Below are 57,671 nucleotides of genomic sequence, written 5' to 3'. Positions count from 1 at the left end.
GTGATGCGCGCGGAAAAAATGGCCCGCCAGCAAGGCGAGTACGAAAAGCAGCAGCGCCAGATCGCCCACCTGGAGTCCTTCGTCAACCGCTTCAAGGCCAAGGCCTCCAAGGCGCGCCAGGCGCAGAGCCGGGTCAAGGCGCTGGAAAAACTGGAACGCATCGCTCCCGCCCACATTGCTTCGCCGTTCGACTTCCACTTCGACAGCCCGGACAACCTGCCCAATCCGCTGCTGAAGCTGGAACAGACCGATGTCGGCTACGGCTCCACCACCATACTCGGCGGACTGAATCTATCGGTGGAGGCCGGCGCGCGCATCGGCCTGCTCGGCGTCAACGGCGCCGGCAAATCCACCTTGGTCAAACTCTTGTCCGGCGACCTCGCCCCGCTACGCGGCGAGATCGTCAACGCCCAAACGCTGAAGATAGGCTACTTCGCCCAGCACACGCTGGAGACCCTGCGCGAAGACGAAACGCCGCTGCAACACATGCAAAGGCTGGCGCCCACCACGCGTGAACTGGAACTGCGCAGCTTCCTTGGCGGCTTCAACTTCCGCGGCGACGCCGCCACCGATCCGGTGGGCCCGATGTCCGGCGGCGAGAAAGCGCGGCTGGCTCTGGCGATGATAGTCTGGCAAAAACCCAATTTGCTGCTGCTGGACGAACCCACCAACCACCTTGACCTGGAAATGCGCCATGCGCTGACCATGGCGCTGCAGGACTTCAGCGGCGCGCTGATCGTGGTGTCCCACGACCGCAGCCTGCTGGAAGCCACCACCGATATTTTCTGGCTGGTCAGCCACGGCAAGGTGCAGCCCTTCGACGGCGACCTCGAAGATTACCGCCAATGGCGGCTGACCCTGCTGGCCGACGCCGGGAAGCCCTCCTCCGGAGACGCGCAGGGCCAGAACCGCAAGGAACAGAAACGCCAGGAAGCGGAAGCGCGGCAACGGCTATCCCAGCTGCGCAAACCGCTGCAGAACAAGTTGAACAAGCTGGAAAAGGAACTGGACCAACTTTGCGCGGCAAAAGCCGAACTGGACGGCTTCATGGCCTCCGCGGACGCTTACGAGGACGCCAACCGGCAAAAACTGGCCGACGCAGTGCGCCGCCAGGGCGAAGTGGCGACCCGTTTGGCCGAAGTGGAGGAAGCTTGGCTGGAAGTTCAGACCGAACTGGAGGAGCTGGAACAGGAGGAATAACGGCGACGGCGGCCGGGGTTTTCCACAGCAATCACCGGATAACTTTGTGGATAACCCCAAGCGGACGCCAAAAAAACTTTTGCAATTAGCCACTTGCCTCTTACGCTTATAAAAAAGGCAAAATCCGGGAACTTTCCCACCTTGCCAATGAGCAAATCTGGTGACAGCATGTGGATAAAACCGGCAACTCCATGATTGCAAAAAATAAATGACTGCCGCCTATTTTTTAAGCAGGATCCCAGGCCATTCTTCCCGCCGCAGCTCATGCCCGTCGCCCATCCGTCGCGCTCTGCTCGCCGGCCTGCTGCTCGCCGGAGCCGCCGCCGCCGAACCGCCTATTCGGCTCAACACCCATCAGCAAGCTCCGCTGTCCTTCCGCAAAGAGAACGGCGACGCCGACGGCTTGGCGGTGCAAGTCGTGCAGTGCGCGCTCAAGCAGCTACAACGCCCCTACTCCATCTCCTTCCTGCCGTGGACGCGTGCGCAATGGCAGGTGCAGCACCAACAAGCCGATGCCTTCTTCACCGCCACGCCATCGGCGGAACGCGACGGCTACGCGGTGCTTTCCACCCCCATCCTGCCTTATGAGCGGCGCTGGTACCTGCTAAAGGATAACCCGCAGACACCCACCAGCAACGATTTCAAGCGCCAGGGCCGCACCGCCGCCTTCAACGGCTCCAATATGGACGACTGGCTGCGCGAACACGGCTACCAACTCACCTCCACCCCGCCCAATAGCGAACAGCTGGTCAAGATGCTGCTGAACCGCCGCGTTGACGCCATTCTCGGCAATGCCTACGTAGTGGACGCGCTCATCGCCAAAATGGGCGTACAGGAGCGACTGCGCAGCGAGCTGGCGCAAAGCCTGCCCTTCGGTGTCTACTTCGGCAAAGTCTTCCTCGCCCGCGAGTCGCCACAGTTCCTGACGCAATTCAATCGCGCGGTGCAAGCCTGTCGCGCCAAATAAAAAAGCCGCCAAAGATGGCGGCTTTTCAATACGACTTGGCTGCGGATTAGACCGGAGCCGGCTCCTTCATCAGCAAAGCGCTCAACTCCGCCAGCTTGCGCTTCAGTTCGCGACGATCCACCACCATGTCCACCGCGCCCTTACTCAGCAGGAACTCGGCACGCTGGAAGCCTTCCGGCAGTGTTTCGCGCACGGTCTGCTCGATCACCCGAGCGCCGGCAAAGCCGATGCGAGCCTTGGGCTCGGCCAACACCACGTCGCCCAGGAAGGCGAAGGAAGCCGACACGCCGCCCATGGTCGGGTCGGTCAACACCGAGATGAACGGCAATTTGGCGTCGGTCAGCAACTGCAAGGCGGCGCTGGTCTTGGCCATCTGCATCAGCGAATTCAAACCTTCCTGCATCCGCGCGCCGCCGGAAGCGGCCACGCAAACGAAAGGCGCCTTGGCTTCCACCGCGGCGCGCACGCCGCGCACGAAGCGCTCGCCCACCACCGAGCCCATGGAGCCGCCGATGAATTTGAATTCAAACGCGGCCACCACCACCGGCATCGATTCGATGCTGCCCTGCATTACAACCAGCGCGTCGTCCTCGCCGGTGTCGCTCTTGGCTGCGGTCAAGCGATCAGGGTACTTCTTACTATCCTTGAACTTCAGGATATCCACCGGCTTGACTTCTTCGCCCAGCTCGCGCCGGCCCTCTTCGTCCAGCAGCAGGTTCAGACGTTCGCGCGCGGTCAGCGGGTGATGGTGATTACACTTGGGACACACCTGCAGATTGCTCTCCAGGTCAGTGTAATACAACACGGCTTCGCATTCCGGGCACTTGCTCCAAAGCCCCTCCGGTACCGCGGAAGGTTTGTCAGCGCGGTTGTCGCGCTTGATCTTCGGCGGCAGGAGCTTGTTCAACCAGCTCATGCTGACTCCTTGATTCTTGGGCCCGCCGCCAAACGGCGGGCACAGTAAAACGGGGGCTAAGCCCCCGCAGTGTTCTATCGGATGGCGGCCTTCAGTTCAGCCACCAGACGGGTTAACCGCTCTTTGGCGGTTTCGGGTGTCGCCGCCTCAATTTCCTGCACCAAGCGGCTGCCCACCACCACCGCGTCAGCGGCGGCGGAGATCGCCTTGGCGGTCGCGCCGTCGCGAATGCCAAAGCCGACGCCGATCGGTACGGTCAAATATTCTCTAAGGGCAGCAATTTTACGCGCTACGTCGTCAATGTCCAGATGCCCGGCGCCGGTCACCCCCTTCAGAGACACATAATAGACGTATCCGCGCGCCAGTTTGGCAATTTCCGCCACACGTTGCGGCGGCGTGGTGGGCGCGATCAGGAACACCGGATCCAGGCCGTTGGCGGCCAGAGCCGCAGACAAATCGGCGGACTCCTCCGGCGGGCAGTCCACAGTCAACACCCCGTCGACGCCGGCGGCCTTGGCCGCGGCGGCGAAGGCCTGATAGCCCATGGCGAACACCGGGTTCAGATACCCCATCAGCACCACCGGGGTATGGTCGTTGTCGCGACGAAACTCCGCTACCATTTGCAGCACCTGGCGCAAACCCACCTTGTGGACCAGCGCGCGCTCGGAGGCACGCTGGATCACCGGGCCGTCGGCCATCGGGTCGGAAAACGGCACCCCCAGCTCGATGATGTCGGCGCCGCCCTCCACCAGGCCGTGCATCAACTGCACGGTCAACTGCGGCGACGGATCGCCGGCTGTGATGAAGGGAATCAGCGCCTTGCCGCCGGCCAGCTCTTCAAAACATTGGGCGATACGTGACATAGCGCCTCCTTACAGGGTGATGCCGGCGAGGCCGGCCACGGTGTTGATGTCTTTGTCGCCGCGGCCGGACAGATTGACCAGAATCACCTGGTCCTTGCCCATCTTCGGCGCTTCCTTGGCGGCCCAGGCCAGCGCGTGGCTGGATTCCAGCGCCGGGATGATGCCCTCGAAGTGACAGCAATCGTGGAAGGCGCGCAAAGCCTCGTCATCGTTGATCGCCACGTAGTCGGCGCGGCCGATGTCCTTCAGATAGCTGTGCTCCGGCCCCACGCCGGGATAGTCCAGGCCGGCGGACACCGAATGGGTTTCCACCACCTGGCCGTTCTCGTCCTGCATCAGATAGCTCTTGGCGCCGTGCAGCACGCCCAAGGGCGCGCCGCCGGAAAGCGGCGCCGCGTGCCTGCCGGAGTCCAAGCCCAGGCCGCCGGCCTCAACACCGACCATGCGCACGCCGTCCACGCCGATATACGGATAGAACATGCCGATGGCGTTAGAGCCACCGCCTACGCAAGCCACCACCACATCCGGCTGGCGGCCGATGACTTCCGGCATCTGCACCTTGGCCTCCTCGCCGATCACCGACACGAAATCGCGCACCAGCATCGGATAGGGATGCGGGCCGGCCGCGGTGCCCAAGATGTAGAAAGTGCTGTCGACATTGGTCACCCAGTCGCGCATCGCCTCGTTCAGCGCGTCCTTTAGCGTCTTGGAGCCGGATTCCACCGGCACCACGGTAGCGCCCAGCAGCTTCATGCGGAACACATTGGGCGATTGACGCTTGATATCCTCAGCGCCCATGTACACCACGCACTCCATGCCGTAACGCGCCGCCACGGTGGCGGAAGCCACGCCGTGCTGGCCGGCGCCGGTTTCGGCGATCACTCTTTTTTTGCCCATGCGCCGCGCCAGCAGCGCCTGGCCAATGGCGTTGTTGATCTTATGCGCGCCGGTGTGGTTCAGATCTTCGCGCTTCAAATAAATCTGCGCGCCGCCCAATTGCTCTGACCAGCGCTTGGCGTGGTAGACCGGGCTGGGGCGGCCGACGTAATGCTTGAGCTCATGGCGGAATTCTTCCCAGAACGACGGGTCGGCCTTGACGCGAGCGTACTCGTTTTTCAGCTCGTCCAGCGCCGCCATCAAGGTTTCGGCGACATAGACGCCGCCATGCGGGCCAAAATGGCCCTGGGCGTCCGGCAAGTCATAACGATCCATGTCTAACTCCTGATATGAACGCCGCCATTCTGGCGGCATCTTTGATTCCCTTGGACGCCTCCACACCGCTGGAGACGTCGACCGCGGCCGGGCGCACCTGCGCCACCGCCGCCGCCACATTGTGTTCGTCCAGCCCTCCTGACAGGATCAACGGCAGAGGCAAGGCCTCCGGCAGCAAGCTCCAGTCAAAGGTGGCGCCGGTACCGCCGTGCGCGCCTTCAACGAAGGCGTCGGTCAGCACCGCGCGCGCGTCCGGGTATTCCGAGGCGATTTCAGCCAGATCCATGCCCGGCTTCACCCGCACCGCTTTCAAATAAGGCCGCTGGAAAGAGCGGCAGAAGGCGGCGTCTTCCTCGCCGTGGAACTGCAGCATGTCGATTGCGCACTCCGCCAACACTGCGCGCACATAATCCGGTTCCGGGTTGACGAACAGGGCCACTACGCTGACGAAGGGCGGCAGCGCCGCGATCACAGCGCGCGCCTGCTCGATGCCCACATGACGCGGGCTCTTGGCGTAGAACACCAGGCCGATGGCGTCGGCGCCCAGCCGTGCGGCTTCCACGCCGTCTTCCGGCCGGGTAATGCCGCAAATCTTGATTCGGGTCGTGCCGCCCACTCTCATCTCCACAAGGCCAGCCGCGCGGCGTCCGCCTGCGACGGCAAATCGTATGTTTCCGGATAACCCACGCCGGTCAGGTACAAGCCGTCCGGCATGAAGGTGGGCGGCGCGAAGGTGCGGTCGCGCGCCGCCAGCAGCCCCGCCACGTCTTCCGCGCGCAAAGCGCCCTTGCCGACATAGACCAGCGCCCCGACGATATTGCGCACCATATGGTGCAGGAAGGCGTCCGCCAGCAGATCGAAGCGGATCAGGCCGTCTTGCTCACTGATGTCCAGCCGCTGCAAATCCTTGAGCGGCGATTTTGCCTGGCATTCGGACGCTCGAAAGCTGGAAAAATCATGCCGCCCCAGCAAATGGGCGGCCGCTTCCCGCATCGCCTCAACATCCAAGGCCTGATGAAACCAGCCCATCTTGCCGGCCAGCAAACAGGGCCGCACCGGACTAGTCAGCAGAAAATAGCTGTAACTGCGGGAAAACGCCGAAAAACGGGCATGAAACTCCTCCGGCACCTCTCGCGCCCACACCACCGCCACGTCCGGCGGCAGCAAGGCGTTGACACCGCGCACCCAAGCATTCAACGGCCGCTGCGCTAAGCAGTCGAAATGCACCACTTGCATGGCCGCATGCACCCCGGCGTCGGTCCTCCCCGCGGCCAAGGTGCCAATGTCGGCCACGCCGGCGATCTGCGCGATCGCCTGATTCAATCTGTCCTGAACCGTATTGCCATGCGGCTGAGTCTGCCAGCCGGAAAACGCCCGACCGTCATACTCGATGCCGAGCGCTATCCTCATGCCCACACCTTCTTCAAACACCGACGCGACACGCCGCGTCGTTTCAGCAATAAAGCACTCACTCTACCTTATCCTGCCCGGTTTGCGCCACGACCAAACGATGACGTCTGCTGCGAACGCGCGAGAAAAGCGGCCAACCACGGCATAAGACGCCGTCGAAGAAAAACGAAAGAGCCGGCTCGCGTCAAGCGCGCCGGCCCCTTTTACTCTCGATGCGCTATGGGCGCCTCAGCGGCCGGCCTCCTTCATCAAAGCGTCCGCAGTTTCCTTGTCGCCCATCTCCAGATACAGCTTGGCCAGCTCCATTTTCTCCTCATCCGGGCTCGCCGCAGCTACCGGTGCAGGCGATGCCGCTACGGGCGTCGCGGGTGCGGGTGCGGGTGCGGGTGCGGCAACAGTTGCAAGCTCTGCGGTCGCAGGCGGCTGCGCCGACGCTTCCGCTGCCGGCTCGGGCTTGGCTTGGGCGAACAAGGGATGACCGGGCTCTACGGTCTGGCCGATTTCACACACCCTCATCCATAAGGTACTGTCCTTGCCGAACACGCCCTTGGCCGTGGTGGCCTCGGCAATGAACATCTGCTTGTCCTGCTGGGTGGACAACACCTCCAGCAGTTTGTAGCGCAAATCTTGCCTCATCGGCTCATGGGCCAGGCCTTCGCGCAGAATCTCCAGCGCCTGATCATCACGACCGTAAGCCAGATAGACATCGGCCTCGGCAACGCGGTCCACCGAGGACAGGTCGATGCCGTCGCCCTTCTTCAAAGAGCTCATCAAGGTCGTCAACGGACCCAGCATCGAAGCGCCCGTCGCCGTTCCGCTCAAGGCCGGCGCGGCGGGTTCGGTCTTGCCGCCGCTGCGCTTGCGTCGCGCCAGCAGCAAAGCCACCAGGCCCAGCGCCGCGGCCGCGCCGCCAAGCTTCCAACGCATAGACTCATCGGACAAGACCGCGCCCAATTCATCCGTCCAGCTATTGGCCGCCACCGTAGCCGGCGGGACATTCCCTTCCGCGGGCTTGGCCGCCGGCGGCTTCTCGGCGTGTTCCGGCATAGCCGCCTGCGGTGCGGATGCCGCCGCGACCGGCATCGAACTGACGGCCGCCACCTTGGGTTCCGGTTTCGGCTTGGGTTCCGGCACGGACTCGGGGCCGAGCTCTCTTTCCGCCGGAGCCGGCGCGGCGGCCTTTACCGCCGCCTGCTGACGCTGGTAATCCTGAATTTTCTGTTCCAGCGCCTTGGCGCGCTGTTCGGCTTGCTGCAGGGCCTGGTCTTGCCGCTGCAACATCTGTTGCAAATTCCGCTCCTGCTGCGACGGCGCGGCCGCTTGCCTCGGGACCTCTGCCACTGGAGCCGGTTTGGACGCATCCTTGACGACAGGCGGATGCGCCGGCGCGAGCGGAGCGGCCGGCTTGGCCGCCGATTTGGCCTCTACGGGTTTGTGCTCCTGCGGTTTGGATTCCGGCAGCTTGTGTTCCTGCCGCGCGGCTTCCGGCTGCTTGCGTTCCGGAGGCTTCTGCGCCGGAGGCTGATGCTCCTGCGGCGCGCGCGCCTGGGGCTTGCTTTCTTGCTGCACGCTTTTCTCAGCCGCGCGGGCCTCGGGCGAAACCGCCGATCGCTTAGGCTCCGCGGCGCGGGCGGCGCTCTGACCACGCAACTGCCACTCGGCCGGATACTCCAGAGCCACTCCTGCGCGCAAGCGATTGGCGTCGCCCGCGATGAAGGCCTCGGGATTGCCTTGCAATAGTTGCTGCGCCACCCCGCCCGACTCCCCGCCGCCGCGCACGCGGCTGGCGATGCCGGACAGCGTGTCGCCCTTGAGCACCCGATACACTTTCAAACCCTGCGTCTTGGCGACAGGAGCCGGCTTGGCCGCCGAATGCGGGTCCAGCAATACCGAGTAGTTTTTCTGCGCCTTGAGCTTGCCGGCGGCCACTTCCAGCCGAAAGGCCAGCATCGGCTCGCTTACCGGCTGCTCGGTGCGCAGTTGCACATTAAAGCGGCCTTTGGCCACTTTCTCGATATGGGGCACGATGGAAGCCACCAAGCGCACTTGCTGAGCGCTGGGCTCGCCCTGAGCCGCCACCGCGAACAGCGCCAAGCGCGGCGGCTCCGTCTGCTCCAAGGCGCTGCCCTGCAAGCTCAGTTCCAGCAGCAAGGGCTCGCCCAAGCGCGAACGCAGTCGGGCGTCGCTCAGGCCCAGCGAATCCAAGCGCGGCGAGGCATCGACGCCGGCCAGCGGCTTCTTCCCCTCCTCCCGCACCGGCGCGGGCTTGTTCCGCGGTCCATCGCGGCGATAATCCACCTCGAACTCGCGCACCAACCTACCCGCTGGCCAACTCAGATCCACAGCGAAACGCAGCAGTGGCTCCGGATAACTGGCGGCACCCTTCACTTGGATTTTTTGAACATTGCCGTCCGGCTTGCGGACGATGGAAAACTGCAGATTGCCGGCGGAACTGCTGTAAGTGGACAACAGCGGATAGCGGTTGCGGTCAGCCAGGCCCACCAGCACATTGTCCGAGGGCTCCTCGTCCACCACGGGGATCTCCGCCAGGAAAGGCTCTCCATCGGCGGACAATACCCGTATCGGCCCCAAACCGGCCGTAGCGGCCGCCGCCAGGCCCAGACCGGCCAGCAGCGACGCGATTTGACTCATGCGTGTCTTGAAAGACATGAACGAATTTCCCCACCCTCATTCTTCGAAGCCACCGTGCCGCTTGCCTTTGCCGGCAGCCGGGTCTCGACAGGCTCTTATAACGTTTTAATTATTGCAACGAAACTATACAACAGCCACTTAGCGAGGATAAATCGGGTGTCCCCGTCTCATTGCATCCAGGCAATGGCCAAAAAAGCCACACATTTTCCGGTTTTTCGCCTAAAAACCACGCACCGGCGCGGGATCGTCAAGCGGCGGGAGGAGTTGCCCCGTCCCGCCGCGCATCGTCGTCGCCTCTATCTCAAGCGCTGATCGTTGCCAGCAAGGCCTCGGCCTCCGCCTTGAGCGGCCCCTGCGCCTCGGCGATCAAATCCTGCAACACTTCTTTGGCGCCGTCGCGATCGCCCATGTCCAAGTAAACCTTGGCCAGATCCAGCTTGGTGGCCAGTGGATCGTCCAGCACCGACATGCCTTCGGCCTGCGCCGGCGCTGCCGTTTCTGTGGCCGGCGTCTCCGCCAGCATATCTTCGTACAGAGACTCGAAACCCGCGGATGGGGCCGCTGGCGCAGCTTGCGTCTCGGCTGCGGCCGGCGCTTCCGCCGCCATGCCCTCCAGATTGAAGTCGAAGTCCAACAAATTGTTTTCCGCCGGCGCCGCAGCCGCAGCCTCCGGCTTGGGCTCCGCCGCGGGCGGCTTCAGCTCCGCGTCCAGATCGAAATTGAGCAGATTGGCTTCCTCTGGCTTCTCCTTCTCCTCTACCTGGGGCTCCGCGAGCAAGGCGGCCAGCGGGTCGTCCTGCGGCGCGGCAGCTTCCTGCACGGCGACGGGCTCAGGCGCGGCAGTCGGCGGTGTTGCTTCCGGCTCGCCGAACAGCTCTTTATCCAGATCAATGCTACCCGGACTAGATACCGGCGCGGGCGCGGCTTCGATGTCCTCGCCCTCGCCGTCGGACAGATAGAGCGAGTTGGTCGGGTCTATGGAACGCCCCATCGCCGCTGCCTTGGCCCAGATTGGCCCATGGCCGTCGAAGGTGGCGTGCATTTCCCGCGCCAGTTTTTCAAAGCTGGCGACATCCGGCCGCGCCGCGTAGATCTCCATCAACTTCAGCCTCACCTCCTGACGCGACGGGTCTTTGGCCAGCGCGTCCTTGAGGATGTCCTCTGCCTGCACATCGCGGCCGTAGGCGATGTACACCTCGGCTTCCGCTACAGGATCAACCTCGGCCGCATCGATGGCGCCGGCCGCCTGGGTGAAATTGCTCATGAAGGAGTGGCCGCCGCCCACCGACGGCGGCTCTATGCCGGAAGACGCGCCGCGGCTCAAGGCGGCGCTGGTATTGTTGGCGGACAGCGACAAGGGCTTGCCGCCCTTGCGCCGGCGCGCCAGCAGCAGGCCCAGCGCGCCCAACAGACCCAGGCCGGCCACGCCGCCGCCCACTAGCGGCAAATGATCGATCACCTTATCCAGCAACGACGGCTCCGGCGGCGGAGGAGGCGCCGCCGGCTTGGCCGCGGGCTTGTGCTCCGCCGGAACGGGCTTGGCTGCAGGAGCCGGGGCCGGCGCGCTGGCGGCGTGCGCGGGAGCGCTGGCGGCGACAGGTTGCGCCATCGCCGCGGCCGGGGCGGAACTAGGGCTGGAACTGGGCATGGCCGGCAAGGACTTGCCTGCCTGCAGGGCTTTCAATTGCTCTTCCAGCGCGCTGATGCGCGCCTCCGCGCTCTTCAGCGCTTGCTCGCGCGCCGCCACCTGCTGCTCAAGGTCGGTCAGCTTGCCGCCGCCCGGCTCGCTGGGCACCAGCTTCAGCACATCGGAGCCTGCTTTCGCTTCAGCCGCCGGCGCCGCTGGCTGACTGCCAAGAATACTGGCCACCTGGGCGGCGCTCAGGGATTTGATCTTGCGGCTGGCGGGCACTTTCAGTACCGCGCCCAGTTTGAGGCGGCTGACGTCGCCATCGACAAAGGCGTCGGGGTTGGCCTGGGCCAGCGCGGCCATGGTCTGGTCCAGCGTGGCGCCGCGCGGCCGCACCTTGCCGGCCAGGCCGCGCAGGGTGGAACCGGACTTCACTTTGAGAATGCCTGGCTGCGGCCGCGCGATGGGCGCGGCGTTGCCGCGATAGCGGCTGGACAGATTATTGTCGGCGTAGCTGGGCACGTCCTGCACGATATTGGCGGACGGGGAAGCCATCGAGTAGTTGCTGGGATCCAACAACACCGTGTATTCGCGCACCGCGCGTCCCGACGAAGTCTTGGCTTCCACCACGAAACGCAGATAGGGATCGTTGATGGGTCCGGAAGAACTGATGCGTATCATCGCCCCGCGCGAGCTGGGCGCCACGCTGAAGCGCAGCATATTGAGCACCGTGGCGTAATCAACATTCAAGTCCTGAAATGTATCCGCCCCGGCCAGCCCTATCCTAGCGCTTTCCAACTCCGCCGCCCTTACTCCGGTCAATTCGATATCGGCGCGGAACGGCTCGCCCAGATTGGACCTGACGTTGATTTTCCCCAGCCCTGCCCAGGCGCTGGCGGAGCAGGCCAAAGCCACCGCCAGAACGCCGATTCTGATTTTTGCCTGATGTGTCACTGTCAACCTTCCGGCACGTTTATCTTGATTTTATTTGCGCTGGCCCAGCGGGCGCAGACGGTAACTGTTGCAATCTTAGGCCCTGCCGCTGTTTTTAGCTAGATTTCATAATGGCGCTGTTTGCGCGCGTTTTTCGACTCCATCATGAAACAGGGCGGCACTCTCGCGAATGCCGCCCTCTGTCCGCGCCGTGCGCGGCGTCGGCCAAACCGCTTAAATCAGATCAAACCATTCTGCTTTAACAGGGTTTCAGCAATATTCACGCAATTGAGCGCCGCGCCGGCCTTCACATTGTCGGCGGCCAGCCAGAAACTCAGCGTCCGGCCCTTGCCGCGCAGACGGCTGACCCACACCGCTTCATTGCCGGTAGCCTCCATCGGCGTCACATAACCGCCCAGCTTGTCAGCGGCCACCACTTGCAAGCCTGCCGCAAGCAGACGCTTACGCGCTTGCTCCATGTCAAATTCATGTTCGAATGCCACATTCACCGCCCACGCGTGGCCGAAGAACACCGGCACCCTCACGCAGGTGGCTTCCACTTGCAGTTGCGGCAGCGCCAACAAACGCATCAACTCGCGCTCTACCGAGCGTTCTTCTTCGGACGCGCCGTCCGCGTCCAGCGCGCCGATCTGCGGCAGCACATTGAAAGCGATGCGTTTGTCGTAGACCCGGCTTTCGGTCTCGCGCTGAGAGAACAGCGCCGTAGTCTGATCCGCCAGCTCTTCCATCGCCGCCTGGCCGCTGCCGGACACCGATTGATAGGTGGCCACAGTCACGCGCTGCAAGCCCAACGGGCGCAGCGCCGCCAGCGCCAGCGCCAGCGGCGTCACCGTGCAATTGGGCACGGAGGCGAGCGCGGCTTCGCCGGCGTCCGCCAGCACAGCGCCGTTGATGGCGGGAATCACCAGCGGCACGCTGTCGTCCTCGCGGAAGGCGGAGCTGAAATCCACCACCGCCGCGCCGGCCGCGCGCGCCAGCGGCGCGTACTCGCGCGCCAGTTCACTGCCGGCGGCGAAGATGGCCAGCGCCACGTTTTCGAAGGCAAAACCGTCGATCGGATGCACATCCAGTTCCAGGTTGCCATAGGCCGCGGTTTCGCCTTCCTTGTCCGCCGTGTCCACGGCAAAGACCCGGCCCACGGGCAATTGGCGCTGGGCCAGCAGTTCCAGTACCGCCTGGCCCACCAGGCCGGTGGCGCCGACTACGGCGAGCTGAATAGAGTTCGACATCGTTTTACTTTCTCAATCAATCATTGCAAACAGAATACCGCACGCAAAAAAGGGCACCTAGGTGCCCTTTTCAACTCGGCCGCGCTTTTAAAGAGCGACCCGGCAGTAGGAGCCCGCCAGCGCGGACCCCAGGCTGCCGCCATTCTACCCTGTCAACGCTCGATCAGGATACGCAACATGCGGCGCAGCGGTTCGGCCGCGCCCCACAGCAGTTGGTCGCCCACGGTGAAGGCGGACAGGTATTCGCCGCCCATCGCCATCTTGCGCAAGCGGCCCACCGGCGTGGCCAACGTGCCGGTCACCGCCGCCGGGGTCAGCTCGGCCATCGAGGCCTCGCGAGTGTTGGGAACCACCTTGGCCCACGGATTGGCGGCCGCCAGCATGGCTTCGATCTCGTCCAGCGGCACGTCGCGCTTGAGCTTGATGGTCAATGCCTGGCTGTGGCAGCGCATCGCGCCCACGCGCACGCACAAGCCGTCAACCGGCACCGGGTTGGCGGAGCGGCCCAGGATCTTGTTGGTTTCCACGCCGCCCTTCCATTCTTCCTTGGATTGGCCGTTGCCCAGGTCCTTGTCTATCCAAGGGATCAGGCTGCCGGCCAGCGGCACGCCGAAGTTCTGGCTGGGGAAATCGTCCGCGCGCAGGAAGTCCGACACTTTGCGGTCGATGTCCAGAATGGCGGACGCCGGGTCCGCCAGCAGGCCGGACACCTGGGCGTTGATCGCGCCCATGCCCGACAGCAGTTCGCGCATATTCTGCGCGCCGGCGCCGGAGGCGGCCTGATAGGTCATGGAGGTGGCCCACTCCACCAGATCGTTCTGGAACAGGCCGCCCAGCGCCATCAGCATCAGCGACACGGTACAGTTGCCGCCGACGTAGTCCTTGACGCCGCGCGCCAGGCCCTGCTCGATCACCGCTTTATTGACCGGGTCCAGGATGATGATGGCATTGTCTTCCATGCGCAGCGCGGAAGCCGCGTCCACCCAGTAACCGTTCCAGCCGGCGGCGCGCAGCTGCGGGTAGACTTCATTGGTGTAATCGCCGCCCTGGCAGGTGACGATCACGTCCATGGTCTTGAGTTCGGCGATGTCCTTCGCGTCTTTCAGCGCCGGGGCGTCGCGGCCGATATCGGGGGCTTTGCCGCCCACATTGGAAGTGGTGAAGAACACCGGCTCGGCGATCACCGCAAAATCGTTCTCTTCGCGCATGCGCTGCATCAGCACGGAACCCACCATGCCGCGCCAACCTACAAAACCTACTCTCACTGGGTTTCTCCTGATATCTGTCTGTCAAATCGTCGCGCCCGCCTGTTACGGCGGGCGGCTGTAATGTTGTCACCCCATTGTGCAGCGCGATAAAGCGCCAAGCAATGGGGTATTTCGTTTTTATTGTATTCAAATCAGAACAGACGGTTCGCCCGGCGCAAGCCGGGTGAACCACTGCCATTTACAGCGCCGACACCACCGCATCCCCCATCGCCGAGCAGCTGACTTTCTCGCAGCCGGCCTCGTAGATATCGGCGGTGCGCAGGCCGCGCGCCAGCACGGTTTTCACCGCGTTTTCCACCCGCTGCGCCGCGTCTTCCAGGCCAAAGGTGTAGCGCAGCATCATCGCCACGGACAAGATGGTGGCCAACGGATTGGCCAGGTTCTGGCCGGCGATGTCCGGCGCGGAGCCGTGCGAGGGCTCGTACAGGCCCTTGTTGTTTTCGTCCAGCGAGGCCGACGGCAACATGCCGATGGAGCCGGTCAGCATCGAAGCCTCGTCTGACAGGATGTCGCCGAAGATATTGCCGGTCACCATCACGTCGAACTGCTTGGGATTGCGCACCAGCTGCATCGCCGCGTTGTCCACGTACATATGGGACAACTCCACCTGCGGATACTCCTTGGCCACGTCTATCATCACCTCTTTCCAGAACTCGGTGGTTTCCAGCACATTGGCCTTGTCCACCGAGCACAAGCGCTTGTTGCGCTTCATCGCGATGCCGAAGGCGACATGGGCGATGCGGCGCACCTCGCCCTCGCTGTAGCGCATGGTGTTGTAGGCCTCGCGTTCGCCCAACTCGTTGACGGCGATGCCGCGCGGCTGGCCGAAGTAAATGTCGCCGGTCAGTTCCCGCACAATCATGATGTCCAGGCCGGACACCACTTCCGGCTTCAGCGTGGAGGCGTTGGCCAGCTCCGGGTACAGGATGGCCGGCCGCAGATTGGCGAACAGGTTCAAATCCTTGCGGATGACCAGCAGGCCGCGCTCCGGCCGCAGCGGACGCTCCAGCTTGTCGTAGGCCGGGCCGCCCACCGCGCCCAGCAGCACCGCGTCGGATTCGCGGCACAGCTTCTGGGTGAACTCGGGATAAGGCTGGCCAAAAGCGTCGTAGCCGGCGCCGCCCAACGGGGCCTGCTCGGTTTCGATCGGCAGGCCGTCCTTGCGCAACACTTCCAGCACGCGCTGTGCCTGAGCGATGATTTCCGGACCGATGCCGTCACCCGGCAGAATGGCGATTTTCATGGTGTTTTCCTTTTCAGTCTTGATGACCGCGCCGGGTCAGCCGCTCAACCAGCGCCCGCTCGCAACATTTGAATACGATATAAGCCGCCATCGCGGCATAGCCGGACACCAGCAGTTCCAGCAACTGGCGCAGCGCGCCATCCATCGCCGCCTGCCAGCCGGCGTCCAGCCACAGCTTGAAATTCAATTGCAACAACAGGGCCAGATTGACCGTGCCGGCGCCGAACACCAGAAAGCTCAAGCCCAGCAGCGCAAAGGCCCAGCAGGGGTGGCGATGCAGCCAGGCCATCGCGCCGCGCCGGTCCTCGCCGCGGGCGGCGTTCATGGCCTGGCCCACAACACCATCACGTCGGAACTGAAACTGCCGTCCGCCTCGATGGCGAAATAATCTCGCACCTCGCTGCCCATGCGCTGTTGCAGCAGGCGGACGGCCGCGGCCATCTCCGGCGGCGTGCGCATGCGCGCTGTCCAGGCGTCGAAGACCAACCGCAGCCGCTGACGGCGCAAGCTGTCCACCGCGAAGCCGGCCTCGGCCAGCATCGTCAGCCATTCCCCGCCGCTGTAATTGCGCACATGACTGGAATCCCGTAGCACTTCCACCGCCTGCAAATGCGTATCCAGCAAGGGCTGTCCCGGTGACATCACGTCTACCAACGCCAGCCGGCCGCCCGGTTTCAGCACCCGCCGCGCCTCGCGCAACGCCAGGCCCACGTCGCCCCAGTGATGGGCGGAATAGCGGCTGAACACCAGATCGAAATCGCCGTCGGCGAAGGGCAGCCGCTCCGCCGCGCCCTGCTGCGTGCTCAGATTGTCCAGGCCGCGCCGGGCCGCTTCCGCCGCCACCACCTCCAACATGGCGGCCGACAAATCGTAAGCCACCACCTCCTGCGCCGCCTCCGCCACCTGAAAGCCCACATGGCCGGCGCCGCAGCCCAGGTCTAGCACCCGCGCCGCGCCATGCTCCGCCGCCGCTTGGCGCAGCTCGGCGAACTCCGCGCCTTCCGCATGCACCTGGCTGCTCAGATAGGCGGCGGCCTGGCCGCCGAACTGCTGCTCCACGTGCTGCTTATGCGCGTGGCCGCCCTGCTGTAGCGCGCTCATCGCCGGCCGCCGTTCAGGCGAACAGCCACGGCTGCTCGCCGCGGCGCTTGGCTTCGAAAGCCTTGATTTCGTCCGCGTGCCGCAAGGTCAGGCCAATCTCGTCCAGGCCGCCCAGCAGGCAGTGCTTGCGGTGCTCGGTGATGTCGAAGGCAAACACCTCACCGGCCGGCGTACTGACCGTCTGCGCCGCCAGGTCCACGGTCAGCTGATAGCCTTCGGCGGCCGCGCATTCGCGGAACAGCTGATCCACCGTGTCCGCCGCCAGCACGATGGGCAGCAGGCCGTTCTTGTAGCAATTGTTGAAGAAGATATCGGCGAAACTGGGCGCGATCACCACGCGGAAGCCCTGGTCGTCCAGCGCCCACGGCGCGTGCTCGCGGCTGGAGCCGCAGCCGAAGTTCTCCCGCGCCAGCAACACCTGCGCGCCCTGATAGCGCGGCAGGTTGAGCACGAAGTCCGGGTTCAGCGGCCGCTTGCTGTTGTCCATGCCCGGCTCGCCGTGGTCCAGATAACGCCATTCGTCGAACAGATTGGGGCCGAAACCCGAGCGCTTGATGGATTTCAAGAACTGCTTGGGAATGATGGCGTCGGTATCCACATTGGCGCGGTCCAAGGGACAGGCCAAACCGGTCAGGGTAGTAAATGCTTTCATCGTCAATGCCGTTTCCGGGCGCTGGCGCCCGCTTTCATTAGAGAGTGCGAGGAGGCAACCGCCCCGGCTTCCGCCGGGGGCGGGCCGCCGCATCACATTTTGTTGGACACGTCCTTGGCGGCGTTTTCAATCGCCTGCCCGCCCTTGGACACGTCCTGGCCCACGCCCTTCACCGTATTGCAAGCGCTCAGGGTCAGCGCGGCCAGTACCAACAACAGCAGTTTTTGCATGATTCTCTCCTTGGAACGGTTACAACGAACGCACATCGACGAAATGACCGGTGACGGCGGCCGCCGCCGCCATCGCCGGACTAACCAGATGAGTGCGGCCGCCCTGCCCCTGACGGCCCTCGAAATTGCGGTTGGAGGTGGACGCGCAACGCTCGCCCGGCAGCAGGCGGTCCGCGTTCATCGCCAGGCACATGGAGCAGCCCGGCTCGCGCCACTCGAAGCCGGCGGCCAGGAACACCTGGTCCAGACCCTCGGCCTCCGCCTGCGCCTTCACCAGGCCGGAGCCCGGCACCACCAGCACCTGCTTCACATTGGCGGCCTTGTGGCGGCCCTTGGCCACGCTGGCTGCCTCGCGCAAATCCTCGATGCGGCTATTGGTACAGGAGCCGATGAAGACGATGTCCACCGCGATGTCGTGGATGGGGGTGTTGGCCTGCAAACCCATATAGCTGAGCGCGCGCTCAATGCCGCTTTTCTTCACCGGATCGCTTTCCCGCGCCGGGTCCGGCACCGCGCCGTCGATATCCACCACCATCTCCGGCGAAGTGCCCCAGGTCACCTGCGGCAGGATATCCTCGGCGCGCAGCAGCACTTCCGCGTCGAATACGGCGCCCGGATCGGAACGCAAAGTACGCCAATACGCCACCGCCTGCTCCCACTGCTCGCCCTTAGGCGCAAACGGCCGGCCTTTTACATAATCGATGGTCTTCTGGTCCGCCGCCACCATGCCCGAGCGCGCGCCGGCCTCGATCGCCATATTGCACAAACTCATCCGGCCTTCCATAGACAGGCTCTCGATGGCCTCGCCGGCGAACTCGATTGCATAGCCGGTGCCGCCGGCGGTGCCGATCTTGCCGATGATGGCCAGCGCCACATCCTTGCCGGTGATGCCGCGGCCCAGCTTGCCGTCCACCCGCACCAACATATTCTTGGATTTCTTGGCCACCAGACACTGCGTGGCCATCACATGCTCCACCTCGGAGGTGCCGATGCCATGCGCCAGCGCGGCGAAAGCGCCATGGGTGGAGGTGTGGCTGTCGCCGCACACCACCGTCATGCCCGGCAGCGTGGCGCCCTGCTCCGGCCCCATCACGTGGACGATGCCCTGGCCCTTGTCCTTGAACGGGAAGTACGCCAGCGCGCCGAAGGCCTTGATGTTGGCGTCCAGCGTTTCCACCTGCTGGCGCGAGATCGGGTCCTTGATGCCCTCGTCCCAATGATCGGTGGGCGTGTTGTGGTCCGCGGTGGACACCACCGAATCCACGCGCCACAGCGGGCGACCCGCCAGCTTCAGCCCCTCGAACGCCTGCGGGCTGGTCACCTCATGCACCAGGTGGCGGTCGATATACAGCAAGGCCGTGCCGTCCGCCTCCTGGCGCACCACGTGGCTGTTCCATAATTTGTCGTACAAGGTCTGTGCGGTCATGGTGTTTGCTCGAATCCGGTTATTCAACTTGAGACTGCCGCCGGCGCCGCGGGTTTCCGCGCGCCGGGCACAAGGCTCTGCTCCGTGGACTTATCTTGGAGCCAAACTTTCCCGGCAACAAGCCAGTTGCTTATACTAGTAGCGATACTAATACCCAGAGCCCTACGCCCATGACCGCCAGCAAAGACAGCGCGCCGCTGGGCCAATTCATCCGCGCCCACCGCGAGCGCCTGAGCCCGGAACAAGCCGGCCTGCTGCCCGGCCTGCGCCGCCGCGCCAAAGGCCTGCGCCGCGAAGAAGTGGCTGCGCTGTGCGACATCAGCACCACCTGGCTGACCTGGATAGAACAAGGCCGCACCCAATCCGTGTCCGCGCCCACCCTGGCCCGGCTGGCCGAGGCCTTGCGCCTGACCGCCGCCGAGCGCGACTACCTGTTCAATCTGGCAGGCCTCAAAGACCCGGAACCGGAATGGCGCGGCCCGTCCGAACAGGCCAAGGCGCTGTTAAAGCAGGCCACCGCCCATATCGATTCCCCCGCCTACGTGCTGGACGCCGAATGGCGCGCCGTGGCCTGGAACCCGCCGGCCCAAAGGCTGTTCCGCGACTGGCTGGGCCGACCGGACGCCAGCCGCAGCCTGCTGGACTTCATCTTCCTGGCGCCGGAAGCGCGCAGCTTCATCGACCAATGGGCCGAGCGCGCCGGCCGCATCGTCGCAGAACTGCGCGCCGATCTCAGCCCGCGGCTGAATCAGCCCGCCATGGCCGCGATGATTGCGGCGCTGGAAGCAAAAAGCCCGGAATTCCGCCAATACTGGCAACAGCAGGACGTGCAAGGCCGCGAAGGCGGCAGCCGCGTATTCCACCACCCCAGCGCCGGTCGCATCGAGCACCAGCAAATCACCCTCAAACTGGCCCAGGCGCCGGAGTACAAGCTGGTGATGCTGCTCTGAGCGCATGCCGGGGACATGGCCATTTCTTTATATTGAACGCTCCCGGGTTTGGGCACACTGCGCCGCACCAACAAAAAGGCGGCGCTAAACGCCGCCCATCCCGCCTCAGGAGCGCTTATGAGAATTTCAGACCTATTGCTCAGCTGTATTCACCCGCGCGGTTCCGCGGACCCGGACACTCCGCCGCAAACCGCGCTGGCCGGCGAACTCAAACGCGCGCAGAACAGCGACGCCAACGCCGCCCTGCTGCGCGCCGCGCCCAGCCCAAGCGCCGCTCGCTCCCGCGCCCACGACAGCGCGCTGAACCAAGCCAGACGCCGCTTCGCCACCGCCGCGCCAGCCGGCGTGGACCCGGCGTTCAAACCCGCCCAGCAACGCTTCGCCCACTGGCTGAACCAACAACCGCTCAATACCTGGCGCCAACTGCTGCACAATCACCAAGCCCGCGAAGTGCACGCCTTCATTGACGCCCACACCGAAGACATGGCGCGCCGCGACCTGGCCAGGATGCCCGGCACAGACGCCAAGACCCTGATCCAGGCTTACCGCGAAGCCATGATCGCCGCCCAACTCTACCCGCAACAAGCCGAGCGCTTCCGCCAGGGCGGCGTCAGCACCCTCAGCCAGCAACTGGAACAACTCAGCCAGCAGGCAGGACTGGACTGCAGCAACAAACGCCCGCTGCAACAGCAGGCGCTGCAAGAGCTGATACGCGCCACGGCGGACCAAATAGCCGACGCGCTGGAGCAGACCAAACCGCAGTTGCTGCGCAAAGCGCTGGAACAGGCCAGCAACGCCTACCAGGCGCACCCGGCCGCCACCCGCCGGCAAGCCGCCTGCCAAGCCGCCGCCCAAACCTTATCCGGCGAACGCGAAGCCAATGACCAGAACACGCTGGGGCTGTCGCTGCGCCGCGCCGGCGGCGCCCGTCTCAGCCGCCGTCATTACGACTCCATCCGCTTGAGCCGAGAAACCTTCGCCCAGCGCCGGATTACCCTGGGCAAGCGCGCCGGCTAAGAACGTGTTTACGATCTTTTGAGTAAGAGCCCCAAGAAGGCCAGATGGATAAACTGTAGGCTGGTATTGAGTTTCCGCTCGCAGTTCTTCCACAGCCTTCTGCTCTTTTCCAACCAAGCGAAGCTGCGCTCAACAACCCAGCGTTTGGGCATCACCTTGAAGGTGTGCAGTTCGCTCCGTTTGGCAATCTGCACCGTCACGTCCGCACCCAAAATCTCGCTCACGCCTTGAGCAAACGGTTTGCCAACATAGCCACTATCCGCCAGCAGGCTCTGAACCCCAATCAATCTGGACTCACATTGCCGTAGCGCCTGTAGCGCCCCTTTGCGATCCGTTACCTCCGCTGTCGTGACTGCCACCGCGTGTGGCAGACCTTGCGTGTCCACAACAATATGGCGCTAATATGGCGCTTGATGCCTGATATCTTCTTACCTGCGTCGTAGCCTTTTAACCCTGCTGTATCAGTGTTCTTCACGCTCTGCGCGTCCACGATCAAGAACCTGCTGCAAGCGCTCCGCCCCAGTTTCTCTCGGGCCGCGCCAACCTGATTTTTTAAGCGCCTGCTCCAGCAGGCTGCCACCTTCACGTGGCTCACTCCACATGGTGAAGTACGAATGGACAGTACGCCATTTGGGAAATGCTTCAGGAAGCATGCGCCATTGGCAGCCGCTGCGGAGCAGGTACAGCACGGCACAAAACACCTCATACAAGTCCACTCGACGGGGACTTGTTCTCTTACGCGCGCTTTCCAGAAGTGGTCTGATCACTTCAAATTGTTCGCGACTGATATCGCTTGGGTAGCTTTTTCTCACCCCTGGATTTTCTCACACTCTGCTCTACTCAGAGACTTTGAACAGGTTCTTAGGCGTCAGCGGCCAGGTATCGCTACCCTTCCCATTGTCTTTCTTCGGCGCCGCGGCCGGTTTCGAGCCCGGCGTCCGTCCCGGACGCGGCCGGTCGAAGTATTTTTCCAGCAAGGCATCCAGGATCGCCGAGGTCTCGGCATCCGGCACCCCGTCGTAGCGCGCAGGCCGGAAATGCATCTGGAAGGCCGCCACCACGTCCTGGCTTTCTTTATCCAGCACGCCGGTTTGCGGCGCCTCGTAGCCGTAATCCAGCAAGCGTTTCTGCAGATCCCGTATGTCTCCGCGATAAGGCGCCCGCCGCAGGTAGAACTCAACCGCCTCGCGCTCCGGCCAAGCGCCGATATTGTAGTCGCGGTATAAGCGCTCCCACGGAAACTTGGGGCCCGGGTCCACCTTGCGCCCCGGCGACACGTCGGAGTGCCCCACGACCTTGTGCGGCGGAATCTGATGCCGCGCGATAATGTCTGCCGCCAGTTGCGCCACCACCGAGACCTGCGCCTCGTCAAAGTCGAACCACTGTCGTCGCATCAGGGGCAGTTCGTCCTCTTCCGGAGACGGGTAGCCCAGATTCACAATCTCGATGCCGATGGAGCTGGAGTTGATCAGGCGGTCCCCTTGCCAGTAACTGCGCCCGGCGTGCCAAGCTCTGCGCTCCTCCGGCACCAATTGGTATACCTTGTTGGACATGCCCAGCAAAGCGGCATCCGGCACCAGATAATGCGCGCTGGCGCCGTACTGGCCCTGCGTAAGCATTTCCAGCGCCAGACCGTTGGGCACGGCGGTGTAATGGAAGACCAGGTTGCGCACTCTGGAATCCTGGTTTTCGGACACCAGACTGGCGTCAATCCGATAGCTTTTAGTTGCCCCCTCAGCGCTGGCGCAAGCGGAACTCAATACGCTGGCCGCCAACGGCGCCAGCAGGGGCAAAGCCCCCGTCCAACCCAAAATGTGTCTTCTACTGATCATTTTCCATTTAACCTTATCGTCAAGTATGCGCGCGGTCGTTTTCCCGGCGCACATTGCACAGGTAGAGCTTTTCAACTAATAAATAGTTCCAATTAAGATATCGGCATGATAAATGCCATTTAATTAATATAGAAACACAAAGGTTTGACGCTAAACCACGCATCCAGGCTTGCCAGCCCTCCGATCCTGATTTAGATTGCGCAGCGATTCATGGGAAACGGGCATTGAGACTTTCAGCATTCAAATCCATCACCCGGCTGGCCCTGCTGCTGCTTATGCTCTGGCAGGCCTTGCCCTTGGCCAACGCCGCGGCTCACGCCGACGGCGCGCTTGGCCGCGCCGGTCCATCCTATGCCCTCGGCCACGGCATGGCCGCGGCACAAGCGGCCAGCGGCGGCCACGCCCACTACGCCGGCGAACAGGGGGGATGCGGAGAGTGCCAGGCCTTGCCATGCGCAAGCCCAAGCTTAGCGGCAAACGCGGCGACGTCAGGCTGGCCCGACGTCGTCACCGCCCTTCATCTGCGGCTTCCGCCCGCCCCTCCGCGCCGGCCGCCCCGCGCCTAAGACCCTGTTTGCGATCTACCCCGCGTCGTGGAACGCACACGGGGAGGCTTCGAGATGCTCCATGTACCGCTTTGTACATACCGCTTTCTCTGCCGCAACGCCCGGCCTCTCTCTCGCGAAACCTTGGGCAGGCTCCAAGCGTTCCGCCTTCTTTTCTCGCAAACGCGCCGCTCTCTCCGCGGCCTGAACCGCTTGGGACTACTACATATGAATGTAATCATCGGCTACGTCGTCGTGATCGGCATGATCTTCGGCGCCTTCCTGATCCACGGCGGCGCCATCGGCGCCATTCTCTCCGCGATGCCCACCGAGATGATGGCGATTCTGGGCGGCGCGATGGGCGCCTTTGTCGTCGCCAATCAGACCAAGAACCTGAAAGCGGTGGCGCGCGCGCTGCCCGCCGCGCTCAAGGGTTCGCGCCACAGCAAGGCTCGCGCGCTGGATCTGCTCAGCCTGCTGTACGAACTGCAGGTCAAGGCGCGCAAAGAGGGCATGATGGCCTTGGAGGCCGATGTCGACGCGCCCCAGCAAAGCCCTATCTTCAGCAAGTACCCGGCCATCGCCGGCGACCATCACGCGCTAAGCTTCATCCGCGACTACCTTCGCATCATGGTCAGCGGCAATCTGAACGCCTTCGAAATAGAAAACCTGATGGATGTGGAACTGGAAACCCACCATCAGGAGGGCATGGCGCCCATCGCCGCCATCCAGCGCCTGGGCGATGCCTTGCCGGCCTTCGGCATCGTCGCCGCCGTGTTGGGCGTGGTCAACACCATGGCCTCGGTCGGCGCGCCGCCTGCGGTGCTGGGCGGCATGATAGGTTCCGCGTTGGTGGGCACCTTTCTCGGCATCCTGCTGTCCTACGGCATGGTGTCGCCGCTGGGCGCCCTGCTGGAGCAGAAACTGGACGAGGACAGCAAGGAATTGCAATGCATCAAGACCGTGCTGCTGGCCGGCATGCAGGGCTATCCGCCACCCAGCGCCATCAAGTTTGGCCGCAAAGTCCTGTTTTCGAGCGAACGGCCGGAATTCGAAGAACTGGAGCAACGCATCAAGAGCCTGCGCTGAACGGGATCAGGGCGGACGCGTCCACCCCCAGGCCAAACTGGCCGCCCAGCCGCAGTTCCGCGCCCAGGCTCGCCGCCTCGCGCGCGGACAGGCTCAGGCTCAACCTCCCCGCCTGCGCGGCCACCTCCACGCGGGCGCCGTCCGCCAGCCAGGTCAGCGACTCGATGCGCGCCGGCGGGTATTGCTCTCCCAGCCGCAGCGCCTGGCCCGGCACCACGGCGTGTTCCAACACGTTTTCATAACCTATGAAGCGCGCCAGCCACGCATTCGCCGGCCTGGCCAGCAATTGCCGCGGCGCGTCGCATTGCACGATGCGCCCTTGGTGCAGCACCGCGGCGCGGCTCGCCATCGCGAACGCTTCCTCTCTATCATGCGTGACCAGAATGGCCGGTATGCCGGACTCCGCCAGCAACTGCGCGAACTCCCCTTGCAACTGGCCGCGTAAATGCGCGTCCAGGCTGGAAAACGGCTCGTCCAGCAGCAAGAGCCGCGGCCGGGTCACCAGCGCTCGCGCCAGCGCCACCCGCTGCTGTTCGCCGCCGGACAGGGTCCAGACCTTGCGCCGCTGATAACCGCCCAACCCCAGCCGCTCCAGCATCGCTCCCGCTTCGCGGGCGGCCTGGGCGCGAGACTGCCCGCGCTCGATGAGACCGAACATCACATTGCCCGCCACGTCCAAATGCGGAAACAGAGCGAAATCCTGGAACATCAGCGCGAAGCCGCGCCGTTCCGGCGGCAGCAAGCTCATGTCTTCGCCGTCGAAGCGAACGGCGCCGCCGTCCAGCGGCAGCAGGCCAGCGATGATTTTAAGCAAACTGCTCTTGCCGCAGCCCGACGGTCCCAGCAGAGCCAGGATCTCCCCGGCCGCCACTTCCAGCGACACGCCGTCCGCCGCCACTCTCCCGCCGAAACGCTTTTCAATCCCTCTGAGCTCAAGCACGCCCATCTCCTTTCTCCGGCTCGCCCGGCCGCGCCGCGCCGCTTTCAATCACGGCGAACGCCAGCGTCGCCAGTACCATCAGCAGACCGGACAACAACATCGCCGCGTCCGCGTTGGCCTGGCCGGGCCGACCCAGCTTTTGATAAATCAAGGTGGTCAAGGTCAGCCACTCCGGCCGGGACAGGAACAAGGTAACCGCGAACTCCCCCACCGCAGTGGCGGCGGCGAAGGCCAGCCCGCGCCGCAGAGCCGGCTGCAGCAAGGGCCAAACCACCCGCCGGAACACCCTCCAGGGGCTGGCGCCCAAGGAGCGCGCCGCCTGCGCCAGCTGTTCCGGCATGCCGTCCAACGCCGCGCCGGCGGCCTTGGCGACGAAGGGATAGGCCAACAAGACGTAGGCCGCCAGCAGCATGGCCAAATCCGCGCTCCAGCTTGGATAGAGCAACAGCAGGCCAAAAGCCACGCATACCGGCGACACCACGAAAGGCAGAAACGCCAAGGCTCGCAGCCACAGCCAGCGCCCCGCCGCCAGCGCGTGGCACAAGCCCAGCAGCCCGGACAGCAATACGGTCAGCAAGGTGAAGCGCGCCGAATTGAACAAGGCCAGCCGCAGTTCCTCGTCCCACAACGCGGCCAGCCCGTCGAGCGCGGACAGCGCTTTCCACAGCACCGCCAGCAAGGGCAAGCCGGCGAAGATCAACAGGATGGCGAGGGCCGCCGCCAGCCAGGCGCGGTCCGTCCACGTCCGCGCGGACGCGGGGAGCTGCGGCTCGCAGCGCGCCGGCACGCCCAAACGCGCTTCCAGCCAGGCGTAAACCGCGGCGACGCCGCCGGCCACCAGCAGGCTCAACAAGGCCAGCGCGCCGGCGTCGGCCAGGTTCAGCTCATACGCCACCAGCGTGTAGATCTCGACCTCCACCGTGGCGTAACGCTGGCCGCCCAGCAACAAGGCCAGACCGAAGCCGGAGAAACAGTAGAGAAAGACCAGGCATAGATTGGGCAACAGCCAAGGCAGCGCCGCCGGCCATTCCACGCGCCAGAACGCGCGCCAGCGGCCCGCGCCCAAGCTGCGAGCCGCGGCCAACCTGCTGGCGGGCACCTGGGCGAAGCCATCGGCGGCGGAGCGAATCACCAGCGGCAGATTGAAGAACAGATTGCCGTACAGCAACAGCCAGGGCGAGTCCTGCAGGTTTAGCCCGCTCAAACCCCGCGGGCCGAACAGCGCCAGCACCCCGACGCCAGCGACCAGGGTAGGCATCACAAAAGGCAACATCAGCAGGCGCAGCACCAGGCCGCGTCCGGCGAAACGGAATCGAGCCAGCGCCCACGCCGCCGGCACGCCTAGCAACAAGGCCAGCGCGCAAGTCGCCCCGCCCTGCAATACCGACCACAACATGCGCCAACGCAGATAGGGATCGTTCAGCAAATCGAAGGACAGCGGCTCTCCGCCCTCCTGCAACAAGCGCGCCAACGGCAAGGCGGACATGGCCAGCAAAAACAGCAAGGGGGGCGCCGCCAGCAATAGGCGGCTCCTACGGCTCGACATCAAGACGGCGTTCCCTTCAACGGCCAGCAGGCGGTCAGCACATCCTCCACCCCGTCTTCGTCCTCGCTTTGACCCGCCTTGGCGAAGCCCAGATCCGCGGCCAAACGTTGTGAAGGCAGGTTGTCCGGCGCGATGGACAGCACCAGCCGCGGCGCGCCGGCCCTGGCCGCCCAGGCGCCCATCGCCAGTACCGCTTCGCGGGCGTAGCCTTGGCGGCGATAAGCCGGGTAAATCGTGTAACCCAGCTCCACATCGCCGTAGTCGCCCAGATAAGGATGGCCCGGCAAGGAGTGGAAGTTGGCGTGGCCGACCATCGTCAGATCATCCCGGCGCAGCAAGGCGCGCACCGACCAGGGCGCGTAATCGGGCTGACGTTCGATATCGTCCAGCCGCAAACCCATCAATTCCTGCTCGTCCAGCCATTCCGCCGCCAGCGGCGCGCCCAGCAGCTCGACCGCCGTTTCCGGTTGGCCGGCCAGGCACAGCCACAGCGTTTGCGGGTCCAGATGACGCAGCAGCAGCCGCGGCGTTTCGATGTCCGGAATCATTGCCCGCCCTTCAACACCACCCGAGTCCAGCGCGACACCCATTGGCGGGAGCGCTCGGCGATCGCCTTGCTGTCCGGGGTGTCGTGCGCGGCCGGCTGCTCGGCGAAGCGGTAAACCGGGTCCAAGGCCACTTTGTCCATCACCGGGTACATCCACATCGTGGTGGTCACATCCTTCTGCACCGCCTCGGAGCGCAGGAAGGCGATGAATTTCTCGCCCAGCGCCGCCTCCTTGCCGCCCTTGACCAGGGCCGCGCCCTCCACCTGACGGAACACGCCGCCTTTCAAGGGCAGATTGCCGGTGGGCGCATCGCTCAGTTTCTGCTTGCTGTAGAACACCTCGGCGGCCGGACTGGTAGCGTAGCTGACCACCAGCGGACGACTGCCGCCGTTCTTGGAGAAATCGGTGTAGTAGGACTCGCTCCAACCCTTGCTGACCTTCAGCCCGTTGTCGCGCAAACGGCCCCAGAAAGCGAAGGCTTTGTCCTCTCCCATCGCGGCGACGGTGGACAGCATGAAGGCGAGGCCCGGGCTGGAGGTGGCCGGATTTTGCACCACCAGCAGGTTCTTGTAGGCCGGCTTGGTCAAATCCTCCAGCGTCTTGGGCAAGGCCAGTTGACGCTGAGCGAACCAGGCCTTGTCATAATTGAGCATGACGTAGCCGTAATCTATGCTGACCGCGCCCGGCAAAGCGGCCTTGCCGCCTTGAGCCAGCACCGCCGGCACCGGCGCCAGCACGCCGGCCTGCTGAGCTTTGCCGATCAGGCTGTTGTCGATGCCGAACACCACATCGGCGATGGGGTTGGCCCGGGTCAGGATCAGCTTGTTCAGCATCTCGCCGGCGTCTCCGGCCTTGATGATGGACACCTTGGCGCCGTTCTGCTTTTCAAACTCCGCAAGCAAAGGCTTGGACACCGTGAACGAGCTGTGCGACAGCACACGCAATTCGGCCGCCGACGCGGCCAGACTGACCGTCGCCAGCGTGACGGCGATCAAAGAGGGAAAACACTTCATGGACATCTCCGTACACAATGACAATTGGCCGGAGCAAGCGGAATGCGGGCAGCGCCCGCGCATCACGCTCCCTCCGCTGGCATGATCCAGATCAGGTTGCAGGGTATTTTCTCAGCCCGCGCCGCAGGCACCCCTGGTGACAGCGCGCCAGTATACCGCAGCGGCCGCGCGCTGACAGCCAACACTCTTTAACAGAGTCTGCCGGCGGCTTAACACGCCGATGACAAGCGCCTTCTAAGCTGAATGTGCTTGCGCCCGCTCCGGGCGCGCCGGGAGACCCTGCTTGAACCCCTTGCAAATCCTTTGCCGGCCGCTGACAAAAGCGGCGGACGCCATCCACGTCGCCGCCAAGGCCGGACTCTTGCTGGCCGTTCTCGGCTTGCCCGCGCTGGCCCAGGCCGGCATCGGCATCGCCGGCGCGCGCCACTTGCTGTCTCGCACCGGCTTCGGCGCCAACCCGGCGCAAATCGCCGTGTACGCGCCGCTGAGCAAAGAAGCCGCGGTGGACCGGCTGCTGGCCAATACCCAGGCTAGCGCCGCCACGCCGCCGCCGGCCTGGGTGGACGAAGCCTTCGAGCGGCCGGGACAGCCCAATCTCAGCGAAGAAGAGAAAAAGGCCTTGCAAAAGCGGCGCGCCGAGCACGCGGTGGAACTACGCGGCTGGTGGCTGAACGAGATGCGCTACACCACATCGCCGCTCAGCGAAAAAATGACTCTGTTCTGGCACAACCACTTTGTCTCCGCGCTGGACAAGGTGCGCTCGCCACAATTGATGTACCAGCAAAACCTGCTGCTGCGCCACTACGCGCTGGGCAATTTCGGCGACATGCTGCACGCCGTCGCGCGCGATCCGGCAATGATGCGCTACCTGGACACCGCCAATAACCGCAAGGGTCAGCCCAATGAAAACTTCGCGCGCGAAGTGATGGAACTGTTCACCTTGGGCGAAGGCCATTACAGCGAGCAGGACATCCGCGAGGCCGCCCGCGCCTTCACCGGCTGGGGGCTGGATCGCGACGAGCGCTTCGTCAACCGCCCGCGCTTGCACGACGACGGCGACAAACTGATCTTCGGCCAGCGGGGCAATTTCGACGGCGACGCCGTGTTGGACCTGCTCTTGCGACAGCCGGCCACCGCCGAGTTCATCACCGCCAAACTGTGGAAGGCTTTCGTCTCGCCCAAGCCGGACCCCGCCGCGGTTAAGCGGCTAGCCGGCGGCTTCCGCAACAGCCGCTACGAAATCAAACCCCTGCTGCGCGCCTTGCTGCTGAGCCCGCAGTTCTGGAGCAGCCAGGGCCAGCTGGTGAAATCGCCGCTGGAGCTGACCATCGGCACCTTGGTCACCTTCGATCTCAGCCCACCGGACTGGCGCGCGCTGGCCGGTCTCAATCGCCAGCTGGGCCAGGATGTGTTCGCGCCGCCCAACGTCAAAGGCTGGCCGGGCGGCGAGGCCTGGATCAACAGCGCCACCCTGCTGAGCCGCAAACAGTTTCTGGACCGCATCGCCCGCGACGCCGCGCCTGCGCGCAACGCCTTTGCGCTGCCGGGCGGCGGCATGGATGAGATGAAAGGCCGCGAGGCCCGCATCAACCGACTGGCGGCAGCCGGCCTGCGTTCGCTCAAACTACAGCCGGACGAATGGAGCGCCGTCTACCAAATCGGCAGCGCTCAAGACGCCGCCAAGTTCTTGCTGGCGCTGCCGCCGGCCAACCCTCTGCCCGAATCCCTCAGCGGCGCGCAAGCCATCGCCCCGCTGTTGCTGGACCCGGTATACCAAGTCCATTGAAAGGTACCGCCATGTTCCAACGACGCCAATTCCTAAAAGCCATGGCCGGCGGCCTGATGGTATCGGTGCTGCCCAATCTGAGCTGGGCGCTGGCGCCGGAGGGCTATCAGCGCCTGCTGGTGCTGATCGAGCTCAAGGGCGGCAACGACGGCCTCAACACTGTCGTGCCCTACGCCAGCGCCGACTACTACCGGCTGCGCCCCGGCATCGGCATCCCCCGCGAACAAGTACTGCCGCTGGACGAACGCCTGGGCTTGCACCCGGCCATGACCGGCCTGCTCCCTCTATGGCAGCAGCAGGAGTTGGCGGTGTTGCAGGGGGTTGGCTATCCCGATCCCAACCTATCGCACTTCCGCTCCATCGAGATCTGGGAAACCGCGTCCAATAGCCAGCAATACCTGAGCGAGGGCTGGCTGAGCCGGCTGTTCCGCGACCAGCCGACGCCGCGCGGATTCGCAGCCGACGGCGTGGTGCTGTCCAGCCAGGCTCTGGGCCCGCTAGACGGCGGCGCGCGCGCGGTGGTGCTGAACAACCCGCAAGACTTCGCACGTCAGGCCAAACTGGCGGCGGATCAGGGTCATGCCGGCAGCGGCGCGCTCGGCCATATTCTCAAAGTGGAGGGCGACATCCGCCAGGCCGCCGCCGAGTTGGGCCAGCCGGCCAAACCCGAGTCCGCGGCGGATTCGCCGATGGCCGCGCCCAGGCCGGCCGGAGCTTTCGCCCAGGCCGTCGCCACCCTGACCGACACCCTGTCGCGCGGCGTGTCCATCGCCGTGGCCCGCATCACCTTGACCGGCTTTGACACCCACGGCAACCAACTGCCCACCCAGACGCGGCTGCTCGGCGAACTGGCCGACGGCATCGCGCTGCTGCGCGCGCGATTGCAAGCGCAAGGGCGCTGGGACGATACCCTGGTGCTCAGCTACGCCGAATTCGGCCGCCGTCCGCGCGAAAACGGCAACCGCGGCACCGACCACGGCACCGCCAACGTCCATTTCGCCGCTGGCGGGCGCGTGCGCGGCGGGCTGTACGGACAAAGCCCGCAACTGGCCGGTGTTGGAGACGGCAACCTGCCCTGCGCCATCGACTTCCGCCAGGTCTACGCCACCGCCATCCAAAGCTGGTGGGGCAAGGACGCCCACAATGTGTTAGGCGGCCGCTTCGCCCCCCTTCCCATTCTCAAGACATAAAAAAAGCCGGCCCCTAAGGGCCGGCCGTCTACAACACTCAACTCAGCGCTTTACTTCCAGCTGGACGCCAACACCGGCTGCAAGGCCGCCTGGTAGTTGTCCGGCAGGTTGACCTGACCCGCGGCCGGCGGGTTGAACGCCGCCATCGCATTGACCAGCGCCTGCACCTGACTGGCCGCCAAGGCCTTGCCGTCGCCGGACTGAAGGGTCTCGATCTGGTTCGCGGCATTGCCGAACCAATTATTGATGGCCACCTTGTCATCGGTGCCGATCACGCTGACCTCCAGATTGGCGCCCTGGCGCTTGAACCACAGCTGATCGGCATTGACGCCCTGGCCGAACTTCAACACATCCTGGCCGCCGGTGTCGGTGATGCCATCCTGACCATCGCCTCGCTCGAACAGATAGGTATCATTGCCGTTGCCGCCCTCAAGCAGGTCGTTGCCGCGGCCGCCGACCAACAGATCGTTGCCCTCGCCGCCATACAAGGCGTCATGGCCGCCGTTGCCAACCAGCCAATCGTCAAGCACGCCGCCGCGCAAGGTATCGCCCAGCTCGGTGCCCAACAAGGGCACGCCCTGCTTCATCAACTGATCGGCGGTCCACTTCGTGCCGGAGGCGAAGGTGATCTGCTCGACCCAGTTGCTTTGATCGGCAAACCAGTCTTTCACCGTCACGCTGTCTTGACCGTTGAGGTGACGGAACACCATGTCGTTGCCGCTGCGCAGCACCTGGATATCGGTCTCCTTGATGTCGGCGCCGAAACGGATTTCGTCGCGGTAGTCGCTGGCCGGCCGGTTCGGATCCCCCTTGTCGATGATCAGGTCCTGACCGTCGCCCAGATTGAACAGATACAGGTCGCGCGCGTAACCACCGGTCATGGTGTCGTTGCCGGTGCCGCCTTCGAACACATTGTTCCAGCTGGTGGACGACACCGACATCAGGTCGTTGCCGGCGCCGCCACGCAAGGTGTCGCCTTCTTCGCGCCAGTAGCCGCCTTCGCTACCCACCAGCGTGTCGTTGCCGTCGCCGCCTTCCAGCAGATCCGCACCGTTGCCGCCGTTCAACGAATCGTTGCCGATCCCGCCGCGCAGCGTGTCGTTGCCGTCTTCGCCGTACAGGCCGTCGTCGCCCGCGCCACCTTCGATCAGATCGTTGCCGAGGCCGCCGTACAAGGAGTCGTTACCGCCGTTGCCCAGCATCCAGTCGTTGACGTTGCCGCCACGCAAGGTGTCGCCTAGCTCAGTGCCCACCAGCGGCACGCCCTGCTGCATCAGTTGCTCCGCCGTCCACTTCACCCCGCTGGCGAAGGTGATCAGCTCGACCCAGTTGCTCTGATCGGCGAACCAGTCTTTCACCGTCACGCTGTCTTGACCGTTGAGGTGACGGAACACCATGTCGTTGCCGCTGCGCAGCACCTGGATATCGGTCTCCTTGATGTCGGCGCCGAAACGGATTTCGTCGCGGTAGTCGCTGGCCGGCCGGTTCGGATCCCCCTTGTCGATGATCAGGTCCTGACCGTCGCCCAGATTGAACAGATACAGGTCGCGCGCGTAACCACCGGTCATGGTGTCGTTGCCGGTGCCGCCTTCGAACACATTGTTCCAGCTGGTGGACGACACCGACATCAGGTCGTTGCCGGCGCCGCCACGCAAGGTGTCGCCTTCTTCGCGCCAGTAGCCGCCTTCGCTACCCACCAGCGTGTCGTCGCCGTCGCCGCCTTCCAACAGATCCGCACCGTTGCCGCCGTTCAACGAATCGTTGCCGATCCCGCCGCGCAGCGTGTCGTTGCCGTCTTCGCCATACAGGCTATCGTTACCCGTTCCGCCTTCCAGCAGGTCATTGCCGGCCCCGCCGTACAGGGTGTCGTTGCCGGATCCGCCAAACAGGCTATCGTTGCCTTCATTGCCGAACAACTGGTCATCGCCGGCCAGGCCGAAGATCACGTCATTGCCCTTGGCGCCCTTCAGCGTATCCGCGCCGTCGGTGCCGTTCAGGGTGACGGCGGCCAGGCTGATCAATTCCAGCAGGCTCCAGCTTCCGCCGTTGGCGAACACGATGCTGCCGGACCATGAGCTCTGCACCGACATGCCGGCCTGGATGGTGATGCTGTCCACGCCGTTGCTGTGACGCAGCACCACATCGTCGCCAATGCGCACCACGGCGATGTCGGTCACCGAAATCCCCACGCCGAAGCGGATCTCGTCGTAGCTGCTCCAAGCGAGGTTGACGCCCTTTTCGCCATAGCGAATGGTGTCCTGGCCGTCGCCCAGATTGAAGATATAGACATTGCGTCCCGCGCCGCCTTCCAGCACATCGTTGCCGGCACCGCCCTTCAGCGTGTCGTTGCCGCCGCGGCCAATCAGGGTGTCGTTGCCGGCGCCACCGTCCAGCAGGCTGCCGCCCGCGCCGCCAATCAACACATCATTGCCGGCGGTGCCGATGTAGATGCCGCTGGCCCACTGATTGATCTGCACTGAGGTCCAGCTGCTGCCGTCGGCGAACACCACGCCGCCCACCCAGTTGCTCTGGCTAGTGAACCAGCCCTGGATCAACACCGAATCCACGCCGTTGACGTGTTGCAGCAACACGTCGTCGCCAACGCGCACCACGGTAATGTCGGTCACCGAGATGCCGGCGCCAAAGCGGATTTCGCTCTGGTGGCTGACGCTGACGTTCAAGGAATTGTTGATCACCACGTCGCGGCCGTCGCCCAGATTGAAGACGTAGATGTCTTGGCTGCCGCCGCCCTTGAGGGTGTCGTTGCCCTTGCCGCCTTCCAGGATGGATACGCCGCCGCCGGCGCTGATCAGCACGTCGTTGCCGGCGCCGCCCTTCAGGGTGTCGTTGCCGCCGCCGCCGATCAACACGTCGTCGCCGTCGCCGCCGTCCAGCAGGTCATGGCCCTTGCCGCCCTTGAGGACGTCGTTGCCGCTGGTGCCGATGAAAATGCCCGCCGCAAACTGGCTGATCTGCACGGAGGTCCAACTGCTGCCGTCGGCGAACACCACGCTGCCCACCTGGGACAGCTGGCTGCTGAACCAGCCCTGAATGCGCACCGAGTCGCTGCCGTTGACGTGCTGCAGCACGATGTCGTCGCCAACCCGCACCACGGTGATGTCGGTCACAGCAATGCCCGCGCCGAAGCGGATTTCACTGCTCATGCCCACCGATACGTTCAGCGAGTTGTTGATGACGACATCGCCGCCGTCGCCCAGATTGAACACATAGATGTTCTGATCCGCGCCGCCGCGCAGGGTGTCGTTGCCCTTGCCGCCGTCCAGGATCACCGTGCCGCTGCCGGTGGCGATCAGCACGTCGTTGCCGTTGCCGCCGCGCAAGGTGTCGTTGCCGCCGCCGCCAATCAGCGTATCGTCGCCGTCGCCGCCTTCCAGCAGATCGCTGCCGCTGCCGCCGTGGAAGGCGTCGTTGCCGCTGCCGCCCACATAGACGCCTTTGACGAACTGATTGATCTGCACTGAGGTCCAGCTGCCGCCGTCGGCGAACACCACGCTGCCCACTTGCATGCTCTGGCCGCTGAACCAGCCCTGGATGCGCACCGAATCGCTGCCGTTGACATGCTGCAGCAACACGTCGTCGCCGATGCGCACCACGGTAATATCGGTCACCGAGATGCCGACGCCGAAGCGGATCTCGCTGCTCACGCCCACCGACACGTTCAACGAGTTGTTGATGATCACATCGTTGCCGTCGCCCAGATTGAACACATAGATATTGTGCTCGCTGCCGCCTTGCAGGGTGTCGTTGCCCTTGCCGCCTTCCAGGATCACGGTGCCGCTGCCGCTGCCGATCAGCACGTCGTTGCCGGCGCCGCCCTTCAGGGTGTCGTTGCCGCCGCCGCCGATCAGCGTGTCGTCGCCGTCGCCGCCGTCCAGCAGATCGCCGCCCTTGCCGCCGGTCAGCACATCCTTGCCGCTGGTGCCGCCCGCGGCCACCACCATGGTCAACAGTTCGGCCGCGCTCCATTTGGAACCGTCGGCGAACACCACCACGCCGGCCCAGCCGGTCTTGTCGACCAGGCCGTTCTTGACGCGGATGCTGTCCTGGCCGTTGACGTGTTGCAACAGCAAGTCATTGCCGGCGCGCAGCACGCGGATGTCCTTGGCGCTGATGCCGGCCTTGAAGCGAATTTCGTCGTTGGCGCTCAAGGCGGCGATCTTGCCTACCTGGGAGCCGTAGTTGATCAGGTCGCGGCCGTCGCCCACGCCGAAGACGAAGGTTTCGCGGCCCTTGTTGCCGATCAGCACGTCGTCGCCGGCGCCGCCTTCCATCGTGGTGTGGCCGCTGACGCCGCCTTGCAGCTGGTCGTCGCCGGCGCCGCCGCGCAAGGTATCCTCGCCGCCGTTGCCTATCAGGGTGTCGTTGCCGGCGCCGCCGTCCAGCAGGTCGGACTGGCCGGAGCCCAGCAGCAGATCGTCGTCATCGCCGCCGGTCTGCACTTCCAACAGTTTCTGCGCCAGTTCCGCGCCCAGCCAGACGCTGCCGTCGGCGAACACGATCTGGCCATGCCAGCCATGCTCAAGGCTGAAGCCCGCCTGAATGGTGATGGAGTCGCTGCCGTTAGCGTGAATCAGCACGATGTCGTCGTCCTGGCGCACCACCCGGATGTCGTCTACCGAAATGCCGACGCCGAACACGATGCGGTCCTGCAAGGTCACGCTGACGTCCACGCCGTGCGCGGCGATCACGTCCGCGCCGTCACCCAGGCCAAACTGATAAATCTCCGCGCCGGCGCCGCCCACCAGGGTGTCGTTGCCCGCGCCGCCGATCAGCACGCTAACGCCCGCGCCGCCGCTGATCAGCACATCGTTGCCCAGGCCGCCGATTAGGGTGTCGTTGCCGCCGCCGCCGATCAGCGAATCATTGCCGGCGCCGCCGTCCAGCAGATCGCTGCCTTCCCAACCGATCAAGGTGTCGTTGCCGCTGCCGCCCAACTGGGTCAGCTTGATGTCGGCCTGGGTCCAGACCACGCCTTCGGCGAACACGATGCGTTCGATCCGGCTGTACGCGCTGGCGAAATAGCCTTCCACCACCAGGCGGTCGCTGCCGTTAACGTGGATCAGCACCAGGTTGTCGCCCTGGCGGCTGACGCTGACGTCCTTGACCAGGATGTCGGCGCCGAAACGGATTTCGTCTTTCACCGACACGTCCAGGCCGCCGGCGTCGCGGATCACGTCCACGCCGTCGCCCAGATTGAACAGGTAGACATCGGCGCCGGCGCCGCCGATCAACACGTCGTTGCCGCGGCCGCCGTGCAGCACATTGTTGCCGCTGCCGCCGTCCAGCGTGTCGTCGCCGTCGCCGCCCAGTAGGGTGTCGTTGCCGTCTTCGCCAAACAGCTTGTCGTTGCCGGCGCCGCCGTCCAGCAGATCGTCGCCGCCGCGGCCGTTCAGCACGTCATTGCCGCCCAGGCCGATCAGATGATCCTTGCCCAACCAGCCATTGAGGATTTCCTTGCGCTCGCTGCCGGTCTGCACGATCACGCGCTGCGCCAGATCGTTAATGCCCCATTCGCCGCCGTCGGCGAACACGATACGCTCGATCCAGAAGCTCTTGTCGGCGAACCAGCCCTTGATGGTGACCGCATCGTCGCCGTTGCGGTGCGACAACAGCAAATCGTCGCCCACATGCTCCAGCTGGATGTCTTCCGGGCGGATGCCCGGGCCGAAGCGCAGCTCGTCGCGATAGGCCGGATCCGTGTCCGCCGCGTCGCGCTTGTCCTGGGCGTTGTCGGTAATGGTGTCGAAACCATCGCCCAGATTGAACAGATAGATGTCCTTGTCCGCGCCGCCGATCAGGGTGTCGTTGCCCTCGCCGCCGGCCAGCACATTATTGCCGCTGCCGGCGTTGAGCAAATCGTCGCCCGCTCCGCCTTCCAGGGTGTCGTTGCCGGCGTAGCCGTTGAGCACATCGTCGCCGGCGCCGCCCTGCAGCAAGTCATTGCCGTCATAGCCGTTCAAGGTGTCGTTGCCCGCGCCGCCCTTGAGCACATCGTCCTGCGGGCTGCCTTCCAACACGCCGCCCAAGTCGCTGCCCGTTATGCTTGTCGTCATAACTTGTTTCCTTATCAATAATTGTTTGTGTCATCACGCACTACGATTTACTGCTTGCTACTACTTTTGCGGGCTCCCCACCAAAGCCGCCTTCACTCCGCCGGCAAACCCAACAACCGTCGATAGCCCGTCAATCCCGCCTCCACGCTGTAACGCGCCGCCGTCTCCCGCGCCGCACGCCTCAGCCCGCCGCCGTCCGTCTCCAAGGCCGCCCCCACCTTCTGCGCCAACGCCGCCGCGTCGAAGAAGTCGGTCAGCTCGCCGTTCTCCCCGTCCCGGATCACTTCCCGCACCGGCGCGGTGTCCGACGCCACGATGCGGCAGCCGCTGGCCATTGCTTCCAGCAGGCTCCACGACAGCACGAAGGGATAGGTCAGGTAGACATGGACCGCCGACACTTGCAGCACCTTTCGGTAAACCTCGTACGGCACCTTGCCCAGGAAGTGCACCCGCTCCGGGTCCACCGGCTTGTCCCGCAGCAGTTTTTCGCGCCAGCAGGCCGCGTCGCGCGGCGCGCTGCCGTAGCTGACGCCGTCGCCGCCGACGATGACGATCTGGCTGTCCGGCCGTTGCCGCAGCAGCGCCGGCAGCGCGCGCATGAAGCTGTGGAAGCCGCGATAGGGTTCGAGATTGCGCGCCACGTAGCTGACGATGGGCTGGCCGGCGCGCAGCGTCCGGCCGTTGGGCAGGGTCAGCGTCGCTGTCCGGTCCGGGCCCAGTTCGCCGCAGCGGATGCCTTCGTGCTGGATGCGCACACTCGGCCGGTAGGCCGCCGGGTGCAGGCTGTGTTGCCAGTGGGTGGGGGTGATGCTTTGATCGGCGTGTTCCAGGTTGAGCAGGTGCAGCGCGTTGCGCGCCCGCAGCCGCGCCGCGCCGTCCAGGCTGAGCGGGAATTCCGGATCGAAGTCGGCGTCGGCGCCTCGGCCGTGGTAGTAGTATTCGCTGTAGTGGATCAGCCGCGCCGCCGGGAACAGGTCTTTGAGGAACAGGGTTTCGCCCCAGCCGGGGTGGGCCAGGATGGCGTCCGGCCGGTAGCCGCGCTGTTGCAACGGCTGCAAGGCGCGCAGCACCGCCTGGCCGTGCAGCACCGCGTCTTCGTAGCTGTGCAGGTAGGGGTGGGTGTGCCGGTGCGGGCCGCGGTGCGGCCGGTAGCGCAGCAGTTTGACGCCGGCCAGGCCGGGCGCGCTGTCGCGCCCCACCGCCAGCAGCTCGATGTCCGGTCGCCCTTTCAGGTGTTCGGCGATGTGGCGCAGCTGGCCGGGGAAGTTTTGGTGGATCAGCAGCAGTTTCATCTCAGCGCTCGCGCAGGCCTTCGCCCACGTGCTGTTGCAGCGGACTCAGGAAGTAGTCGATCACCCGCCGCCGCCCGGTCTTGATTTCCGCGCTCACCGTCATGCCGGCGCTGAGCCGCACCCGCGCGCCGTCTATGCTCAGGTGGTCTTGCTTGAGCCGGATCCGCGCCAGGAACACCAAGCCCTTCTTTTCGTCTTGCATCGCGTCGTGGCTGACGCTGTCCACCACGCCGTCCAGGTAGCCGTAGCGGGTGTAGGGGAAGCTTTCCACTTTGACGGTGGCCGCCTGCCCCGGCCGCACGAAGCCGATGTCCTTGTTTTCGATCTGCGCTTCGATTTCCAGGGTTTCGTCTTGCGGCACCACGGCCAGCAGCGGCTGCGCTTCGGTAACCACGCCGCCCACGGTGTGGATGGCCAGTTGCTGCACGCTGCCGGCCACCGGCGCGGTCAGCCGGGTCAGCGCCTGGCGCTGGCCGGTCTTTTTTTGGTCTTCGCCGTATTGGCGCATTTGTTCGCGCGCTTCGCGCAGTTTGTCGAGGGCCTCGCTGCGGAAGTTGGCTTGCAGCGCTTTGCGTTCTTGTTCTTGCCCGGCGATGGCGGCGTCGAGTTCTTGCAGCCGGCTTTGCTGGCTGGCCAGGTCGCCGGCTTGTTCGATGCGCGCTTGTTGTTTGTCGAGGTAGGCGTGCTTGGAGATGAAGTTCTTGGCCAGCAGGTCTTGGTAGTCGTGTTCGCGCGCGGCGGCGATGCGGCCGGTGGCTTGCAGTTTGCTCACTTGCTGACGGGTGGTGGCGTGTTCGGCCTGGCGTTGGCGCAGGGTGGCGCCCAGCGCTTCGAGCTTGGCCTGGTAGCCGCGCCATTGGCCCAGCGCCAGGCTTTCTTCGGCCAGTCTCTGGCTGTCGGCGACGCCGGGGGTGGCCGGCAGCTGCGGCAGCCGGCCGTTGTCCAGCGCGTTCAGCAGCGCCTGATAGCGCGCGGCGGCCAGCGCCGCGGCGGCGTGGGCGTCGTCGGCTTTTTGTTTGTCGGCGCTGGCGCCGGTGGCGTCCAGTTCGATCAGCACTTGTCCGGCCTGGACTTGCTGGCCGTCGCGCACGTGGATGGCTTTGACCACGCTGGGTTCCAGCGGCTGCAGGATTTTGGTGCGTCCGCCACTGACGGTCTTGCCGCCGGCGACGGCGACGATGTCGAGCTGGCCCAGCACCGACCACAGCAGCGCGACGCCGAACAGCGCGCCGATCAGGCGCATGCTCCACATCGGCAGCGGGGACAGCGGGCTGTCGGTCAGTTCCAGGTGGGCGGGCAGGAAGGCCAGTTCGTCTTCGCGTCGCGGCTGCGGGTCCAGTTGATGGCGAATGGCCCAGTGCGCGGCAAAGGCCTGCCGGTAGCGCCGCGCGAAGTCGCGCAGCGCGTGCAGTTGGTGCTTCATGATGCGGGTTTATCCTTGTTGCAGGCTGTGCAGGCGGGCGTAGTAGCCGTCGGGCTGGCGGAGCAGGTCTTCGTGGCGGCCGCTTTCGACGATGCGGCCTTGGTCCATGGCGATGATGCGGCTGGCGCCGCGCACGGTGCTCAAGCGGTGGGCGATGATGAGCACGGTGCGGCCCTGGCAGATGGCCCGCATGTTTTGCATGATCGCGCGTTCGGATTCGTAGTCCAGCGCGCTGGTGGCTTCGTCCAGGATCAGGATGCGCGGGTTGCTGATCAGCGCGCGGGCGATGGCGATGCGCTGGCGCTGGCCGCCGGACAGGCTGGCGCCGTGTTCGCCCACCATGGTGTCGTAGCCTTCGGCCTGTTCCATGATGAAGTCGTGGGCGCCGGCCAGTTTGGCGGCGTGGATCACGTGGTCCAGCGCCAGCCCGGGTTCGGCCAGCGCGATGTTGTCGCGGATGCTTTGGTTGAACAGCAGGTTCTCTTGCAGCACCACGCCGATCTGCCGCCGCAGCCAGGCCGGGTCCGCCAGCGCCAGGTCGTTGCCGTCCACCAGCACGCGCCCGGATTCGGGCACGTACAGCCTTTGCACCAGTTTGGTCAGCGTGCTTTTGCCGGAGCCGGAGCGCCCGACGATGCCGATGACTTCGCCGGCCCGGATGTCCAGGCTCAGGCCGCGCAGGATTTCCGGGCCGTCCGGACGGTAGCGGAACACCACTTGGTCAAATTGGATACGGCCCTGGATCGCCGGCAGCGCCGCACGGCTGGCCGGCAGTTCGCTGCGGGTATTCAGGATGTCGCCCAGCCGTTCCACCGAGATGCCAATCTGCTGGAAGTCCTGCCACAGCTGCGCCAGCCGCACCACCGGCGCGGCCACTTGGCCGGCCAGCATATTGAAGGCGATCAGTTGGCCGACGGACAGCTCGCCGGCGATCACCAGCCGCGCGCCCAGCCACAGGGTGGCGACAGTGACCAGTTTCTGGATCAGTTGCACGCCGTTCTGGCCGATATTGGCCAGCCGGGTGACGCGGAAGCCGGCGGCCACGTAGGCGGCCAGCTGGTTGTCCCAGCGCCGGGTCATGTGCGGTTCCACCGCCATCGCCTTGATGGTGCCGATGCCGCCCACCGCTTCCACCAGGAAGGATTGGTTGTCGGCGCCGCGCGCAAATTTCTCGTCCAAACGCCGCCGCAGCAGCGGGGTCAGTCCGGCCGACCACAGCGCGTAGCACGGCAGCGACACCAGCACGATCAGGGTCAGCCAGCCGCTGTAGTACCACATCACCGCCAGGAACACGAAGGAGAACAGCAGGTCCAGCACCGTGGTCAGCGCCTGGCCGGTGAGGAAGTTGCGGATGTTGTCCAGCTCGCGCACCCGCGCCACGGTGTCCCCCACCCGCCGCGCTTCGTAGTAGGCCAGCGGCAGCGCCAGCAGGTGGCGGAACAGCCGCGCCCCCAGTTCCACGTCGATGCGGCTGGTGGTGTGGGCGAACACGTGGCTGCGCAGCGCCGACAGCGCCACGTTGAACAGCGACAGGATCAACAGCCCCACCGCGATCACGTCCAGGGTGTTGAAGGCGCGGTTGACCAGCACCTTGTCCATCACCACCTGGAAGAACAGCGGCGTCACCAGCGCGAACAGCTGCAACACCAGCGACACCGCCAGCACTTCCAGCAACAGCTTGCGGTATTTGACGATGGCCGGCACGAACCAGGTGAAGTCAAACTTGGCCAAGGCCCCGGCCGCGGACGCGCGCGAGGCCATCAGCAGCAGCCGGCCGGCGTAGCGCGCCGTCAGCTCCGCCTGGCTCAGCACTTGCGGCCGGCCGTGCTTGAGGTCGTGGATCAGCACTTTGTCGCCGTCGCAGCGGGCGATGATGAAGTGTTCGCCGTCCGGCCGCAGCGCCAGCGCCGGCAAGGCGGTCAGACTCAAGCGATCCGGGCTTTGTTTGACGATGCGGGCCTTAAGGTTCAGGCCTTTGGCGGCCAGCAGCAGGTCGGTTTCGCTGAAGGGTTCGGCCTGGCGGCCGTATTGGTGGGTGAGTTGCGTCGGGTCGGCGGCCACGCCATGGAATTGGGCCAGCAGCACCAGGCCGAGCAAGCCCAAATCGCTGATGTTTGCGGAGGAGGCAGAACCGTCCGTATCCGTTTGAGCAAGCATAATGACCGATTGCATTTAATGATTTGGGGCACGATATGCCACACCATTACCCAATACAAGTAACACATTCACATTTTATTATGTGATTATTTAGCGCAATCAATAAGTGTTTGTTTGAAATAAAGCTTTTATTGCACCTGCAATGTTCTAAGTAAAACTACGCATTGACCGTGCCGCGCGCCAAATTGGGCGCCATTTGCCCTCATGCCGAATGTCATGCGAGCAAGGATTCCCCAAGCCGTCTAGATTGGTACAATAAGCGGCCCGTGACGCCCGCCCGCGACGGTCGTCCGCCTGATCACAAGCCCAGCGCCTGATTACTATCGCAAACAGGCCCCCAGAACACCCAGCATAGGCAGCAGATGACCAGTCCGAACCAGGCCGCCAATCCGGCGCCGACAGCCGAAGAACCGGTGCTCCGCGCCCCGGAAAACGAAAACACCCTGGCCACGCTGGCCATTCCGCTGGGCGAGACCATTCTGACGCTGACCGCCAACGGCACGCCCATTTACGGCATCTTGCAACGCAGCCGGGCCATGACCGAGCAATCCGACTTCTTCCGGCTGCAGTTTCGCGGCTACGCCCGCGCCGATGGCCACCGCTGGCAGCTGTTCGAGGGCGAGGACAGCCATTTCCAGGCGGCCCACAACTGCGCCTGGGTGCGGGTGGACCGGCCCAGCCGCACCGTCACCTTCGGCCCCAAAAGCGGGGTGATGGCCAGCCCCGGCTTTGTCGGCACCGGTTTGGACGCTTTCCTGTTCGCCAGCGTTATCGCCTGGGCCAAGGGCATTTGCCCGGATCACGCCATCAGCCCCGGCATGATCGCCATGAGCCAGACCTCGTCGGAAGAAGAGCGGCTGCAACGCAACGCCTTTTACGCCAGCCAGGGCTTTGAATTTGAATGGCAGGACGCCAACCAGCGTTCCGCGCTCTACTTCAAGGACAAGGTCAACAAGCTGCTGGGGGTATGGAATAAGGAACTGATCACCGAGGTGGGCGGCGAGGCGATGCTGCAATCGCTGGCGCGGCAGGACGAAACCCGCGCCGAGCTGGAACAGCGGCTGGAAAAGCTGGAAAGCGTGCATGACAACCTGAAGCGGGCGCTGCAAAAAGAACGCACCACCGCCCAGATCCTGACCGGGGTGCTGATCCTGTTCGCGATCTGCGGACTGTGGGCAGTGATCTAGCGCCACCCTGCCTTGACCCTCCCCGCCCCGTCGGCGACAATCCCCAGGCGCCGTTCTCATTAACGGCGCCGGGATTGGCGTCCCGCCCTGTACACAACGGACTCGCACCTCATCTGGGTGCGGTCCTGCTTTACCATGGCTATGCCACTTGGCAGGTGCATGGTGGGAGAGTGTCATGCACTCGCCGGTTTGTGTACACGGTAACGCCAATCCTGCCACGCGCCTGCCCAATACCTCGCTTTTCAGGCAGGCGGTTTATCTTGTGTCACAGCAGGAGAAACGGCATGTCCCCTATCCTACCCCGCCGCCGCCGCTACAAGCTGGCCGCCATAGAACAGCAGGAAACCCTGCTCCCCTTCGTCCGCTACATCCCGGAGCGTGACTATCCACATTACTGGCAGATGCCGGAAGCCGACGATGACTTCGACGCCATGTGCGCCTACGGCCGAGAATGCGCGGCTCATCTGCTGCAATGGCTGAAGGATAATCGTTATTACGTGGGCTACGGCCTGCTAAGCCGGGTGGCGCGAGACATCGACTTCAACGCGCGTGAGCAGCGCGGCTACTGGATTGGCTTTTTCAATTATCTGGAGCAGATGCTGTTCTTGGGCGCGCAGCAGGTAAAAGTTTACCGCCACGTGGACAGCCTGCATCAGATGCATGCCGGCAAGAGCAGGCGCAGGCAGTTAGAGGAACGCTTCGGCCGCTTCGGTCTCTAGCGCGGCGGGCGGCGATTCCGCCTCCGGACGGAGCCCGCCTGTATTCCATACGCAGGCGGAGCCTTGCTTGGGTTCCGCCTCGCCTCCCGGCGAGGCGCTTCAGGCGCTTGGCGCGCCGCCCAACACCTTGTAAACATCCGCCAGGTTTTTCAACTGCTCCTGACGCAGCCGGATCAGCGCGGACTCGCTGCCGCGCCGCGCCTTGGCCGCGTCCAGCCAGGTTTGCACGTCAACTGCCCCGGCGCGGTAGCGGCTTTCCGCCAGTTGTTCACTGCGCCGGTTCAAGGCCAGCGCGTCGGCTTGCAAGCGAGCGGAGCCTTGCAGCCGCTGACGCGTGCTCAGCGCGTTGTCCACCTCCTGATAAGCGCCGTACAAGGTCTTGCGGAAACTGACGGTTTCCAGCTCGTAATCGGCCTGGCTGCTCTTCAGTTGCAGGCCTAGCTTGCGCCACTCCAGGAAGGGCAAGGACAGGGAAGCGCCCAGCGCCAGCAGCGGGTTTTGCACCAGGCTGCTCAGCGCGCCGCTGCTGGAACCCAGCGAACCAGTCAGCTTCAGCGCCGGGAAGAAGGCGGCGCGCTCCTGATCCACCTTGGCCAGCTTGCCGCGCAAGCGCGCCTCCGCCGCCATCAGGTCCGGTCGGCGTTCCAGCAGGCGGCTGGGCAGGCCGGCGTCTATCGCCGGCAAAGCCGGCTCCAGCGACAGCGCGGCGATAGGCGGCAGCGCCGCGCCGGACGGGTGGTCCAGCAACAGCGCCAAAGCGTTTTCCTTTTGCCCGCGCTCGTCGGCCAGCCCCAATAAGTCCGCCTGTTGACTCAGCACCGCGCTGCGCGCCTGGGTGACGTCCTGTTCGCTCGTCGCGCCGGCGCGCCATTTGGCTTCCGCCAGCGCCTGGATGCGGCGCAGGTCCGCCAGATCCGCCTGCCCCAGCGTCTGCCGCGCCTTCAGCGCGGCGATGTCCCAGTACAGGCCGGCGGCGGCGCTGTCCGACAACAGGCGGGCGGCGGCTTCGTCATAGGCGCTGGCGCGGAACTCCTGATCCGCCGCGCGCAAGCGCGCGTCCACCCGCCCCCATAGGTCCAGTTCATAACTGGTGCTCAAGCTGCCGCCGCTGCTGCGGCTCCAGACCGAGGATTCGCCCAGCGTGCGCTTGGCACCGGCATTGAGCTCACCGCTCAAGGAGGGCAAGGCGTCGCTGCGCTCCAAGCCTGCCGCCAGCTGCGCCTTGCGCAGTTTGAGCAGAGCAATGCTCAAATCCGGATTGCGGCTGCGCGCCTGCTCCAGCACCGCCAGCAAGCCGGCGTCGCCAAAGCCTTGCCACCAGCGCTCGCGGCTCATGTCCGCCTGGGTTTGGGTCGGGGCCCCGCGCCATTGCGCCGGTGCTTCCAGCGCCTGGCGCTGATACGGCGTGCTCTGGCAGCCGGCCAGCAACAGGGCCAGGCCCAAAACAGTGAGATTGGATTTCCAAAGCTTCAAACACTTACTCCCGCGCCAAGGCGTCGATCGGATTCAAACGCGCCGCGCTGCGCGCCGGCAGATAGCCGAACACCACTCCGATAGCGGTGGAGCACGCCACTGCCATCACGATGGCCTTCAGCGACAGGGCCATTTTCCACTTGCTGACCAAGAGCGCAAACACAAAGCTGATGCCGTAGGACAGGCCGATGCCTATGGCCCCGCCCACCAGGCAGACCAGCACCGCCTCGGTCAGGAATTGCTGCAACACGTCGGACTGACGCGCGCCCACCGCCATGCGGATGCCGATTTCACGGGTGCGCTCGGTCACCGACACCAGCATGATGTTCATCACGCCGATGCCGCCCACCACCAGCGAAATCACCGCGATCAGGGTCAGCAGCAGGGCCAGGGTGCGACTGGTGTTTTCCACCGTCTTCAGCACTTCGTCCATGTTGTAAGTGAAGAAGTCCTTGCTGCCGTGGCGCAGAGTCAGCAGATGGCTGAGCGCCTTCTCCGCCAGCGCGGTGGGCTGGCCTTCCTTGATGCGCACCACCATGTAGTCGAAATAGGCTTGCCCAAACAATCGGCTGCCGGCAGTGCTGTAGGGCATCCACATTTGCAGCGATTTGCCGCCGTAACCGTTTTCCTTGGTTTCCACCACGCCGATGACGGTGGCGGGCACGCTGCCCACCAGCACCACCTGGCCGATGGCTTCCGCGTCGGCGAACAGCTTACGGCGAGTGTTGTTGTCTATCACCACCACTTGGCGCTGCATGCGCACATCGTCGCGGCTGAAGCCAAGGCCGGCGGCCATTTTCATGCCGCGCACACGGAAGAACGCGCTGTCCACGCCGGACACCGAGGCGTTGACGTCCACATTGCGGTAACGGATGCGCAGGCTGTTGGTGGTGACCGGCGACACGCTGTCAACATAGGGTTCCTCGCTCAGCGCGGCCAGATCGCCGGGCAGGAAGGTACGCACGCCGTCGGCCTTGTCGTCGCCCCAGTCCTTGCCACGGTACACGGTGATGGTGTTGGTGCCGATGGAGCGGATGTCGTTCAGCACGTAATTGCGCGCGCCCTCGCCCACCGCGATGATGGATACCACCGAGGTGATGCCGATGATGATGCCCAGCATGGTGAGCACGGTGCGCAAGCGGTTGGCCAGCATGGCAAGCATGGCCATCTTGAAGGCTTCGCTCATGCGCTCGCGCCAGGCTGGCCCGGGCTTGGGCCGCCGCGGCTCGCGCACGTCCGCCGCAGGGCGCGGCGCGTCGGCTGCGCTGTCGCGCAGGATCTCGCCGTCGCGGATTTCGATGATGCGCTCGGTCTGCGCGGCGATGGACGGATCGTGGGTGACGATGATGATGGTATGACCGGCGGCGTGCAGCTCCTTGAGGATGTTCATCACTTCCTCGCCGCTATGGCTGTCCAGCGCGCCGGTGGGTTCGTCGGCCAGGATGATGTCGCCACCGTTCATCAACGCCCGCGCGATGGACACCCGCTGCTGCTGACCACCGGACAGCTGACCCGGACGGTAGTCTTCCTTGCCGGCCAGGCCCAGCCGCTCCAGCAACTGGCGCGCGCGCTCGCGCCGCGCTTCCTGGCTCATGCCGGCGTACACCGCCGGCATCGCCACATTGTCGATGGCGCTCAAATGCGGCAACAGGTGGTAGCGCTGGAAGATGAAGCCGAAGTGCTCTCGCCGCAGCGTGGCCAGCTGGTCCTTGTCCAGCGCGCCCACGTCGCGCCCGCCCACCTGGTAGCGACCGGCCGACGGCTGGTCCAGGCAGCCCAGGATGTTCATCAGCGTGGACTTGCCGGAACCGGAGGCGCCGATGATGGCCACCATCTCGCCGGCGCGGATATCCAGGCTGACCTCCTTGAGCACCGCCACCTCCTCATCCCCGGACGGAAACCGGCGCCACACTCCAGACAGCGTCAGGCTGGCTCCGCTCATGCGCTCACCATCACGCCACCGCTGGGTTCTTCTTCCTTGCCGCCAGCTTCGCTGGTCACCACTTTCTCGCCGGCTTTCAAGCCGTCCAGGACCTGCACTCGGGTGGTGGTCTTCAGGCCGATGCGCACCTGCCGCTCATGCAGCTGGCCGTCCTTGCCCTGCACCTTGACGCTGTAACGACCATCCTTGCCGGCCGCGCCCAAAGCGCTCAGCGGAATGCTCAAGGCCTGCTTGGATTCCGCCAGCACGATGCTGATCTGCGCGGTCATGTCCACGCGCAGCTTGCCGTCAACGTTCTTCACGTCGAACAAGGCCTTGTAGAAGTTGGCGTTGTTGATTTTTTCCGGCGTGGGGAGAATCGCGCGCAGCTTGCCGCGGATAGGCCGATCCGGTGCGCCCAGCACGGTGAAATACACCGGTAGCCCGGCCTTGACGCGGATCACGTCGGCCTCGGCCACCTGGGCATGCACCGTCATCGTGCTCAAGTCCGCCAGTTTCAGGATCACCGGCACCGTCTGGCTGGCGATCACGGTCTGGCCCTGCTGGGTAACGATTTCGATCACCTCGCCGTCCATAGGCGCGGTAATGCGTGTATAGCCCAGCGTGGTGCGATTCTTGTCGATCTGGAAGCGGTTCTGGCGAATCTGCGCCTGCAGGTCGTCCAGTTCCGCCATCTGGGTCTGGTAGGCGGTTTCCGCCGTCAGCAGGTCTTTTTGCGAGGTAGAGCCTTCGCCCATCATCTGCTTCTGGCGCGCCAGTTCACGCTCGGCCTGGCGCAGCGTGGCCTGCTTACTGCGCAGCTGGGCTACGCGAGACTCCAATTGAGCCTCGGAAGCCTTCAGGTCGTTGAGGCTGTTCTCTGGGTCGATCTCGGCCAACAGTTCGCCCTTGCTGACGTGGTCGCCCGCCGCCACGTTCAGCGTTTTCAGCTGCCCGCTGGCCTGGGCGCCCACATCCACCTGTCGCAGCGGTTTCAACACACCACTGGCCAGCACCACGTCTTCCAGGTCGGCGCGGGTGACTTCCGCGGTCAGCACCTGAGGCGCCGGCTTGGGCGCCAGCCACAGCCAAAGCCCCCAGCCGGCCAGCGCCAAAACCGCGGCCAGCGCGATGCCGTTGCGCCATGGCCTCCGGCCTAGGCCGATGCGGCCTCGACCTCGCAACGATCCAATCAAATACAGAGGCAACAACAACTTACGAATCCAACGCTTCCAAAGTGTCATGTGGTTAGGAGCCGAACCGGAAAGGAGGAAAACATTTTAGGACCGCGGACGATGGGCTTTGGTTGCACCCCGCGGCGATAATACGCAATTGGCATTGTTGCGTGTTCGCGCTTGCCTAAGCGCTACAAGGGCGGCGTCAGCCCGCGCGCCAAATAGCTTTCCCGCAGATGACCGCGCAAACACTCCGGGCACAGACAGTCGCCGTGACCGTAAGGCAGCGGCAGCACCTGCGGCAGATCCGCGCACCAGCAAGCGCCGTTGGCGCCGCCTTCTCCGCAGCGAAACGCCGCGCCGCAACGCTCGCAGCGTTTGTCCTTTACCTTGGGCCGCAAGGCGATCAGCCGCTGCCACACCGCGCGCTTTTGCTCGTCGTCAAAGCCGGACCAACCGGCGATTTCATCCAAGGTGCGCTGGCAACCCAGGCAATAGGCGCCGCCCTCGTCTAGACGGCAAAGGCCGACACAGGGCGAGGCGGGAGCTGGATACCCCTTCGTCATCAAAAATCCATATTATGTCGCGAAATCAGTTCGCCATTTTAGCGCAAAGCCGCCGCCGGCACGCCGCCGGGGTTGACGCTAATCCGTTTATGCACCAAAAATGGGCCACCGCCTTATTTCTGAGGCGAATATCCAAATAGACAAAGCTAAATAGACAAAGAGAAATCAGGAGAAACTCATGAAAACGCATCTTAGCCTCATCGCCTGCGCCGCGCTGGCCCTGACCGCCTGCGGCAAATCCGAACAAAGCGCCGGCAGCGCGCCGGCCGAGGCCGGCTCCGTCGTGGTTAAAATCGGCTCCGCCAACCCGCTGACCGGGCCTTTCGCCCACTGGGGCCGCGACGCGGACAACGGCGTCAAGCTGGCGGTGGCGGAAGCCAATGCCGAAAAGCTGACTCTGGACGGCAAGCCGGTCACTTTCGAAGTGGTGTCCGAGGATGACCAGGCTGACCCTAAAACCGCCGCCCAGGTGGCGCAACGCCTGGTGGACGGCAAGGTGGCGGGCATCATCGGCCACCTCACCTCCGGCGCCGCCATTCCCGCTTCGCGCATTTACTCCCAGGCCGGCATTCCGATGATCGCCGCCTCGGTCACCAGCCCCAGCTTCACCCAGCAGGGCTTCAAGAACACCTTCCGCATCATCGCCAACGACCGCCAGCAGGGCGAAGCGCTGGCCAAGTACGCGATCGAGACGCTGAAAGCCGGCCGCATTGCCATCGTCGACGACCGCACCACTTACGGCCAGGGCTTGGCCGACGATTTCGCCAAGGCGGTGGAAGCGGCCGGCGGCAAGGTGGTCAAGCGCGAGTTCACCAGCAACAGCGCCACCGACTTCATGGCAATCCTCACCTCGATCAAAGGACAGAAGCCGGACCTTCTGTTCTACGGCGGTATGGACGCGCAGGCCGCGCCCATGGTCAAGCAGATGAACAAGCTGGGTCTGAAAGCCGCCTTCATGGGCGCGGACGGCATTAATACGCCGGAGTTTTCCAAGTTGGGCGGCGACAGCGCGGAAAGCAGCTACGCCTCCAGCGCCGGTGCGCAAAAAGACAAGATGCCGGGCTTCGCCGACTTCAACGGCAAGTACAAACAGCAATTCAACGCCGACATCCAGGCCTACGCGCCCTATACCTACGACGCCGCGCGGGTGATGATCGCCGCGATGAAGCGCGCCGGCTCAGCCGATCCAGCCAAGTACCTGGGCGAACTCCCCAAAACCGACTTCAAGGGCGTAACCGGCGAGATCCGTTTCGACGACAAGGGCGACATTCAGCACGGCACCGTGTCGCTGTATCAATTACGCAAAGGGCAGTGGGTTGGCCTGTAAGCCTTGCACGGCTTAAACCGCGCCCCGCTCCGCACCCCGGCCCTGGCCGGGGTTTTTCTTGATCTCTTGCGATTTTTCTGACAGCGCAAAAAAAACCTAGCGCCATATTAAATAAATAGCTATAACTATTTCTTCACAAACTAACATAAGGAGAGGATATGGGCCTGCTTATTTCCCTGATAGCCGGCGGTCTGATCGGCTGGCTCGCCGGCAAGGTCATGGGTGTCAGCGAAGGCGTCATCGCCAATATCGTCATCGGCATCATCGGTTCAGCGCTTGGCCATTGGCTGTTCGGCCGGTTACTGGGCATCGCCTCCGCTTCTGCGGCCGGCTCCTTCTCGCTGCCCGGTCTGGCCTTCGGTATTGCCGGCGCCGCCATCCTTATTTTTTTGCTGAAGAAGATCGGCCTCTTGCGTTGAACGGACAAAGAAAAAGGCGACGCTGAAAGCGTCGCCTTGTTGCTTAGTGCCTCACTGGCTTATTTGGCCGCGGAAGCGTCCTTGGAAGCAGCGCCCCCTCCCACGGTTTCCAGCACTTTCCACTCGCCATTCACCACCTTGTAGACGGTGATACCGCCGTCTTTCAGGTCGCCCTTGGCATCGTAGGTCCAGCTGCTGGAGGTCACACCGGAATGCGCGATCTTGGCCAGCACCGGCAGATAGACTTTGGGATCGGTGGAATTGGCGTCTTTCATTGCCTGGATCAAGGCGCGAGTGGCGTCGTAACCATACGGCGAGTAAGTGGCCACGTCCATCTTGAAACGCGCCTTGTAGCGGCTTTCGTAGTCCTTGCCCTTGGGCATCTGGTCCAGCGGCAGGCCCGCCAGCGAAGCGATGGTGCCGTCGGCTTCCTTGCCAGCCAGTTGCAGGAAGGTCGGAGTCTTGGTCATTTCGCCGGAGATCAGCGGCACGGTCAGGCCCAAGCGCTTCATCTGCTTGGCCATCGGCGCGGATTGCGCGTCGGCGCCGCCGTAGAACACCACGTCCGGCGCGGCGGCCTTGATCGAGGTCAGGATGGCGGCGAAGTCGGTGGCTTTGTCATTGGTGAATTCGCGCTTGACCACATTGCCGCCGGCGGCCTTGGCGGCTTTCTCGAACTCGTCGGCCAGACCCTGGCCGTAAGCGGTGCGGTCGTCGACGATCACCACTTTCTTGGCGCCCAGCTTTTCCACCACGAACTTACCCATCACCGAGCCTTGCTGAGTGTCGGAAGTCATCGAGCGGAAGGTATTCTTGAAGCCCTGCGCGGTAAAGGCCGGCGAAGTGGCCATCGCGATCATCGGAATGCCGGCGTCTGAGTAAATCTTGGAAGCCGGGATGGACGTGCCGGAGTTGAAGTGGCCGATGATGCCGTTCACTTTCTCGTCTACGAACTTCTGCGCCAGTTGGGTGGCGGTTTTGGGATCGGCCTGGTCGTCCTGGGCTTCCAGTTCAAAGCTCACCGGCTTGCCGCCGATGGTGGGCTTCTCGGCGTTAGCGTCTTCAATCGCCAAAGTCACGCCGTTTTTGTATTCTTCGCCGTAGTGCGCCTGCGGGCCGGTCAGCGGAGCGGCAAAGCCGATCTTGATCACGCTGCCCGCAGCGGCTTCTGCGCCGGCGGAGGCGCCGGCTCCCGGCGCGCCCTCTTCTTTTTTGCCGCATGCGGATAAGGCGACAGCGGCGGCTACGGCCAGGGAAAGAGTCGTCAGTTTGTTTGCTTGCATCATGTTTCCTCTATTTCTCCAGAGATCCCCATCCATCAATCGTCAGGAATGGGAGTTTGCGGAACCTGTGTAATGTTGTTATGTACATCCCGCCCTATCCGCATAGGGAGGCGAGAGCGGCGGCTGGCGGCATTATTTCAAGGCCGCCAGCTTGTGGCAAGTGGCTTCTTGGACAAGCCTCCTGCCGCCCCATGCGCGCCGACGCATGGGAAAATTCGTTTAACACGTGGTTTTGCAAGGCGGGGGGACCGTCGCCGCCGGGATCCGCCTTGCCTTTAGAGCCGCTAACAAAAGCTCGCAGAGAACCTGGGCCAAGGCGCGCCGGCGCAGGCAGTACAAGTGGTACGACAAGGCGGCGCGACGCAGGATCAGGTGTTTGGTTAGCGGGTCTTAGTCTCCGATGCTCATCAGGCTGGCGTTGCCGCCCGCCGCGGTAGTATTCACGCTAACCGCGCGCTCGACCACCAGACGGTGCAGATTGTAATGGCCTTGCGCGTCGGCGCGCAGCAGCGGCACCAAAGCCCCGTCGCGCTCCGCCAACACACGCTGAGCGGCTTCGGCCTCGGCTTCGGAACCGGAGAACAGCACCGCGCCGACATCAGCCGCCAGCAGCACATCGGCGTCCAGCTCCACCAGAGCGCCCAGCTTGGCGGCCAGCCCTCGGCCGGCCTCATTGGTCGGCAGCACCGCGCGGTTGCCGGTGGCGAAGGCCGCCGCCAGTTGTTCCGCCAGCGCCTGTACGGTGGCGGCTTGGCAACCCACCTTCCCGCGAGGCGCGAATTGCAGCGCGTTCCGCTCGCCGGTGGGGCCCGGCAGATTTACCAGGCAGGTCAGCGCACTGTCCTTCCGCGCCGCAGCGATGGCGGACTCCAAGGCTAAGCCCAGGCTGCCGGCAGCAGCGGCTAGCGCGTCCAGCGCCGGCAAGGACAGCGGCAGGGTTGCCGCCGCCAGTTTCGGCTCCCAAGCCGCGCGGCTCAATCGATACAAATAGAACGGGCCGCCGGCCTTGGGGCCGGTGCCGGACTTGCTTTCGCCGCCAAAGGGCTGAACCCCCACCACCGCGCCGACGATGTTGCGGTTGACGTAGACGTTGCCGACCTTGATCTGGCTGACGATGTTGTCGATGGTCTCGTCGATGCGACTATGGATGCCGTGCGTCAGGCCGTAACCGGTGGCATTGATCTCTGCCACCACTTTGCCCAGCTCATTGGCCTCGAAGCGCAACACATGCAATACCGGGCCGAACACTTCCCGCTTCAGTTGCTTGAGATCGGCGATTTCAAACAGGGTGGGCGCCACGAAAGTGCCGTTGGCACAGCTGTCGTCCAGCTTGATCTGGTGAGTGGCGCGGGCGCTGGCCTTCATTTTTTCGATATGAGCCAATAGGCCAGCCTGAGCCTCGGCGTCGATCACCGGGCCGACATCGACATCCAGCTTGGCCGGGTTGCCCACTTTCAACTCATCCATCGCGCCCTTGATCATTGCGATGACTTTGTCGGCGATGTCGTCCTGCAGATAGAGCACGCGCAACGCCGAGCAGCGCTGGCCGGCAGAGTCGAAAGCGGAGCTAAGCACATCGGTGACCACCTGCTCCGGCAACGCCGAGCTATCCACGATCATCGCGTTCTGGCCACCTGTTTCGGCTACCAGAACCGGATCGCCGCCGCGCTTGGCCAGCGTGCGATTGATGATCTGCGCCACTTCGGTGGAACCGGTAAAGATCACCCCCTGGACGCGCGGATCAGCGGTCAGCGCCGCGCCCACCACTTCACCGCGGCCCGGCAACAATTGCAGCGCCGCGCGCGGCACGCCGGCTTCGTGCAACAAGCGCACAGCATGCGCGGCGATCAGGCTGGTCTGCTCCGCCGGCTTGGCCAGCACTGCGTTGCCGGCCGCCAGCGAGGCCACCACCTCGCCGATGAAGATGGCCAGCGGGAAGTTCCACGGGCTGATGCACACCACCGGGCCCAGCGGACGGTGGCTGGCGTTGTCGAATTCGTCTTCGATCTGCGCCGCGTAGTAACGGCAGAAGTCCACAGCCTCGCGCACCTCGGCAATCGCGTTGGCCAGCGTCTTGCCTGCCTCACGAACCGCCAGGCCCATCAACGCCGGCATCTGTTCTTCCATCAGGTCGGCCATCCGTTTCAGGCAGGCGGCGCGCTCGGCCACCGGCGTGGCGGCCCAATCGGTAGCACCCTGCTGTGCCAGGTTCAGCGCGCGCTCCACGTCCGCCGCGCTTGCCTCGATCACGCGGCCAACCAGATCGTCGTGGTCGGCCGGATTGCGCACCGGCTGCACTTCGCCGTCGGTGACGTCGCCGTCGCCCAGCATCGGGAAGGCGCCCCACTGCTGCTTCTCGGACGCTTGCAGGCCCAGTTGCAAGGTGGCCAGCACGTGCTCGCTGGACAAATCCAGGCCCTTGGAGTTTTTGCGTTGCTGCCCATACAACTCCAGCGGCGCCGGAATTTTCTTGTGCGGCTGGCCGCCGTGACGCGCGGCCTCGGCCACAGGGTCCGCCACCAGTTCGTCTATGGATACCGCCTCGTCCACGATGCGGTTGACGAAGGAACTGTTGGCGCCGTTTTCCAGCAGACGGCGCACCAGGTAGGCCAGCAGGGTTTCATGCGACCCCACCGGCGCGTAGATGCGGCAGGCCTTGCCCAGCTTGTCCTGGCCCACCACCTGGTCGTACAGGGTTTCGCCCATGCCATGCAGGCACTGGAATTCGTAATCCTTGCCGGAAGCCAGGTTGAATACCGCGGCCAGGCTGTAGGCGTTGTGGGTGGCGAACTGCGGATAGATCGCGTCCTGCGCGGACAACAGCTTCTTGGCGCAGGCGAGATAAGCCACATCGGTGTAGACCTTGCGGGTATAGACCGGGTAGCCCGGCAAGCCGTCCACCTGGGCGCGCTTGATCTCCGCGTCCCAGTAGGCACCCTTGACTAGACGCACCATGAAACGGTGATGGGTGCGACGCGCCAGATCGATCAGGAAATCAATCACATAGGGACAGCGCTTCTGATAGGCCTGCACCACAATGCCTATGCCCTCGAAGCCGTCCAGGTCCGGATCGTTGGCCAGCGCCTCCACCAGATCCATCGAGATTTCCAGGCGATCCGCTTCCTCGGCGTCGATGTTCAGGCCGATATCGTACTGCTTGGCCAGAAGGAACAGGCCCTTCAGACGCGGCAGCAACTCAGCCATCATTCGTTCGTGCTTGATGCGGCTGTAACGCGGGTGGATGGCCGACAACTTCACCGAGATGCCGGGGCCATCATAAATGCCGCGGCCGGCGGACGCCTTGCCGATAGCGTGGATGGCGGTCACATAGTCTTGTAGATAGCGCTGCGCGTCGGCCTCGGTCATCGCCGCCTCGCCCAGCATGTCGTAACTGAAACGATAGCCGCGCGCCTCGCGGTCACGGCCGTTGGCCAGCGCTTCTTCAATGGTTTCACCAGTGACGAACTGCTTGCCCAGCATGCGCATCGCCATATCCACGCCCTTGCGGATCAGCGGCTCGCCGCCTTTGGCGATCAAACGAGTCATCGCCGCCGACAAACCGTTCGCGCTATGCGAAGCCACCAACTTGCCGGTCACCAGCAAACCCCAAGCCGCGGCGTTGACGAACAAGGACGCGCTATTGCCCAGATGGGCTTTCCAATCGCCGCGCGAAATCTTGTCGCGGATCAGCTTGTCCGCGGTCTCGCGGTCAGGGATGCGCAGCAGCGCTTCAGCCAGACACATCAGGGCAATGCCTTCGGCGCTATCCAAAGAAAACTCATGCATCAAGGCATCCACTCCGCTGGACTTGGTGCGCTCTCGGCGCACCTCCGCCACTAGACGTCGCGCCAGATCCTGAACCGCCTTGACTTCGCCGTCGCTCATCGCCGCCTGCGGCAACAGCGCCTGCACGCACTCGCGCTCGTCGCGGCGATAGGCAGAAGTAATGGCATCCCGCAGCGCCGACTGGCTATGGGCAAATGCGTCGAATTGCATGAATCATCTCCGTGTAGTTTGCAGCACCGGGCTATCTCTTTTCATTAGTGCCCGAAAAATTTGTCTATTGTATACAAATACAAATAGATTGCTGGACAATATGAAGGAAACTTTTCAGCCCACAATCTCATCACAAACAAATTCAACTCGAACAAGTAGTTAGCCCCCTAGACCTCGCCATTGCTACCATCGCACTGTTGCATGCCAACAACTTAGAATCGGCGCCAAGCGCCCATATCGCACATGCCAAGGCCGTAGCAACGTGCCACAATGCCGCCCTAACCCTCTTCATCATAGGCAAACCATCATGCAAACCGTATTGATCACTTTGAACGCCAGCCCCTATGGCGACGAACGCGCGCTCTCGGCGCTGCGCCTAACGCTTACGCTGGCGCAGCAAGCCGAGCGCTGCCGGGTGCAGCTATTCCTGCTGTCCGACGCCGTCGTCACCGCATTGAAAAATCAGAAGACCGCCCAAGCGCCCACCCTGGGAGAAATGCTGACCGAAGCGGTGGAACTGGGCGCGGAGGCGCGCGTCTGCCGCACTTGCGCCGACGCGCGGGGGATTCATGAGGATTTGTTGCTGACGGGAGTCAAGATCGGCACCATGCCGGAGTTGGCCGAGTGGACGCTCGCAGCCGACAAGACGCTCAGTTTCTAAGCGCCTGCCGCAAGGCAAATGCAAAAAGCCCAGACCGTTTGGTCTGGGCTTTTACATTGGGCGCCTGGCAATGTCCTACTTTCACATGGCGAATGCCACACTATCATCGGCGCTAAGGCGTTTCACGGTCCTGTTCGGAATGGGAAGGCGTGGGACCGCCTCGCTAATGTCGCCAGGCATAAACTGTATCGCTTGCCGTTTGGGGAAGCGAAACGCCAAGTCTTGGACTTGGCGTTATCGTATTGGGCGTCTGGCGGTGTCCTACTTTCACATGGCGAATGCCACACTATCATCGGCGCTAAGGCGTTTCACGGTCCTGTTCGGGATGGGAAGGCGTGGGACCACCTCGCTATGGCCACCAGACATAAACTGGTACAAACTTGAAGAAGCCTGGGATGGTTTACACCACCCCGCATATATTCGGTATTCAATTGTGTCGCACAACCACCATCTCGTCACTCGGTTTCCCAAGCCACTCAAATGATAGGATCAAGCCTCACGAGCAATTAGTATCGGTTAGCTTAACGCCTCACAGCGCTTCCACACCCGACCTATCAACGTCCTGGTCTCGAACGACTCTTCAGGAGGG

Annotated in this window: 42 protein-coding genes, 3 rRNA genes, 1 pseudogene and 1 riboswitch (1 of these 47 running past the window's edge); of the genes and pseudogenes, 12 read left to right on the top strand and 34 right to left on the bottom strand. The window is 64.2% G+C overall.

Annotation, left to right across the window (positions count from 1 at the left end; genetic code table 11):
- Together B0T39_RS01525 and B0T39_RS01520 are read left to right on the top strand one after the other, a co-directional pair.
- Positions 1 to 1,200, top strand: partial view of an ATP-binding cassette domain-containing protein gene (locus tag B0T39_RS01525; RefSeq protein WP_081544485.1) — the 3' portion only. The gene continues 705 nt to the left of window position 1, outside the view; only the last 1,200 of its 1,905 coding nucleotides appear in the window; its start codon lies beyond the left edge, outside the window; its stop codon occupies positions 1,198 to 1,200.
- Positions 1,201 to 1,408: 208 nt separating this feature from the next.
- Positions 1,409 to 2,167, top strand: a complete 759-nt coding sequence (locus B0T39_RS01520; protein ID WP_081544484.1) for a substrate-binding periplasmic protein — start codon at positions 1,409 to 1,411, stop codon at positions 2,165 to 2,167.
- Between the two features lie 46 nt (positions 2,168 to 2,213).
- Here B0T39_RS01520 and accD read toward each other — a convergent pair whose 3' ends face one another.
- The 15 genes from accD to leuC all read right to left on the bottom strand — a co-directional run bounded on the left by accD (position 2,214) and on the right by leuC (position 18,953).
- Complete coding sequence (gene accD, locus B0T39_RS01515; RefSeq protein ID WP_019102618.1) at positions 2,214 to 3,083, bottom strand: acetyl-CoA carboxylase, carboxyltransferase subunit beta; 870 nt, start codon at positions 3,081 to 3,083, stop codon at positions 2,214 to 2,216.
- A gap of 74 nt (positions 3,084 to 3,157) precedes the next feature.
- The gene (trpA, locus tag B0T39_RS01510; RefSeq protein WP_081544483.1) at positions 3,158 to 3,946 is read right to left on the bottom strand and encodes a tryptophan synthase subunit alpha; all 789 of its coding nucleotides are present in this window, start codon (positions 3,944 to 3,946) and stop codon (positions 3,158 to 3,160) included.
- Positions 3,947 to 3,955: 9 nt separating this feature from the next.
- Positions 3,956 to 5,158: a tryptophan synthase subunit beta gene (gene trpB / locus B0T39_RS01505; RefSeq protein ID WP_081544482.1), complete on the bottom strand. Its 1,203-nt coding sequence runs from the start codon at positions 5,156 to 5,158 to the stop codon at positions 3,956 to 3,958.
- A complete protein-coding gene (locus tag B0T39_RS01500; RefSeq protein WP_254894465.1) occupies positions 5,145 to 5,774 on the bottom strand; it encodes a phosphoribosylanthranilate isomerase in 630 nt (209 codons plus the stop codon). The genes trpB and B0T39_RS01500 overlap by 14 nt, the downstream gene beginning before the upstream one ends.
- Before the next feature lie 2 nt (positions 5,775 to 5,776).
- On the bottom strand, positions 5,777 to 6,568 hold the full coding sequence (truA, locus tag B0T39_RS01495; RefSeq protein WP_081544480.1) for a tRNA pseudouridine(38-40) synthase TruA: 792 nt from the start codon (positions 6,566 to 6,568) through the stop codon (positions 5,777 to 5,779).
- Positions 6,569 to 6,796: 228 nt separating this feature from the next.
- Complete coding sequence (locus B0T39_RS01490) at positions 6,797 to 9,220, bottom strand: type IV pilus assembly protein FimV (RefSeq protein ID WP_141111037.1); 2,424 nt, start codon at positions 9,218 to 9,220, stop codon at positions 6,797 to 6,799.
- 301 nt (positions 9,221 to 9,521) lie between these two features.
- On the bottom strand, positions 9,522 to 11,804 hold the full coding sequence (locus tag B0T39_RS01485) for a FimV/HubP family polar landmark protein (RefSeq protein ID WP_254894464.1): 2,283 nt from the start codon (positions 11,802 to 11,804) through the stop codon (positions 9,522 to 9,524).
- A 218-nt stretch (positions 11,805 to 12,022) separates the two neighbouring features.
- Positions 12,023 to 13,033: an aspartate-semialdehyde dehydrogenase gene (locus B0T39_RS01480; protein WP_081544478.1), complete on the bottom strand. Its 1,011-nt coding sequence runs from the start codon at positions 13,031 to 13,033 to the stop codon at positions 12,023 to 12,025.
- Positions 13,034 to 13,185: 152 nt separating this feature from the next.
- The gene (gene asd, locus B0T39_RS01475) at positions 13,186 to 14,298 is read right to left on the bottom strand and encodes an aspartate-semialdehyde dehydrogenase (RefSeq protein ID WP_081544477.1); all 1,113 of its coding nucleotides are present in this window, start codon (positions 14,296 to 14,298) and stop codon (positions 13,186 to 13,188) included.
- Between the two features lie 181 nt (positions 14,299 to 14,479).
- Entirely contained in the window at positions 14,480 to 15,544 is a 1,065-nt protein-coding gene (leuB, locus tag B0T39_RS01470) for a 3-isopropylmalate dehydrogenase (protein WP_081544476.1), read from the bottom strand.
- A gap of 13 nt (positions 15,545 to 15,557) precedes the next feature.
- Positions 15,558 to 15,869 carry a hypothetical protein gene (locus B0T39_RS01465; protein WP_141111036.1) on the bottom strand — a complete coding sequence of 104 codons (312 nt, stop codon included), beginning with the start codon at positions 15,867 to 15,869 and terminating at the stop codon, positions 15,558 to 15,560.
- Complete coding sequence (locus B0T39_RS01460; protein ID WP_081544474.1) at positions 15,866 to 16,645, bottom strand: class I SAM-dependent methyltransferase; 780 nt, start codon at positions 16,643 to 16,645, stop codon at positions 15,866 to 15,868. Before B0T39_RS01460 ends, B0T39_RS01465 begins: the two co-directional genes overlap by 4 nt.
- Before the next feature lie 13 nt (positions 16,646 to 16,658).
- Positions 16,659 to 17,297: a 3-isopropylmalate dehydratase small subunit gene (leuD, locus tag B0T39_RS01455; RefSeq protein ID WP_081544473.1), complete on the bottom strand. Its 639-nt coding sequence runs from the start codon at positions 17,295 to 17,297 to the stop codon at positions 16,659 to 16,661.
- Positions 17,298 to 17,389: 92 nt separating this feature from the next.
- Positions 17,390 to 17,527 (bottom strand): entericidin A/B family lipoprotein, encoded by a 138-nt coding sequence (locus B0T39_RS01450; RefSeq protein WP_081544472.1) that lies wholly within the window; start codon positions 17,525 to 17,527, stop codon positions 17,390 to 17,392.
- A 19-nt stretch (positions 17,528 to 17,546) separates the two neighbouring features.
- A complete protein-coding gene (gene leuC, locus B0T39_RS01445) occupies positions 17,547 to 18,953 on the bottom strand; it encodes a 3-isopropylmalate dehydratase large subunit (RefSeq protein ID WP_081544471.1) in 1,407 nt (468 codons plus the stop codon).
- Between the two features lie 170 nt (positions 18,954 to 19,123).
- Between leuC and B0T39_RS01440 the strand changes: the two genes are divergently transcribed.
- Together B0T39_RS01440 and B0T39_RS01435 are read left to right on the top strand one after the other, a co-directional pair.
- Positions 19,124 to 19,903: a helix-turn-helix transcriptional regulator gene (locus B0T39_RS01440; protein ID WP_081544470.1), complete on the top strand. Its 780-nt coding sequence runs from the start codon at positions 19,124 to 19,126 to the stop codon at positions 19,901 to 19,903.
- 117 nt (positions 19,904 to 20,020) lie between these two features.
- The gene (locus tag B0T39_RS01435) at positions 20,021 to 20,920 is read left to right on the top strand and encodes a hypothetical protein (protein ID WP_141111035.1); all 900 of its coding nucleotides are present in this window, start codon (positions 20,021 to 20,023) and stop codon (positions 20,918 to 20,920) included.
- 8 nt (positions 20,921 to 20,928) lie between these two features.
- Here B0T39_RS01435 and B0T39_RS01430 read toward each other — a convergent pair.
- Both B0T39_RS01430 and B0T39_RS01425 read right to left on the bottom strand, forming a co-directional pair.
- Positions 20,929 to 21,732 (bottom strand): annotated as a pseudogene (locus B0T39_RS01430) (IS5 family transposase).
- 24 nt (positions 21,733 to 21,756) lie between these two features.
- Complete coding sequence (locus B0T39_RS01425) at positions 21,757 to 22,752, bottom strand: N-acetylmuramoyl-L-alanine amidase (protein WP_217806180.1); 996 nt, start codon at positions 22,750 to 22,752, stop codon at positions 21,757 to 21,759.
- A gap of 773 nt (positions 22,753 to 23,525) precedes the next feature.
- Here B0T39_RS01425 and motA point away from each other — a divergent pair.
- On the top strand, positions 23,526 to 24,386 hold the full coding sequence (gene motA / locus B0T39_RS01415) for a flagellar motor stator protein MotA (RefSeq protein WP_081544466.1): 861 nt from the start codon (positions 23,526 to 23,528) through the stop codon (positions 24,384 to 24,386).
- On the opposite strand, the gene B0T39_RS01410 is transcribed toward motA, so the two are convergent.
- Genes B0T39_RS01410 through B0T39_RS01395 form a run of 4 tightly spaced genes read right to left on the bottom strand, consistent with a single transcriptional unit; the run spans position 24,370 to position 28,433 of the window.
- A complete protein-coding gene (locus B0T39_RS01410; protein WP_081544628.1) occupies positions 24,370 to 25,326 on the bottom strand; it encodes an ABC transporter ATP-binding protein in 957 nt (318 codons plus the stop codon). The genes motA and B0T39_RS01410 overlap by 17 nt on opposite strands.
- Positions 25,319 to 26,872: an ABC transporter permease gene (locus B0T39_RS01405; protein WP_081544465.1), complete on the bottom strand. Its 1,554-nt coding sequence runs from the start codon at positions 26,870 to 26,872 to the stop codon at positions 25,319 to 25,321. The genes B0T39_RS01410 and B0T39_RS01405 overlap by 8 nt, the downstream gene beginning before the upstream one ends.
- Positions 26,872 to 27,420: a GNAT family N-acetyltransferase gene (locus tag B0T39_RS01400; protein WP_081544464.1), complete on the bottom strand. Its 549-nt coding sequence runs from the start codon at positions 27,418 to 27,420 to the stop codon at positions 26,872 to 26,874. The genes B0T39_RS01405 and B0T39_RS01400 overlap by 1 nt, the downstream gene beginning before the upstream one ends.
- Entirely contained in the window at positions 27,417 to 28,433 is a 1,017-nt protein-coding gene (locus B0T39_RS01395) for a thiamine ABC transporter substrate-binding protein (RefSeq protein WP_081544463.1), read from the bottom strand. The genes B0T39_RS01400 and B0T39_RS01395 overlap by 4 nt, the downstream gene beginning before the upstream one ends.
- A 50-nt stretch (positions 28,434 to 28,483) precedes the next feature.
- Positions 28,484 to 28,578, bottom strand: a riboswitch (TPP riboswitch).
- Positions 28,579 to 28,716: 138 nt separating this feature from the next.
- On the opposite strand from B0T39_RS01395, the gene B0T39_RS01390 reads away from it, so the two are divergent.
- Positions 28,717 to 30,219 carry a DUF1800 domain-containing protein gene (locus B0T39_RS01390; RefSeq protein ID WP_081544462.1) on the top strand — a complete coding sequence of 501 codons (1,503 nt, stop codon included), beginning with the start codon at positions 28,717 to 28,719 and terminating at the stop codon, positions 30,217 to 30,219.
- 11 nt (positions 30,220 to 30,230) lie between these two features.
- Complete coding sequence (locus B0T39_RS01385; protein ID WP_081544461.1) at positions 30,231 to 31,409, top strand: DUF1501 domain-containing protein; 1,179 nt, start codon at positions 30,231 to 30,233, stop codon at positions 31,407 to 31,409.
- A 50-nt stretch (positions 31,410 to 31,459) separates the two neighbouring features.
- Here B0T39_RS01385 and B0T39_RS26360 read toward each other — a convergent pair whose 3' ends face one another.
- From B0T39_RS26360 to B0T39_RS01305, 4 genes are all read right to left on the bottom strand, one after another.
- The gene (locus B0T39_RS26360) at positions 31,460 to 37,483 is read right to left on the bottom strand and encodes a calcium-binding protein (protein ID WP_141111034.1); all 6,024 of its coding nucleotides are present in this window, start codon (positions 37,481 to 37,483) and stop codon (positions 31,460 to 31,462) included.
- 92 nt (positions 37,484 to 37,575) lie between these two features.
- Positions 37,576 to 38,775, bottom strand: a complete 1,200-nt coding sequence (locus B0T39_RS01315; RefSeq protein ID WP_081544460.1) for a glycosyltransferase family 4 protein — start codon at positions 38,773 to 38,775, stop codon at positions 37,576 to 37,578.
- A gap of 1 nt (position 38,776) precedes the next feature.
- On the bottom strand, positions 38,777 to 40,198 hold the full coding sequence (locus B0T39_RS01310; protein WP_081544459.1) for an HlyD family type I secretion periplasmic adaptor subunit: 1,422 nt from the start codon (positions 40,196 to 40,198) through the stop codon (positions 38,777 to 38,779).
- A 9-nt stretch (positions 40,199 to 40,207) separates the two neighbouring features.
- A complete protein-coding gene (locus B0T39_RS01305) occupies positions 40,208 to 42,355 on the bottom strand; it encodes a type I secretion system permease/ATPase (protein ID WP_081544458.1) in 2,148 nt (715 codons plus the stop codon).
- A 362-nt stretch (positions 42,356 to 42,717) separates the two neighbouring features.
- Between B0T39_RS01305 and B0T39_RS01300 the strand changes: the two genes are divergently transcribed.
- Positions 42,718 to 43,542: a hypothetical protein gene (locus tag B0T39_RS01300; protein ID WP_081544457.1), complete on the top strand. Its 825-nt coding sequence runs from the start codon at positions 42,718 to 42,720 to the stop codon at positions 43,540 to 43,542.
- A 284-nt stretch (positions 43,543 to 43,826) separates the two neighbouring features.
- Complete coding sequence (locus B0T39_RS01295; RefSeq protein ID WP_081544456.1) at positions 43,827 to 44,261, top strand: hypothetical protein; 435 nt, start codon at positions 43,827 to 43,829, stop codon at positions 44,259 to 44,261.
- Positions 44,262 to 44,360: 99 nt separating this feature from the next.
- Here B0T39_RS01295 and B0T39_RS01290 read toward each other — a convergent pair whose 3' ends face one another.
- The 4 genes from B0T39_RS01290 to B0T39_RS01275 all read right to left on the bottom strand — a co-directional run bounded on the left by B0T39_RS01290 (position 44,361) and on the right by B0T39_RS01275 (position 49,396).
- On the bottom strand, positions 44,361 to 45,734 hold the full coding sequence (locus tag B0T39_RS01290) for an efflux transporter outer membrane subunit (protein WP_176219457.1): 1,374 nt from the start codon (positions 45,732 to 45,734) through the stop codon (positions 44,361 to 44,363).
- A gap of 4 nt (positions 45,735 to 45,738) precedes the next feature.
- Positions 45,739 to 47,676 carry a macrolide ABC transporter ATP-binding protein/permease MacB gene (gene macB, locus B0T39_RS01285; RefSeq protein WP_081544454.1) on the bottom strand — a complete coding sequence of 646 codons (1,938 nt, stop codon included), beginning with the start codon at positions 47,674 to 47,676 and terminating at the stop codon, positions 45,739 to 45,741.
- The gene (gene macA / locus B0T39_RS01280) at positions 47,673 to 48,869 is read right to left on the bottom strand and encodes a macrolide transporter subunit MacA (protein ID WP_019101225.1); all 1,197 of its coding nucleotides are present in this window, start codon (positions 48,867 to 48,869) and stop codon (positions 47,673 to 47,675) included. Before macA ends, macB begins: the two co-directional genes overlap by 4 nt.
- A gap of 152 nt (positions 48,870 to 49,021) precedes the next feature.
- Positions 49,022 to 49,396, bottom strand: coding sequence for a cysteine-rich CWC family protein (locus B0T39_RS01275; RefSeq protein WP_039754639.1), 375 nt, complete (start codon positions 49,394 to 49,396; stop codon positions 49,022 to 49,024).
- Positions 49,397 to 49,574: 178 nt separating this feature from the next.
- On the opposite strand from B0T39_RS01275, the gene B0T39_RS01270 reads away from it, so the two are divergent.
- Positions 49,575 to 50,723, top strand: a complete 1,149-nt coding sequence (locus B0T39_RS01270) for a branched-chain amino acid ABC transporter substrate-binding protein (protein ID WP_019101227.1) — start codon at positions 49,575 to 49,577, stop codon at positions 50,721 to 50,723.
- Positions 50,724 to 50,881: 158 nt separating this feature from the next.
- Entirely contained in the window at positions 50,882 to 51,142 is a 261-nt protein-coding gene (locus B0T39_RS01265; RefSeq protein ID WP_019101228.1) for a GlsB/YeaQ/YmgE family stress response membrane protein, read from the top strand.
- A gap of 59 nt (positions 51,143 to 51,201) precedes the next feature.
- On the opposite strand, the gene B0T39_RS01260 is transcribed toward B0T39_RS01265, so the two are convergent.
- Both B0T39_RS01260 and putA read right to left on the bottom strand, forming a co-directional pair.
- Positions 51,202 to 52,425: a branched-chain amino acid ABC transporter substrate-binding protein gene (locus B0T39_RS01260; protein ID WP_081544453.1), complete on the bottom strand. Its 1,224-nt coding sequence runs from the start codon at positions 52,423 to 52,425 to the stop codon at positions 51,202 to 51,204.
- A 390-nt stretch (positions 52,426 to 52,815) separates the two neighbouring features.
- Complete coding sequence (gene putA / locus B0T39_RS01255) at positions 52,816 to 56,421, bottom strand: trifunctional transcriptional regulator/proline dehydrogenase/L-glutamate gamma-semialdehyde dehydrogenase (RefSeq protein ID WP_081544452.1); 3,606 nt, start codon at positions 56,419 to 56,421, stop codon at positions 52,816 to 52,818.
- A 307-nt stretch (positions 56,422 to 56,728) separates the two neighbouring features.
- On the opposite strand from putA, the gene B0T39_RS01250 reads away from it, so the two are divergent.
- Positions 56,729 to 57,082, top strand: coding sequence for a DsrE/DsrF/TusD sulfur relay family protein (locus tag B0T39_RS01250; protein ID WP_081544451.1), 354 nt, complete (start codon positions 56,729 to 56,731; stop codon positions 57,080 to 57,082).
- A 62-nt stretch (positions 57,083 to 57,144) separates the two neighbouring features.
- Here B0T39_RS01250 and rrf (B0T39_RS01245) read toward each other — a convergent pair.
- The 3 genes from rrf (B0T39_RS01245) to B0T39_RS01235 all read right to left on the bottom strand — a co-directional run.
- Positions 57,145 to 57,259: ribosomal RNA gene (rrf, locus tag B0T39_RS01245) — 5S ribosomal RNA — on the bottom strand.
- Positions 57,260 to 57,330: 71 nt separating this feature from the next.
- Positions 57,331 to 57,445: ribosomal RNA gene (rrf, locus tag B0T39_RS01240) — 5S ribosomal RNA — on the bottom strand.
- Between the two features lie 122 nt (positions 57,446 to 57,567).
- Positions 57,568 to 57,671, bottom strand: a 23S ribosomal RNA gene (locus tag B0T39_RS01235); the annotation flags it as partial.

Origin of the sequence: Chromobacterium haemolyticum (assembly GCF_002081825.1) — a bacterium.
Taxonomy (GTDB): Bacteria; Pseudomonadota; Gammaproteobacteria; order Burkholderiales; family Chromobacteriaceae; genus Chromobacterium; species Chromobacterium fluminis.
The sequence above is the reverse complement of the archived record's forward strand: the minus strand, read 5'-3'. Positions and strand labels throughout refer to the sequence as shown.

Coding starts and splice junctions, on each gene's coding strand:
- B0T39_RS01520 (WP_081544484.1), top strand. CDS start 1,409: ATGACTGCCGCCTATTTTTTAAGCAGGATCCCAGGCCATTCTTCCCGC.
- accD (WP_019102618.1), bottom strand. CDS start 3,083: ATGAGCTGGTTGAACAAGCTCCTGCCGCCGAAGATCAAGCGCGACAAC.
- trpA (WP_081544483.1), bottom strand. CDS start 3,946: ATGTCACGTATCGCCCAATGTTTTGAAGAGCTGGCCGGCGGCAAGGCG.
- trpB (WP_081544482.1), bottom strand. CDS start 5,158: ATGGATCGTTATGACTTGCCGGACGCCCAGGGCCATTTTGGCCCGCAT.
- truA (WP_081544480.1), bottom strand. CDS start 6,568: ATGAGGATAGCGCTCGGCATCGAGTATGACGGTCGGGCGTTTTCCGGC.
- B0T39_RS01490 (WP_141111037.1), bottom strand. CDS start 9,220: ATGAGTCAAATCGCGTCGCTGCTGGCCGGTCTGGGCCTGGCGGCGGCC.
- B0T39_RS01480 (WP_081544478.1), bottom strand. CDS start 13,033: ATGTCGAACTCTATTCAGCTCGCCGTAGTCGGCGCCACCGGCCTGGTG.
- leuB (WP_081544476.1), bottom strand. CDS start 15,544: ATGAAAATCGCCATTCTGCCGGGTGACGGCATCGGTCCGGAAATCATC.
- B0T39_RS01465 (WP_141111036.1), bottom strand. CDS start 15,869: ATGAACGCCGCCCGCGGCGAGGACCGGCGCGGCGCGATGGCCTGGCTG.
- B0T39_RS01460 (WP_081544474.1), bottom strand. CDS start 16,645: ATGAGCGCGCTACAGCAGGGCGGCCACGCGCATAAGCAGCACGTGGAG.
- leuD (WP_081544473.1), bottom strand. CDS start 17,297: ATGAAAGCATTTACTACCCTGACCGGTTTGGCCTGTCCCTTGGACCGC.
- B0T39_RS01450 (WP_081544472.1), bottom strand. CDS start 17,527: ATGCAAAAACTGCTGTTGTTGGTACTGGCCGCGCTGACCCTGAGCGCT.
- leuC (WP_081544471.1), bottom strand. CDS start 18,953: ATGACCGCACAGACCTTGTACGACAAATTATGGAACAGCCACGTGGTG.
- B0T39_RS01440 (WP_081544470.1), top strand. CDS start 19,124: ATGACCGCCAGCAAAGACAGCGCGCCGCTGGGCCAATTCATCCGCGCC.
- B0T39_RS01435 (WP_141111035.1), top strand. CDS start 20,021: ATGAGAATTTCAGACCTATTGCTCAGCTGTATTCACCCGCGCGGTTCC.
- B0T39_RS01425 (WP_217806180.1), bottom strand. CDS start 22,752: ATGATCAGTAGAAGACACATTTTGGGTTGGACGGGGGCTTTGCCCCTG.
- motA (WP_081544466.1), top strand. CDS start 23,526: ATGAATGTAATCATCGGCTACGTCGTCGTGATCGGCATGATCTTCGGC.
- B0T39_RS01405 (WP_081544465.1), bottom strand. CDS start 26,872: ATGTCGAGCCGTAGGAGCCGCCTATTGCTGGCGGCGCCCCCCTTGCTG.
- B0T39_RS01400 (WP_081544464.1), bottom strand. CDS start 27,420: ATGATTCCGGACATCGAAACGCCGCGGCTGCTGCTGCGTCATCTGGAC.
- B0T39_RS01395 (WP_081544463.1), bottom strand. CDS start 28,433: ATGAAGTGTTTTCCCTCTTTGATCGCCGTCACGCTGGCGACGGTCAGT.
- B0T39_RS01385 (WP_081544461.1), top strand. CDS start 30,231: ATGTTCCAACGACGCCAATTCCTAAAAGCCATGGCCGGCGGCCTGATG.
- B0T39_RS26360 (WP_141111034.1), bottom strand. CDS start 37,483: ATGACGACAAGCATAACGGGCAGCGACTTGGGCGGCGTGTTGGAAGGC.
- B0T39_RS01315 (WP_081544460.1), bottom strand. CDS start 38,775: ATGAAACTGCTGCTGATCCACCAAAACTTCCCCGGCCAGCTGCGCCAC.
- B0T39_RS01310 (WP_081544459.1), bottom strand. CDS start 40,198: ATGAAGCACCAACTGCACGCGCTGCGCGACTTCGCGCGGCGCTACCGG.
- B0T39_RS01305 (WP_081544458.1), bottom strand. CDS start 42,355: ATGCTTGCTCAAACGGATACGGACGGTTCTGCCTCCTCCGCAAACATC.
- B0T39_RS01300 (WP_081544457.1), top strand. CDS start 42,718: ATGACCAGTCCGAACCAGGCCGCCAATCCGGCGCCGACAGCCGAAGAA.
- B0T39_RS01295 (WP_081544456.1), top strand. CDS start 43,827: ATGTCCCCTATCCTACCCCGCCGCCGCCGCTACAAGCTGGCCGCCATA.
- macB (WP_081544454.1), bottom strand. CDS start 47,676: ATGAGCGGAGCCAGCCTGACGCTGTCTGGAGTGTGGCGCCGGTTTCCG.
- B0T39_RS01275 (WP_039754639.1), bottom strand. CDS start 49,396: ATGACGAAGGGGTATCCAGCTCCCGCCTCGCCCTGTGTCGGCCTTTGC.
- B0T39_RS01270 (WP_019101227.1), top strand. CDS start 49,575: ATGAAAACGCATCTTAGCCTCATCGCCTGCGCCGCGCTGGCCCTGACC.
- B0T39_RS01265 (WP_019101228.1), top strand. CDS start 50,882: ATGGGCCTGCTTATTTCCCTGATAGCCGGCGGTCTGATCGGCTGGCTC.
- B0T39_RS01260 (WP_081544453.1), bottom strand. CDS start 52,425: ATGCAAGCAAACAAACTGACGACTCTTTCCCTGGCCGTAGCCGCCGCT.
- putA (WP_081544452.1), bottom strand. CDS start 56,421: ATGCAATTCGACGCATTTGCCCATAGCCAGTCGGCGCTGCGGGATGCC.
- B0T39_RS01250 (WP_081544451.1), top strand. CDS start 56,729: ATGCAAACCGTATTGATCACTTTGAACGCCAGCCCCTATGGCGACGAA.